Source organism: Psychrobacter sp. BF1 (genome assembly GCF_019279065.1).
GTDB classification, from domain to species: Bacteria; Pseudomonadota; Gammaproteobacteria; order Pseudomonadales; family Moraxellaceae; genus Psychrobacter; species Psychrobacter urativorans.
In genome coordinates this window covers 1-57671 of record NZ_JAGYWV010000015.1, presented here as the reverse complement: position 1 = coordinate 57671, position 57671 = coordinate 1, and the positions used below count along the sequence as shown (strand labels likewise).

41 protein-coding genes and 1 pseudogene (1 of these 42 running past the window's edge) are annotated in these 57671 nt (G+C 42.0%); 24 read left to right on the top strand and 18 right to left on the bottom strand.

Annotated features, from left to right (window positions below; translation table 11 throughout):
• On the bottom strand, positions 1–289 hold the 5' portion of the coding sequence (gene pepF, locus KZA12_RS13550) for an oligoendopeptidase F (protein ID WP_218690592.1). It extends 1580 nt beyond the left edge of the window; the window shows 289 of its 1869 coding nt (coding positions 1–289); its start codon is at positions 287–289; its stop codon lies beyond the left edge, outside the window.
• Positions 290–419: 130 nt separating this feature from the next.
• Positions 420–1703, bottom strand: a complete 1284-nt coding sequence (locus KZA12_RS13545; RefSeq protein WP_218690591.1) for an MBL fold metallo-hydrolase — start codon at positions 1701–1703, stop codon at positions 420–422.
• Between the two features lie 350 nt (positions 1704–2053).
• On the opposite strand from KZA12_RS13545, the gene KZA12_RS13540 reads away from it, so the two are divergent.
• Complete coding sequence (locus KZA12_RS13540; protein WP_218690590.1) at positions 2054–3547, top strand: amidase; 1494 nt, start codon at positions 2054–2056, stop codon at positions 3545–3547.
• Between the two features lie 128 nt (positions 3548–3675).
• On the opposite strand, the gene KZA12_RS13535 is transcribed toward KZA12_RS13540, so the two are convergent.
• Together KZA12_RS13535 and rlmH are read right to left on the bottom strand one after the other, a co-directional pair.
• The gene (locus KZA12_RS13535) at positions 3676–4584 is read right to left on the bottom strand and encodes a class III extradiol ring-cleavage dioxygenase (RefSeq protein WP_218690589.1); all 909 of its coding nucleotides are present in this window, start codon (positions 4582–4584) and stop codon (positions 3676–3678) included.
• 135 nt (positions 4585–4719) lie between these two features.
• Complete coding sequence (rlmH, locus tag KZA12_RS13530) at positions 4720–5208, bottom strand: 23S rRNA (pseudouridine(1915)-N(3))-methyltransferase RlmH (RefSeq protein ID WP_218690588.1); 489 nt, start codon at positions 5206–5208, stop codon at positions 4720–4722.
• A gap of 247 nt (positions 5209–5455) precedes the next feature.
• Between rlmH and KZA12_RS13525 the strand changes: the two genes are divergently transcribed.
• Entirely contained in the window at positions 5456–5902 is a 447-nt protein-coding gene (locus KZA12_RS13525) for a DUF2147 domain-containing protein (protein WP_201621904.1), read from the top strand.
• Between the two features lie 135 nt (positions 5903–6037).
• Here the strand turns inward: KZA12_RS13525 and KZA12_RS13520 are convergent, their stop codons facing one another.
• From KZA12_RS13520 to dapC, 6 genes are all read right to left on the bottom strand, one after another.
• Positions 6038–6568 carry a DUF421 domain-containing protein gene (locus KZA12_RS13520; protein WP_201621905.1) on the bottom strand — a complete coding sequence of 177 codons (531 nt, stop codon included), beginning with the start codon at positions 6566–6568 and terminating at the stop codon, positions 6038–6040.
• A 226-nt stretch (positions 6569–6794) separates the two neighbouring features.
• On the bottom strand, positions 6795–7289 hold the full coding sequence (locus KZA12_RS13515; RefSeq protein WP_218690587.1) for an ABZJ_00895 family protein: 495 nt from the start codon (positions 7287–7289) through the stop codon (positions 6795–6797).
• A 117-nt stretch (positions 7290–7406) separates the two neighbouring features.
• Complete coding sequence (locus tag KZA12_RS13510; protein WP_256932984.1) at positions 7407–9536, bottom strand: D-alanyl-D-alanine carboxypeptidase/D-alanyl-D-alanine-endopeptidase; 2130 nt, start codon at positions 9534–9536, stop codon at positions 7407–7409.
• A gap of 166 nt (positions 9537–9702) precedes the next feature.
• Complete coding sequence (locus tag KZA12_RS13505) at positions 9703–10308, bottom strand: 3'-5' exonuclease (protein WP_218690586.1); 606 nt, start codon at positions 10306–10308, stop codon at positions 9703–9705.
• A gap of 83 nt (positions 10309–10391) precedes the next feature.
• Positions 10392–12461, bottom strand: a complete 2070-nt coding sequence (locus KZA12_RS13500) for a DUF294 nucleotidyltransferase-like domain-containing protein (RefSeq protein WP_218690585.1) — start codon at positions 12459–12461, stop codon at positions 10392–10394.
• 261 nt (positions 12462–12722) lie between these two features.
• A complete protein-coding gene (dapC, locus tag KZA12_RS13495; RefSeq protein WP_218690584.1) occupies positions 12723–13979 on the bottom strand; it encodes a succinyldiaminopimelate transaminase in 1257 nt (418 codons plus the stop codon).
• A gap of 219 nt (positions 13980–14198) precedes the next feature.
• Between dapC and KZA12_RS13490 the strand changes: the two genes are divergently transcribed.
• Positions 14199–14825 carry a hypothetical protein gene (locus tag KZA12_RS13490; protein ID WP_201621910.1) on the top strand — a complete coding sequence of 209 codons (627 nt, stop codon included), beginning with the start codon at positions 14199–14201 and terminating at the stop codon, positions 14823–14825.
• Between the two features lie 148 nt (positions 14826–14973).
• Here the strand turns inward: KZA12_RS13490 and glnD are convergent, their stop codons facing one another.
• Both glnD and map read right to left on the bottom strand, forming a co-directional pair.
• On the bottom strand, positions 14974–17724 hold the full coding sequence (glnD, locus tag KZA12_RS13485; RefSeq protein ID WP_218690583.1) for a [protein-PII] uridylyltransferase: 2751 nt from the start codon (positions 17722–17724) through the stop codon (positions 14974–14976).
• 279 nt (positions 17725–18003) lie between these two features.
• The gene (gene map, locus KZA12_RS13480; RefSeq protein WP_373416632.1) at positions 18004–18795 is read right to left on the bottom strand and encodes a type I methionyl aminopeptidase; all 792 of its coding nucleotides are present in this window, start codon (positions 18793–18795) and stop codon (positions 18004–18006) included.
• A gap of 484 nt (positions 18796–19279) precedes the next feature.
• On the opposite strand from map, the gene KZA12_RS13475 reads away from it, so the two are divergent.
• The 9 genes and pseudogenes from KZA12_RS13475 to KZA12_RS13435 form a co-directional block, all read left to right on the top strand.
• Entirely contained in the window at positions 19280–20335 is a 1056-nt protein-coding gene (locus tag KZA12_RS13475) for a triacylglycerol lipase (RefSeq protein WP_218690582.1), read from the top strand.
• Between the two features lie 466 nt (positions 20336–20801).
• Positions 20802–21287 (top strand): META domain-containing protein, encoded by a 486-nt coding sequence (locus KZA12_RS13470; RefSeq protein ID WP_218690581.1) that lies wholly within the window; start codon positions 20802–20804, stop codon positions 21285–21287.
• A gap of 485 nt (positions 21288–21772) precedes the next feature.
• Positions 21773–22774, top strand: coding sequence for a Xaa-Pro aminopeptidase (locus tag KZA12_RS13465; protein ID WP_218690580.1), 1002 nt, complete (start codon positions 21773–21775; stop codon positions 22772–22774).
• A gap of 298 nt (positions 22775–23072) precedes the next feature.
• Positions 23073–23735 (top strand): OB-fold-containig protein, encoded by a 663-nt coding sequence (locus KZA12_RS13460; RefSeq protein WP_218690579.1) that lies wholly within the window; start codon positions 23073–23075, stop codon positions 23733–23735.
• 182 nt (positions 23736–23917) lie between these two features.
• On the top strand, positions 23918–25942 hold the full coding sequence (locus tag KZA12_RS13455; RefSeq protein ID WP_218690578.1) for a hypothetical protein: 2025 nt from the start codon (positions 23918–23920) through the stop codon (positions 25940–25942).
• 322 nt (positions 25943–26264) lie between these two features.
• The gene (locus tag KZA12_RS13450) at positions 26265–32603 is read left to right on the top strand and encodes a DNA repair ATPase (RefSeq protein ID WP_218690577.1); all 6339 of its coding nucleotides are present in this window, start codon (positions 26265–26267) and stop codon (positions 32601–32603) included.
• A gap of 367 nt (positions 32604–32970) precedes the next feature.
• Positions 32971–33135, top strand: a complete 165-nt coding sequence (locus KZA12_RS13445; protein WP_201621919.1) for a DUF2256 domain-containing protein — start codon at positions 32971–32973, stop codon at positions 33133–33135.
• Positions 33136–33282: 147 nt separating this feature from the next.
• Positions 33283–33426, top strand: a complete 144-nt coding sequence (locus KZA12_RS13440) for a DUF2256 domain-containing protein (protein ID WP_216581200.1) — start codon at positions 33283–33285, stop codon at positions 33424–33426.
• 244 nt (positions 33427–33670) lie between these two features.
• Positions 33671–33763: pseudogene (locus KZA12_RS13435) on the top strand (DUF2256 domain-containing protein); the annotation flags it as partial.
• Between the two features lie 52 nt (positions 33764–33815).
• Here the strand turns inward: KZA12_RS13435 and KZA12_RS13430 are convergent.
• From KZA12_RS13430 to metH, 3 genes are all read right to left on the bottom strand, one after another.
• Entirely contained in the window at positions 33816–34169 is a 354-nt protein-coding gene (locus KZA12_RS13430) for a hypothetical protein (protein ID WP_218690575.1), read from the bottom strand.
• A gap of 556 nt (positions 34170–34725) precedes the next feature.
• On the bottom strand, positions 34726–35655 hold the full coding sequence (locus KZA12_RS13425) for a bile acid:sodium symporter family protein (RefSeq protein WP_218690574.1): 930 nt from the start codon (positions 35653–35655) through the stop codon (positions 34726–34728).
• Positions 35656–35940: 285 nt separating this feature from the next.
• Positions 35941–39720, bottom strand: coding sequence for a methionine synthase (metH, locus tag KZA12_RS13420; RefSeq protein ID WP_373416631.1), 3780 nt, complete (start codon positions 39718–39720; stop codon positions 35941–35943).
• A gap of 687 nt (positions 39721–40407) precedes the next feature.
• Between metH and KZA12_RS13415 the strand changes: the two genes are divergently transcribed.
• Both KZA12_RS13415 and KZA12_RS13410 read left to right on the top strand, forming a co-directional pair.
• Positions 40408–40962 (top strand): fasciclin domain-containing protein, encoded by a 555-nt coding sequence (locus KZA12_RS13415; protein WP_218690573.1) that lies wholly within the window; start codon positions 40408–40410, stop codon positions 40960–40962.
• Between the two features lie 261 nt (positions 40963–41223).
• A complete protein-coding gene (locus KZA12_RS13410) occupies positions 41224–41829 on the top strand; it encodes a fasciclin domain-containing protein (RefSeq protein ID WP_218690572.1) in 606 nt (201 codons plus the stop codon).
• A gap of 327 nt (positions 41830–42156) precedes the next feature.
• Here the strand turns inward: KZA12_RS13410 and KZA12_RS13405 are convergent, their stop codons facing one another.
• Complete coding sequence (locus KZA12_RS13405; protein WP_201621925.1) at positions 42157–43728, bottom strand: sodium:alanine symporter family protein; 1572 nt, start codon at positions 43726–43728, stop codon at positions 42157–42159.
• Positions 43729–44475: 747 nt separating this feature from the next.
• Between KZA12_RS13405 and KZA12_RS13400 the strand changes: the two genes are divergently transcribed.
• The 4 genes from KZA12_RS13400 to KZA12_RS13385 all read left to right on the top strand — a co-directional run bounded on the left by KZA12_RS13400 (position 44476) and on the right by KZA12_RS13385 (position 48196).
• Complete coding sequence (locus tag KZA12_RS13400; RefSeq protein WP_201622975.1) at positions 44476–45087, top strand: LemA family protein; 612 nt, start codon at positions 44476–44478, stop codon at positions 45085–45087.
• A 201-nt stretch (positions 45088–45288) separates the two neighbouring features.
• Positions 45289–46503, top strand: coding sequence for a YgcG family protein (locus KZA12_RS13395; RefSeq protein ID WP_201622976.1), 1215 nt, complete (start codon positions 45289–45291; stop codon positions 46501–46503).
• A 51-nt stretch (positions 46504–46554) separates the two neighbouring features.
• Positions 46555–47085: a TPM domain-containing protein gene (locus KZA12_RS13390; protein WP_201622977.1), complete on the top strand. Its 531-nt coding sequence runs from the start codon at positions 46555–46557 to the stop codon at positions 47083–47085.
• A 115-nt stretch (positions 47086–47200) separates the two neighbouring features.
• The gene (locus KZA12_RS13385; RefSeq protein ID WP_218690571.1) at positions 47201–48196 is read left to right on the top strand and encodes an adenosine deaminase; all 996 of its coding nucleotides are present in this window, start codon (positions 47201–47203) and stop codon (positions 48194–48196) included.
• 32 nt (positions 48197–48228) lie between these two features.
• On the opposite strand, the gene KZA12_RS13380 is transcribed toward KZA12_RS13385, so the two are convergent.
• A complete protein-coding gene (locus KZA12_RS13380; RefSeq protein ID WP_218690570.1) occupies positions 48229–49050 on the bottom strand; it encodes an NAD-dependent deacylase in 822 nt (273 codons plus the stop codon).
• Positions 49051–49083: 33 nt separating this feature from the next.
• Here KZA12_RS13380 and KZA12_RS13375 point away from each other — a divergent pair, with 33 nt between their 5' ends.
• From KZA12_RS13375 to KZA12_RS13355, 5 genes are all read left to right on the top strand, one after another.
• Positions 49084–49458: a hypothetical protein gene (locus KZA12_RS13375; protein WP_201622980.1), complete on the top strand. Its 375-nt coding sequence runs from the start codon at positions 49084–49086 to the stop codon at positions 49456–49458.
• A gap of 1127 nt (positions 49459–50585) precedes the next feature.
• Complete coding sequence (locus KZA12_RS13370; RefSeq protein WP_218690569.1) at positions 50586–51617, top strand: SEL1-like repeat protein; 1032 nt, start codon at positions 50586–50588, stop codon at positions 51615–51617.
• A 570-nt stretch (positions 51618–52187) separates the two neighbouring features.
• Positions 52188–53042 (top strand): thermonuclease family protein, encoded by an 855-nt coding sequence (locus KZA12_RS13365; RefSeq protein ID WP_218690568.1) that lies wholly within the window; start codon positions 52188–52190, stop codon positions 53040–53042.
• Positions 53027–53422, top strand: coding sequence for a hypothetical protein (locus KZA12_RS13360; RefSeq protein ID WP_218690567.1), 396 nt, complete (start codon positions 53027–53029; stop codon positions 53420–53422). Before KZA12_RS13365 ends, KZA12_RS13360 begins: the two co-directional genes overlap by 16 nt.
• Before the next feature lie 105 nt (positions 53423–53527).
• The gene (locus KZA12_RS13355) at positions 53528–54505 is read left to right on the top strand and encodes a hypothetical protein (RefSeq protein WP_218690566.1); all 978 of its coding nucleotides are present in this window, start codon (positions 53528–53530) and stop codon (positions 54503–54505) included.
• A 922-nt stretch (positions 54506–55427) separates the two neighbouring features.
• Here the strand turns inward: KZA12_RS13355 and KZA12_RS13350 are convergent.
• Positions 55428–55601 (bottom strand): hypothetical protein, encoded by a 174-nt coding sequence (locus KZA12_RS13350; protein WP_218690565.1) that lies wholly within the window; start codon positions 55599–55601, stop codon positions 55428–55430.
• Between the two features lie 266 nt (positions 55602–55867).
• Here KZA12_RS13350 and KZA12_RS13345 point away from each other — a divergent pair, with 266 nt between their 5' ends.
• Positions 55868–56863: a P63C domain-containing protein gene (locus KZA12_RS13345; RefSeq protein ID WP_218690564.1), complete on the top strand. Its 996-nt coding sequence runs from the start codon at positions 55868–55870 to the stop codon at positions 56861–56863.
• Positions 56864–57671: the final 808 nt, after the last annotated feature.

Here is a 57671-nt window from a genome sequence, read left to right as displayed (position 1 = left end):
TCATGTCAACCGCGCTTTGTGCCCCAGCATAAGTACCTGCTTTAGATAGAACGATAAGATAGCGCTCATACAGCTCTAGCAAACGAATGATACTGGCGGCATTGCTTAAGCTTAGCATTTGAGTACTGCTCAGCTGCTCAGCAAGTTGGCTTGCTTGCTCTAGCTCAGCATAAAAGTCATCAGGCGTGGCATAAAGGGCTGTCATGTCCCACGTTAGATGGGTGGGCACGTCTTTACGTAGTGGTAGGGCTTGCGGTTTGGCTGTGGTATGGGCTGTGGTTTGGTTCATGATTGTCCTTAGTATTATCGTTTGGATCATTTGTAGTTTTAATAAGTTTATGGCTTTGATTAACTTACCGCTTTGATGACTTTATAGTTTGGCTAATAGGTTGGTTAATAGTTTGTTGCTAAGTACAGTTTTAGTCTTCTGCTTCCCACCAAGCCTCAGTAGGTAAGTTAACCAAAGTAAACCCTTCTCCGACTCTTGGTGATGCTAGTTTGACTTGCCAGTCCTCTAATACCTTTTCATTGCCTTTAGCAACGGCTTGCTTAATCCGGCGCACCGGATCACGCCAATGATGCGTCGATAAGTCAAACTTGCCCCAATGAATAGGCAGCACCACTTTGGCTCGTAGATCAAATCCTGCTTGCGCTGATTCCTCGGGCAACATATGCACGTCACGCCAGCGCTCGTTATAAGCACCATCTTCCATAAAGGCGATATCAAACGGACCATAAAGTTCGCCGATATTAGCAAACTCATTAGAGTAGCCGCCATCGCCACTAAAGTAGACATTCAAGGGCGCTGATTGTACTACCCAGCTGCCCCACAGCGTGGTGCGATGGCCTTTGATGCGGCGACCACTAAAGTGACGGGTAGGAGTAAAGACTAGTCGCAGCTCATCGGTAACAAGTGGCCGTTTGTTTTGTACCGAATTTTCTATTAACGCTGGATTGCTGGGCTTTAACTGGGTGAGGTCATTATCGCTAACGGTTATTTCTTCGTACCAATCAAACTCGGTGACACTATCTGCAAGCACGCCCCAACGCACTAAGTGCGCTTTTACGCCTAACGGCGCATAAAAGTGCCCTGCTTTGTTTTGCTTGACCAGCTGCTTGATGACTTTGTGATCTAAATGGTCGTAGTGGTCATGCGAGATGAGCACTATATCAATGAAAGGTAAGTCGTCGACGCTTGGCATATGCGTCATGGCAAAGGGCTTGCCGCTAATGGGCACTGGAGAAGCTCGATGAAAGACGGGGTCGGTAATGATGATCTTACCTGCCAGGCGAAAGATCACAGTAGAGTGACCGAGCCAGACAAACTCACCGTCTTTTAGGGTAGTGCTTAGCTTTTTAGCGTCATTAATGAGCGTCAAGCTGCGACTGGTAATGGGCTGGCTTGGATTTTTGCCTTTTGGCGGGAATAAAAACTGCAAAAGCAAATGCCTTTCATCATCATTAACGCCATCGGTGATGTCAGCTATATCAAGGGTGCTGGCATGAGTGGGTATTAGATTAACAAAGGTCTCACCGTTAAAATGCTTTGATGCTTTAATTCTTGCTAAGGTGGTCGCATCAGGCCTGCCGCCAAAAGTAGGCGCAAACTTTAGAAATAATACTGTACCGACAGCAATCACCACCACTAGAGTGATGAGAAAAATAAGCACCCATTTGACTAGCATCAACAGTAAATAAATCATCAATCAAGTTCCAATAGAATAAGTAAACTTGCGCGTATTAATCAGTAAATAAGGACGAAAGTCGTTATTTAAAACAGCAGCAATAGTTTTAGACAAGCTGCTCTATATTAAACCAGTGTAAGATAAAATTTGTATAACTTTAGGATGGCTTTGAGGTTAATAGGATGACGTTCCTATTGAAGCATGCTACTAGTAAACACTTCATGAATGGCAACGGTTTTATAAAGCTAACTAATTATTACTGCTTAAATTTTTATCTTTAACACAGAAAACTACTCAGTAAGACTGCTACTGTTCATAAGGGTAAAAAGCTATACTTTGCGGTGACGTACCACTAAGGAAGGTAAATTATGTTTAAAGAATATACCCAATACGATGCATTAGGATTGGCAGGGTTAGTGAATTCTGGACAAGTCAGTGCCAAAGAGTTACTCGATGCTGCGGTCGAGCAAGCCAATAAGTTGAATCCAAAACTAAATGCCATTATCCACCGCTTTGATCAGCGTGCTTATGATGCAGCGCAAGCAGGATTGCCAGCAGGGGCTTTTACTGGGGTGCCTTATCTGCTCAAAGACTTATCATTTAGCTTAGCAGGTGAGCCGATAACTATGGGCAGCCGTAGTGTCAATATAATATCAGAGAGTGATAGCGAAATAGTCAAACGCATGAAAGCCAGTGGAGTCAATACGTTTGGTAAGACTAATACTCCTGAGTTTGGCCTGATCATCACTACTGAACCTAAATCATCAGGCGCAGCGCACAATCCGTTTAAAAAAGGCTATAGCACGGGTGGCTCATCGGGGGGTAGTGCAGCGGCAGTGAGCAGTGGCATCGTACCGATGGCAGGGGCCGGTGATGGCGGTGGCTCAATACGCTTTCCAGCAGCTTGGTGCGGTGTATTCGGTATGAAGCCCAGCCGTGGGCGTAACCCGATGGGCCCAGCTTTTGGTGAGGGCTGGGATGGTGCAGTCGCCGATCACGTTATTACTCGTAGCGTGCGTGATAGTGCCGCTATGCTCGATGCTACTAGTGGCGCAGAAGTTGGCGCGCCTTATGTGATTGCGCCGCCTACAGGCAGCTTTTTGCAAGCGGCTATGCGTGCGCCTAGACCGTTGACAATCGCATTGCACACTCAGCCTTTGATAGCCAATACGGTCGTGGATAAAGAGGTATTGGCCGTGTTAGAGCAGACTGTCAAGCAGTTAGAGGCGATGGGTCATCGGGTAGTCGCGGCTGAACCTGCGATCAATATAGACAAGTTTTGGCATGATTTTATAGTAGTAGTCTGCGCTCATACTGCTTTTACTATCGATAATATTGAGCGCAAATTTGGCGCAGAACACGTCCGAAATCTTGAACCGCAAACTTATAACATGGCGCTATTAGGACGCTCGCTATCAGCGGTAGATTTGGTACATGCTAAACATGGCTGGCACGACAGTCAGTATCAGACTGGTAAGCTACTCGAGCAATACGATATGATCTTGTCCCCGACAGTGCCTAGTGCAGCCGTCAAGCACGGTATTCTACCGCCGAGCCGTATGGAGGAGATGTTAATGCGTAGCTCATCTGTGCTCAATAAAGGCTTTGATATGGGTAAGTTTGCTTTTAGTTCTGGGGCGATCGAGAAGCTTAGCCAACCAGTATTGGGTAAGATGGCCTTTACTTTATTAGGTAATATCACAGGACTACCAGCGATGTCGTTACCTTTGGGTATGAGCAAAAAGGGTTTGCCTATAGGCATACAGCTGATTGGACGCATGAATGATGAGAGTACGTTATTTAGCTTAGCTGGAGAAATGGAGCGTGCAGGCTTGTTTAGCAAACCTGCTTTTGAGAAGTAGCTTTTACCATGTAGCTTTTATGGCTTAAAGGTTATTACTCAGCTAAGCTTACTAAATAGTAGCTATCGATTAATAATGACTAAAATTTAGAAATAATTACAGCGGCAGCTCAATTATTAGGCAAAGCATTAATCAAAGCGATAGATATCCATTCCTAGGCTATGATGCGCCATGCTCTGATGTACTACGCTGACTCGCTGGGCAGCACCTAAAGCGAAAAACAGCGGTAATAAGTGCTCATCACTAGGATGGATGTTTTGATAATCGGGGTATTGCTGCCAGTCCAAAGCAGTAGGGATATCTATTTTGAGCTGTTGCAGCAGCCACAGCTTGAAGTCTTTAGCGGTTTGATCAATGCTATCCGCTTGCCAGCGCATCGCTTGCAAGTTATGAGTGATATTGCCTGAGCCGATAATCATTATCTGCTCATTACGCAATTGTGCCAACTGCGCGCCTAACTGGTAACAAGCCACGCTATCATAATTTTGCGGCAAAGATATCTGTACGATAGGGACATCAGCTTCAGGGTATAGATGGCGTAGTGGCGCCCAGACCCCATGATCACAAACCCTTATCGGATTGACTCGGCAAGTAATGCCACGTTCGCTTAACTGCTGCGCTAGAGACTCAGCCAGTAGGGTATGACCAGCCGCTGGGTACTGTATCTCATACAGCTCAGAGTCAAAACCTGAGAAATCATGCCAAGTTTTAGGTAGTGGGTTACTGCTGATTTCAAGCTTAGAGGATTGCCAATGGGCCGACATAATGACAATGGCGCGCGGCTTAGGTAAATTATGTCCTATGCGTGCTAGTGCACTAGTAGTGGCTGATTGTTCGATAGCTAAGGTAGGAGCACCATGCGAGATGAACAGCGCTGGCAGGCACGCCGCAGCAGTAAAGCTGGCAGCAGCATCGATCCAAGCCACTGAACCAGTAATCGGCAAGTTAGGCGTAAGCGCACTGTCAGTCTTACCTTGCGGTACTGGCAACGAGGGCGAAGAAAAGGCTTTAGTAGTACTTGATTTTGGGTAGCTCATGGTACATCTATTAGGGCACTTAAGGGTTTTTCAATCTATTTACTGTCCGATATTTCTAATGCTTCACCCTGATGTCTACTACGGCCTTGCTTACCACTACAATAAGTATTAATAGGCACGCTATTACTGAGTTGACTAGTTACCACGGTGATAGGGATGGTTATTATTGATACTCATTGCACGGTATAGCTGCTCCATAAGCACTACCCGTACCAGCGGATGCGGGAGAGTCAAAGCCGACAATGACCACTTCATATTAGCTTGTGCCAATACTTCAGGCGAGACACCGTCAGCGCCACCGATCACTAGCGCTACGTCATCACCTTGTTGCATAGCGTCGGCCAGTTTTTCTGCTAAGCCTTCAGTCGATAGCATCTTACCTTTCACATCCAGTACCCATAGCTGTTCACGACCACCATTATTACGGGCAGCTAGAATAGTCTGACCTTCTTGCTCACGATACTGAGCTAAATTAGCGTCAGAAGGATTTTTGGCGCGCTTAGCGGCAGCAAGTTCAACGATATCGGTAGTTAGCATTGGCTGAATACGTTTGTGATACTCATCGAAACCGCTCTGGACCCAACTAGGCATTTTATTACCTACGGTTAAAATTCTTATTTTCATAATAGCGACCATTTTTATAGATAAATGAAGTAATAAAACTTTTAAAATCAGTATTTTACTGGATATTTGTTTTACAAATAAACAATTGTTTTTTATTCTAGTACCCTTAATAATAGCTTTATTATGGTTACAGCAAATTTTTTCTTTGCTTACTGTTTTGCATTGCTGCTGTTAATTATTTTCTAATGGTTGTCTGTTATTTTTATATTTAATTACTATACTCATTGCTATAAGAAAGGAATCGATTATGAAGCGCATTATACCAAGCCTACTAACCGTTATCACTGCTAGTTTACTATCCACTGCTGTTTTTGCTGCTTCTTTGAATGGTAGCCAATGGCAAACTATAGATGACAAGACTGGCGCAAAAAAGGCTATCGTTCAGCTCAGTGAAAATGCTGGTCAGGTCACAGGAAAAATCATAAAAGTAGCTGATAAAAAAGAGGCTAAAGCTAACTGCGAAAAATGTACAGGCAGCCTTAAAAATAAACCTATTGAGGGCTTACAGATATTGACAGGTATGAAAGCTGATGGTGAGAACCAGTGGAGTAACGGCAAACTGGTAGATCCTGAAACCGGCAAAATATACTCAGGTAAAATGACTTTAAGTGACAATGGGCAAAGCTTAAAACTTAGAGGCTATGTAGGCTCGCCAGTGTTTGGTCGATCGCAGACTTGGCAACGTATTAAATAGCTAGACAATGTTGTTAGCACTCGTTATAAAAGTATTAGTAGTGCGGTGTTTATAATAAAAGGGCAAGTTACTATTTATTAGTAGCTTGCCCTATTTGTGGTCGGTCAGATCGATTATAGCTATAGTTTTATCGGCTTAATTCTGAATGATAGGGAGTAGAGTTTCAGGAACCACATCAGCTGGTACTTTCTCGTCCCTTTTTATTATCGTAAGCTTGGCATCAGATTCGAACACAATGGCTTCAACCTCAGATAAGCTATGAATACCTTCGCTGCGCATGGCACATTCAAGTTCCTGACGATTCAAACGTTCAGCTTGCATAGCTTCTGGTAAAAACTGCCCTTGATAAAAGACAATACGTGGCTCTGATAAAATAACACTACTAAACTGCGGCGAAATAGAGGCATATTTAGTCACTAAATACTGCAGTAGATAAAGGAGGACAATAGAGGAGGCGCCCTCAATTAGCGGTATGTCTTTGAGCAAAATAGTACTAGCGCCTAATGAGCCTATCATCACCGTGACTATCCAATCGAAGTTATTAAGCTGGGAAGTTGAGCGCTTTCCTGAGACTTTAGTAACTAAGACGATAAGCAGATAAATTATCACTGTGGTTAAAGCAATGCGACCAAGCTTCTCGATACTATCAAAAAATATCATATCCATGATGCTTACTCCTATAGGATGCTAGCTAACAAATGGCAATAAATGCACTTTGTATTAAAAGTGATTGCCGATAAAATCTTATTATTTAAAACCGTTAGTCAGTTAAGGTAGCTATCTAACTAAAACACTTACTATTTAAAATAGCTTAACGGATTTTTCTATCAATAGTACAAAAGCTTTGTAGTTACTGTGAGTATGAGCTAACCATCCTGCTTTAGCCTACTGGTTATTTACGTCTAGGGTCGAGCAGGCGATTAAATACTCCTAAACTGAAACGGTTAATCAGCAAAGTAAATATAATCATCATCGCTAAGGCAAACAGTAATGGCAACGGCTGTTGTCTGGTCATCTCTATCATTACTGCCCGATTAGCAGTATCGAATAAAAACAACCATAACCCCAAAAAATACACCGCAGTCAACAGCCACAAGACAGCAGTACTGCCCATAGTTAATCGATTGGTTTCTTTTTTAGTAAGCGCTCGCTGCTGATGATTGATAAATTTATATACTGCAATATAAGCACCTACTACTATAGACAGTCCCGTCACTAGCTGCGCATTCAAGGCAACGTTGCTTTGTATCAGCATGAAGATAATGCTAGCTATGATGAACCCTAAGGTAAAAAAACCGATATATAAGGTCAACTTGGCGGTACTTTTAGTGGTAGTCAAGGTTGCTTGTTGATTAGCTTTGCTGCTGTTTGGGGTGATGCGCGCCATAAGTTTACCTGTATGTGGGTCTAGCTATAAGTAGAGTAATGGTCCGCCTATTGTCCTATGCTAAGGGATAACATAGGCGGTTATTAAAATAATAAAGTAGCTGAGGTCATCGCCAGCTTACTGCTGCGCGGTCCAATCAAGCATGGCATCTAGCACTGGTCTGGCGTTGTCAGCATTTATAGCTTGCTCAGTATTAATCAAGCCTACCACGGTATAATCCTGTCCAGACTGCCCTTTGACATAGCCCGCCATTGAGGTGACGTTATTTAGAGTGCCGGTTTTTATCCACGCGCGTCCAATAGCAGCCGAGTCCGGCAAGCGTTCGCTATGATGAGAAATAGTCCCACTAACGCCAGCAACGCCTAAAGAATCAACATAAGCATTGAAGCTTGGGTGGCTATAAGCATAGGTCAGCAGCTCGCTCAAATTAGCCGCTGTAACCGTACAATCGCGGCATAAGCCTGAGCCATTAGTCAGATAAGGGGGTGGCGTCTGTAAATGGCTTAGCCACCACTGATTGATGGTGGCTAATGCTTGTGGATAATCGCTAGTTTTAGGTTTATCGAACTGATACAAGCTAGTGTTACTATCCACGCCTTTATTAACGGTTGCTTGCTCAGATGTAGTGCTAGATACAGCGGCTTTAACCGTATTGACGCTCTGATCATAAGACCCTATAGATAATGCCACTTGTTCAGTCATCACGTTATTGGAGAAGTGATTAATATCGTAAATCTGCTGGGTTAGATTTAGCGAAGGATAGCTGACAATAGGTAATGGTGATAATGGCAACGAGGCATGCTGGCGATAGGGTTGCTTGTTATTAATGGCTAATGGGGGCTTAGAAGCGCTAGCAGTATTTATAGCGTTATAAGGTATTTCTTGGTTAAGGACTTTTCCGCTTAAAGTATTGCCCAGCGCTTGCCATTTGGCTGCAACCACCCGAGTAGCAAAGTCCTTAGCGTCTGGATAAGCCACATAAAATATATGCTCGCCGCAGCTCTCTGGTAATTGGGTATTAAAAGTGAGCTTATCACTATGCCACTGCGGCGCTAGGCTATAGTCAGCATTCGAGCAACGTGATGCTCGAGTGCTAATTAGGGGTGGCAGTTGATAGTTTGCTAGTTGTGGAAGGTAAGTTAATTGAGCTTGGCCATTATTTGGCAAATGGCTATTGATACTTATACTATTAAAATTAACCAAAAAGCCATCGGGACTAGCGTTATAAGGTTGCAAGGGTGCGTTATCAAAAGCAGCAGGGTTTTTGCTGACCTTAGCAAAAATACTGCTATCGATAATGATATCGCCCTGAATATGATCAATACCTGATTTTTTTACTCGATACAGCAGTTGCTCTAAGCGTTCATGAGTCATCTTCGGATCGCCACTACCCTGAATGATTAAATCGCCATATAGGCGGTTACCGATGAGTATGCCGCTATGATAAACCCTAGTAAACCAAACAAAATCAGCACCCAAAGTATCTAAGGCAATAAAGGTAGGTATCAGTTTCATAGTGCTGGCAGGTGTGCGAGCGCTAGTAGGGTTATGGCTCAACAGCGGCGCTCTTACAGGATTGGCAGCAGTAGCTATGTTAGCAGCAGTAGCTAGGTTAGAATAGTTACTAGTAGTTTTACTGGCCTCGCTGTTATTATTAATAGAGGGTTTAGAGGGGTTGATGCTGGGTAATGCAGGAGCCGTAGACTCTAAACTTTGATAAATATAAGGGTCATTAGTATAACTATTTAACGCCCGCTGTTGCTGTTCGATAGCTTGTTTATCTAGCGTAATCGAGGCTGGGGCTGACTTATCTTGGCTGCTATTTTTGGTGGCATTGCTTTTAGTGCTGTTGCTAGGAGTGCTGCTATTAGAATGACTGGTTTTAACAGGGCTATCTACAGTGTTTAAGCGGCTTGAGCTGTTTGGATTATTAGTAGCAGTTAGCAATTGGCTATTAGCAACTTTATCAATACTTTCAATACCGTCAGCACTTTTTGCGTTATCAATCACTACTACTATTGGCGGTAGACGACTGGCATTTTTGTCCCCTACAGGGCTAATGATGATACTAATATTATTAGGCGCTAATGCCGCTTTATCCAGTGCTAGCTGTATAGATGCTGGTAGTGCCGCTTGCACACTCACACAGAGGCTCAGGGCGGCCGTTAAAATAACTAAGCGTCTACAGTAAACAGCAGAATCACTATAAAAGGTATGAATGGGAAGGGAAGTAGGAAAAATAGACATGGTAATTCTGTGGTCGATTAACTAAAGCCAGCTATAGTAACATGAGTTGCAAACTAGGCGTAACTACAGCAGCATTGTCGAGACTATGTCAACGGCGTTATTGGCAAATTCAGCAATATTATAAAATTATTTAAATAGTATTAGGTGCTTTAATTAGCGATGAAGCTCAACGAAGGTGCATAAAAGCCATAGCTGTCATCACCGCATCATTATAAGCATCATGATTGCCAAGCTGTGGAATATCATAATGAGCCAGTATTTTGGCTAATTGCTGTGACTGCTTGGGAATATTAGGGTTATGATCGCCCATCCGTTGGCCATATAAGCGCCGCACATCGATCACTTTATTAGGTAAGTTAGTACCCATATAGTGCTTAACTAAGGGGTTTAAGAAGGCCATGTCTATTTGTGGACAGAAACCCACAATAGGTCGGTTGTTAATAAAAGGCAATAACAGCGCTAACATCTCCTCATAGCTCATACCTTGCGCCACATCGGCACTACGCAGACCGTGAATGACAATAGTATCGCGCTCAGGCATCACTGGTGGACTACAGACTAAGTGCAAGCCGTTACCAGTATCTATATGATCGCCATTAATATGAATAGCAGCTACCGACAATAGATGATGTTTTTTTGGATTAAGTCCGGTCATTTCACAGTCAAGCGCTACCCACTGCTGTGCTATGGGCGCCTCGAACATTGACAGCAACTCTGGGCGCTGAAGCTGCTTTTGCTGCCATGATAAAGATAATTGTTTAAACCAGCTCATAAGATTTCTCATCCCGTTTTTCGCTCTTTTAGCCATTAGTTGACTACGATTAGTTAACGGCTAATAGCTAGCCAAGACGGTAGCTAGCCAAGATCTAATTGATAGTGCTGGCGCAACTGGGTCTTGAAGCTTTTGACTACCGCGAGGCACTCTTTTAACACATCCCGTTCTAGAGCAGACAAAGTGGTTGGATCAATTTGGTGAGCATACTTGTCTTTATTCATGAGGGCTACTGACAAGCGTTGGGCCATAAAAAACTCTAGTGCTTCATTCAAGGTATCGGCACGTTCTTGGGTCAAAGTACGTGCATTGACTAATAGTTTGAGTCGGTTTTTAGTGCTAGGAACTTCTAAAATATCGTGCTCGAGTGCCAAAGCGCGAATGCCATGCACTAATGGAAAAATACCAGCTTTTTTTAGGTCGATATTATTAGCCTTTGGCTTACCTAATAGCGGAACAAGCTTTTGCCACCACTGATTGACTTCACCAAACTGTAAGGCTGCACGCGCAAACTGACGAATAAGCATAGGGTCTGAGTGTTGATGAGCGAATTTTAGATGTTTGCGTATTTGGGTTAGCAGTGACTCGTCACCGCAGACATATTCGCCGTCAAGAATGGCAGACAGATAAATACTGTGTATAGGGTCAGTATTTTTAAACCATAAGCTAATCTGCGCTTTAAAAGGCTTGAGCTGTTGACGCCACATAGGGTTGGTCATCATGATGTTGCCATTACATAATGGGTAACCAAAATCAGCCAATTGATTATTAAAGGTTTCGGCAAACTCTGCTAGTCTTTCATGACTATAACCATCACGAATAATAAGGGCATTGTCCTGATCAGTACGCATGATTTGCTCACCGCGACCCTCCGAGCCCATCACTATCACACAACTATTCTTCATTACTTCTTCTGGCACGATAAGTTGCCACAGCTTAGTAAAAACTTGCGCATTTAAAGTCTGTACCATGCGACTAACAATACCAATCTTCACCCCATTTTGCTGTTGAGCACGAATATAGCGACCGATTAGCTCTACTGCTGTATCTAAGCTAGCTAAGTCTTTGGCTTGTTCGATCTGAATACTAATAAGTTGTGAGTGATGACCAATATGAGCCAACATGTCGCTTTGACCTAATACGCCAATGGCTTTGCCCTCGTCATCAATAACTGGCAGTCGATGGATACGATAGCGAGTCATAGTCAGCAGCGCATCGCCAATCTCATGATCAGCGTCGATAGTGCGTAAATTAAAGCTAGCGTAGTGCTGGCAAGCAGTGTTGGCAGGATCACGCTGATCGCTGACCGCACGGCAAATATCAGTATCCGTTAAAATACCTAAAGTGCGATCGGAGCGAGAGTCAAAAGTAGTAGAAGCGCTGACGTCAGAGGCATTAGTGGAGGCAGTAGTAGAGGAACTGATATTGGAATGAGCATCGAAACTAGCCGCCGTTTCCGAATGTTCAGTAGGGCGCACTAATACATGTTTAAGACCAGCCTTAGTCATAATCTGGGCCGCTTGGTATAAGCTCTGCTCAGCATCGATAATATGGATAGGTAGCAATGTCACATCAGTCACCGGCTGCAACATGATTTGCTGCACTTCTTGCTGTGCTGTATAGCTAGTGGTTCCTAAACCTAGCGCTTGACCTTGGGCGCTACGCCGCTGCTGCAAGGCTTTTAGGCGCTCTGGTAGTTTATCCGATAGCAATTGGCGTATTAGATGGTTTTGGGCACTGATTCTATCGATAGCCGCACCGTCAACTTGTAGGAGCAAAGTATCTTCGCCAGCTCGGTATTGATAGTGTGGTGATGACTGAGAGTTATTAAAGTCAGAATCTGCAGCAGGGTTGCTAGCTGATGTGATTGAAGGCGTATCTGTTAGCAGTGCCTCAGGGCGACGACGACTGTCAAACCAATCATTGCTTTGTATATGATCAGTATGATTACCACCCAAATAATTAGCCACAAACTCAGCATTGAGGGTTTGTTCGACTTGGCCTTTTATCACCACAAAAAAACAGTTTAAATTAGTAGTGGGTAGCATTTCATCAGCGGCTAAATAGCGTACTTGAGTATGCTTTTTTAGGCTTTGACGCTCAGCGAGGCTCAATACATCAAAGGGGGGCTGAGCAAAATCAAGATGGGGCATAGCATCATCCTTGACAGTATAATAAGTAAAGTTACTTTACTATAGCACCATCTACTAATTAATCCTTAATAACTTTGTGGTTATGCTTTATAATAGCTCAAAGTCGCAGTTTGCAGCGAGTATTTGTAGTACTGTTTGATCATAACAGCCACTAACTGCTGACCAGTTGCAGGGGCTAGTTATAGGTAAAGATTAGTTAAGTACTTTAGCAACTATAGCAGCAGTGGCTAGCTAAAAGCCCGCTGCTTAGTAGTAGAGGACTTAACAGCTAAGTAGCTTGCGAATACGACTGATAGCCTCACGACTCTCGGCAACACTAGCAACTAGCGCCATACGCACGTAACCTTTACCAGGATTATGACCATTAACTTCACGAGATAAGTAACTGCCAGCTAAGGCATAAATATTAACTTGTTCATATAAAGCTTTGACAAAAATCTCATCATCGCCATTGAAACGGTCAGGGACTTTTATCCAAAAATAAAACCCAGCATCCGGCATACGCAGCTCTAATAGCTCACCGAGTTCCGCCATCCATAAGGCGAATTTTTCTTTATATAATGCTCGGTTTTGCACTACATGCTTTTCATCTTGCCAAGCAAGGATAGAAGCCAGCTGATGGGGTATCGGCATAGAACAGCCTTGATAAGTGCGGTATTGCAAGTAGCTTTGCAAGATCTTAGCATCACCAGCGATAAACCCCGAACGTAGACCTGGTAGGTTTGAGCGCTTGGATAAAGAATGAAAGACTACGCAGTTTTTGAAGTCATTACGACCAAGAGTAGCGCAAGCTTGTAACAGACCAATAGGGGGCTCATCAAAATATAGCTCGCTATAACATTCGTCGCTGGCAAGGATGAAGTTATATTGATCTGATAGGCGAATGAGTAACTCCCAATCCTCCATAGTCATGACAGTACCCGTTGGATTGTTCGGATTACACACAAACAATAACTGCGTTTGCTCCCAAACCTTTTTCGGCACAGCACGGTAGTTTTCTTTAAAGTTATTCTCTAAGGTGCAAGCAACAAAGTAAGGGGTTGCTTGGGCTAATATCGCAGCACCTTCATAAATTTGATAAAAAGGATTAGGCATAACTACTGTAGCATTACTGGGCGCTTGCTCACTACTATCTAAACCATCAGCACGGTCAACATTGTCAGCTAAACCACTGTCATCATGATTCACCACCGCTTGTACAAAGCTGAAGATAGCCTCACGCGTACCCATTACTGGTAGTACTTCAGTATTAGCATTGACATGATGCAGAAAAAACCGTCTCTCAAGCCAGTGAGCGATAGTCTGGCGTAGCTCAAACAGCCCATTAGTGGTCGGATAACGACATAGACTGTCCAAGTTTTCTCTTAGCTCGTCCAACACAAAAGCGGGTGGCGTATGTTTTGGCTCACCGATACCAAGCTTGATCTCGTAGTAGGCGGGGTCTGGCGTACTATTAGCCAGTAGATTAGTCATCTTGCTAAAAGGATAAGGATGCAGCTTTGCTAGATTGTGATTCATAAGTGGGCTGACTATAATAAGTAACGGTTAGTAAATATAAGAAGCTATCTGTAACTGTAATTGATAAACCTGAAAAATGGACAATAATGTCATTTTATTAATAGAGCTATACCGTCGCAGTGTAGCACTTCTTCTATTTATTGTCTTTTGGTAACGCTTATCTATAACTATAAAATAATAACCCTACAAGGGTTGCTACCCTAAGGATAGCTCATTGATATGCTGAATATTTCTAGTAGTAGTATGCAGGGCTCTAAAGTTTATGAGCAGTTAATACGCTGCGAACAGCAGTGGTGGAAAACGCGCCAGCGTCTAGTAATACTTAAGGAGCGCCAGCTGTTCTGGTATGGTGATAATAGCCTGCAAATGTGGCTGCTTTGGCAATTACTTAGTTATATAGTAATAGCCATTGTGCTTATGATGTTGAGTAAACTATTACAACTGCATTTGACCTTATGGCAAGGGGTTATAGTGTTTGGTTTACAAACGCTGTTTTTTTTAGTGATGTTGGTTTCTAAAACTAAGCTGTCTAAACACATGCAGCATAATATCGACCAACAAAGTTTAATACGTGAGCAAGCACTCACTGAAATGAATATCTTAGCTAGTGATAGCATTTTGCCAGATATTCATGCCAATGCGCCAATCTCCCTACAACATATTTATGAACGCTATGACGCACAGCTACGTAGAGCCAGTTTACAGCGTTTATTACAAACAGAGGTCGAAGCGGGGCGGATGATGTTAGGGGCTCAGAATCTGCTAGTGGAGATTTTACCACCAGAGTTTGCTGACAATGAGTTAATACCTTATGCCCGCAAGATGGTCTATACAAGCACATTGTAAAATAGACTAAAGTAAAGTTAGCTAGCAGCAGTGGTTACTTGTGAATGTCCTAAAGCGCCTAATAGACGGTTAGGGCGCCGATAGAAAAACTTTAGTGTCTATATCGGTAGCCCTTAACTGCTTACTGTTTTTACTATAGCGGCTATTTTTAACCATAGCTACTATCAGCCAATACCGCCAAACAGTCTATCAAAGCTTGCTTTAGCGCCTCAAGCTTAGCCTGCGTTAAGCGCTCATCATTACGATCACTGATATAGAACATATCTTCTGCACGCTCACCTAGAGTAGTAATGCGAGCCGCATGTACTTCGATACTTTGTTGCAAAAACACTTGGCCTACGCGCGCCAGTAATCCTGGCTGATCTAAGGTTTGTAGGCTCATGATGTGTTGATCAGAAGCTTCGTTAAACTCAAAGTTAATCACCGTAGGCACATCAAAATGTCTGAGCTGGCGTGGTATGCGCTTATGAGTGAGCTTTGGTACTGTGGGGTTCTTAAAAGCATTGATTAGTTTTTGTTTAAGCTCATGCTGACTATCTTCATCAGCTAATAGCGTCCCACTGCGGTCTAGTAATACATAAGAGTCTAGAGCGAAGTCACGAGTAGCGGTGATGATACGCGCATCTAGAACGTCCAAGTTCATCTGATCAAACACCGCCATAGTTACGGCGAACAGATTGACCTGATCTTGAGTATAAATAAAGACTTGCACAGCATCCAACGCCAGCTCTCGATGCTCACGCAATACCACTAGCGGTGTACTATCAGCATTTGAGGCACGACCTATAGGCGGGTGGTTTAAGATAGCCTCAGTATGCCATAAGATATCCTCGGCAATCTCGCGCAAAAAGTACTCATCGCCCAAGTCATCCCATAAGCTGAGCACCTCTTCACGATTCATACGCTGATTATCGACATTATCGAGCATAATGAGCGCCTGTTTTCGAGTGGCACTGATCATATCTTGACGATTAGTTGGGGCATCAATATCGGCGCGCAAAATACGCCGAGTTTGTGAATACAACTGTTTCATCAGCGTCGCCCGCCAGCTATTCCAAAGCTGAGGATTAGTAGCATTCATATCGGCGACTGTTAGTACATATAAGTGATTAAGATGAGTAACGTTACCGATGAGATCGGCAAACACCGTGACTACTTCTGGATCAGAGATATCTTTCTTCTGCGCAGTCATCGACATGAGCAAGTGATAACGAGTCAACCACCCTACTAAATTTGCATCCGCCATACTCATACCATGAGCCAAACAAAACTCAATGGACTCGCTTTCACCAAGTTGACTGTGATTACCACCGCGACCTTTGGCAATATCATGGAACATGGCAGCTAGCACTAAGATCTCTTTACGCTCGATACGCTGATACAAGGCGCTAACCAACGGGAATTCATCCTGAAATCGAGGATCAGTGAAACGATGTAAAATTCGAATCAAAAATAGCGTATGCGCATCGACGGTATAGCGGTGGAACAAGTCATATTGCATCAGGCCAGTAACTTGAGCAAAAGCGGGAATATAATTACCCAAAACCCCATAGCGGTTCATGGCACGCAGACGATGAAACAGATAGTTTTGTTCTTTTAGATTTTCTAAAAATAGCGCTTGGTGCTCAGGGTTGTCGCGATAGTTCTGATCGATACCACGCGCAGCGATTTTTAGCGCCCGCAAAGTATGCGTACGTACATTCTTGATGCCATACTGACCCATCAATAAGAACATCTCTAAGATAGCCTCAGGGTGTTGGGCAAATACTCGGTGATGGGCTACTGCTATCTGATTGCCGATTTGATTAAAATGAGCATTTAGAGGATGTTTGTTAGGACGCTCATCATCTGGTAGATCGGGCTCTATAATAGTTTCGTAATAATGATTAGTCAGCATCTCCGACAAAGTCGATATCTGCATAGCACAGCGATAATAGTCACGCATAAAGCGCTCAACTGCTGCATTTGGCTCGTCATCTGGCTGAGTGTCATAACCCATAAGCTGGGCAATCTCACGCTGATAATCAAACAACAGCTTATTCTCATTACGACCAGTCATCTCATGCAAGTAATGACGTATTTGCCATAAATAAGCTTCTGCAAAACTGAGCTCATCGAATTCTTTTTCAGTCAAAAAGTCTTGCTGTACTAAGTCATAGAGTTTACTAACCCGAAAGTAGCGCTTAGTTACCCAGCCAACAATATGAATATCACGTAGACCGCCCGGCGCAGTCTTGATATTAGGCTCAAGGTTATATTCCGTAGCATTGTGCTGCAAATAACGCAGCTTTGCTTCGTGTATTTTTACCTCAAAGAACTCACGCTGCGACCACAGCTGATTGACAATGTCGCCGGGAGTATTATGCAAAGTCTCATTGCCAATCAGTAGCCGCGCCTCTAATAAAGTACTAGCAACCGTATGGTCTTTTGCCGCCTCCAAGCAGTCCTCAACAGTACGTACAGACAATGAAGGCTCAAGACCTACATCCCATAACAATGCTACTAAACTGTCAATCTTGGCGCTAGTTTGACTATTAATAGTAGTAGGAGCCAGCAACAAGATATCAATATCAGAATGTAGCGATAGCTCGCCACGTCCATAGCCACCAGTAGCAAACAGCGCTAAGTCAGTATCATCGAGCTGATACCAGTTAAATAAAGCGCTAAGCAAGCTATCGATCGCACAGGCACGTGCTGCTACTAGCTGCCGGATACTGACCCCACGCTCAAGCGCCCGACTAATATCATCCTTTATTTTTGCCAGCCACTCAGGGATACCCAGCAGTGGATTATTGGCCGGATTGGTCACCGTCAATGAAGGGGCAGCAGGTGCCATAGGCGATGGCGAAAAACGGGGCAATGGGGTGATATAAATAGAGGCGAGATCGCAAGTAAACATGAGTATTATCCGGTTAAGCTAAGTAGTTAAGTTTAGTGATTATTTAAAATCCAAATCTATCTTAAGTCGATAATAGTTATAGGGAGTGACTATAAAGGTAGCCTTCTTAAACGGCCTATTAGCCTGTAATGAAAGCTTATCGCTATTGAATCATCATAAAACCAAATGATCACTCAACGCAAGGTGTTACTAAGCACTGCATAAAAAAAGCCCTAAAACTTGTCTAAAATCTCTAAAAATTCTGTAAAAAAAAGACCGCCTAAGCGATCTTTTTTATTATTACTGAGTCAAGAAGCTTAAATCTTCTTCAGGGCGAGCGGTAAATACCTCACAGCCATTATCAGTGACGACCATCGTATGCTCCCATTGTGCTGAGAGCTTACGGTCTTTGGTAATAGCGGTCCATTCATCCGGTAGGATTTTGGTCTGCCATTTACCTTCATTAATCATCGGCTCAATAGTAAAAGTCATACCAGTCTTAAGCTCAAAACCAGTGCCTTTTTTACCATAGTGCATCACTTGCGGCTCGTGATGGAACTCATTACTGATACCGTGACCACAGAACTCACGTACGATACTGAAACGCTCAGGCTCTACTACTTCTTGAATAGCCGCTCCTACATCGCCTAAACGTGCGCCATTTTTGACCACGCTCATGCCTGCATAAAGTGCCTCTTGAGCCACTCTACAAATGCGTTCAGCCATGATCGAGCCGTTGCCTACTATCCACATTTTAGAGGTGTCGCCATAGTAGCCATCTTTGATAACTGTCACATCAATATTAATGATATCGCCATCTTTGAGAATTTTATTCTCACTTGGAATACCGTGACAGACCACATGGTTGACTGAGGTACAGATTGATTTTGGAAAACCATTATAGTTCAGCGGGGCAGGGATAGCGTCTTGCACATTAACAATATAGTCATGAGCGATTTGATTCAACGCTTCAGTACTAATGCCTACTTTGACGTGCTGGTCTAACATAACCAGTAAATCGCTAGCAAGTTTACCGGCAACACGCATTTTTGCTATGGCTTCAGGGGATTGGATAAGGGATTTTTTAGTCATCATTATTGATCTTATAGTTGTAAAATTATAGTAGGCAAATTATATCATAAATGAGCCAGCAACAGTTTTGCTATCATTAATGACTGTGATAAGTGTTTATCAACATCAAAACTAATATTAAGATTATTATCAATGTCAGGATTAATACCAATAGCAACTATTAATATAAGCACTAATATAAGCACTAAAACTAAAACCACTAACCTGGCTATTAATTAACTAGGCTTTATTGGCTTAACCTTAAGTCATTAAAAGTTAATCTATGACTAGTGGGTCATAGAAACGATAGATTCAGCTGAAAAATAAGTTGAATGTTACCTTATAAAAAAGTAGTGTAAATTGGACTGCTAAAGGAGTTGGTAATTGTTTTATATACTTTTGGGTGGTTCGATATCGCCAAAAGTGGATAAAGCTGTTATCAAATCTTGTCTCTATACCTCAGGGCAACCATTAAGAGAACTCTTACAATGACAAGGATGTTGTTATGACCCTAAATATTCGCCTGCGCGCTGGTACAACCTCAAGCAAAATTTTACCAGCTTTTAGTGCTATCACAGCTGGTGTGCTGTTAATGACGCTACAGACTACGGCTGCCCAAGCTGCTGGACAGTATTATAACTGTGCCAATGCTAACGGCTGTCAGGTAGTAGAAAGTAGATATTTTACGACTAGTTATACCAAAACTCAGTACCCTGTAGTATTGGCCCATGGGGCGAATGGCTTTACCAAATTATTTGGAGCCGTAGACTACTTTTATGGTATCCCGCAAGATTTAATGAAAGGCGGTTCAACAGTATTTGCCACTAAAACTTCCGCTATTCATAATAGCGAGATTCGTGGAGAGCAGCTACTCCAACAAATCAAAACCATCCTTGCGGTGTCAGGTGATGCTAAAGTCAATTTATTCGGGCACAGTCAAGGGGGTATCGATATCCGCTATGTCGCTGGCGTTGCTCCGCAATATGTGGCATCAGTCACCGCAGTTGCTAGCCCAGAGCAAGGATCGAAAACAGCAGACAAAGTGCTGGAAGAGTTTTCGCAGGACAGCCTAATTACTAAAGCTACCTTGAGTTTGGCTGAGCTGATTGGGGGCTTTGCCGATGTAGGTTCTGGGATTCCTCTAGCACAAATACAACAGCAAGATGGCTGGAAAGCTCTGATAGCCTTGTCTACTGATGGAGCAGCTAAGTTCAATGCAAAATTCCCAGCAGCGCTGCCAAGCCGATACTGTGGTCAACCAGCTGATACGCAAGTCAATGGCATTAACTATTATTCATTCAGCGGTGTGGGTCAGATAACTAGCGTACTCGATCCTAGCGATTATTTACTAGCAGCGACTAGCATACCGTTTGCAGGCGAGCCGAGTGATGGCTTAGTCTCTGCTTGCTCAAGTCGACTAGGCTATGTGATTCGTGACGATTATAGAATGAACCATTTAGACTCAGCGAACCAAGTTTTTGGCCTTACTTCTTGGGGAGAGTCTGAACCAAAAGCTATCTATCGTACCCAAGTGAATCGATTAAAGAATGCCAATCTTTAAGCCGGCTGTTAAGCTAGTTACTAGGCTAGTTACTAGGCTAGTTACTAAGCTAGCTGCTAAATTAGTTACTAAGGTTAAAAATGACAGGGGTACTATCACACTGCGGCCTAAGGCTTAATGAGTAGCAGGTAATACTATAACTAGCAATAGACAGTAGCAAAACGCCTATACGAGAGAACAATGTTTGAGTGAAGTCTATACATAAGGAGGGATGACACTTATAAGCGCTGAGTCCATAATAGTGTCACTGTTTAACACAGTTATTAATAAAGTTGATTAATTAGCTGTGGCTGTTGATTAAAAATAAAAAGACTAACAAGCTTAAGTACAGTAGTAACATAGATACTGTATAGTGTGCCAAGTTGATTAATGTAGCAGTTTTTAGACAATTGCTAAACTTTATAAAAGCAAAATCTTTTAACACTATTATCAATTAAAACCTTTTTTGATACCTCTAGGAGTTCATATGAAAAATTTGACTAAAGTAATGATGGCTAGCGTATTGGCAGTAGGTACCCTTGCAGGTTGCCAAACCAGTCCAACGGTTACTGCACCAACCACTCAAGCTCTAAGTAACACTCAATTACAGTCTTATGACTGGCAGTTAGTTGATGCCAAGCTTACTAACGGCGTTAAGATTAAGCAGTTATTCGTTAACCCAGCTAAGCCATTAATTTTAAGCTTCAACAACTATAATGGCGAAAACCGCGTTAACTTTAAGAACACTTGTAACAATATGGGTGCTGAATACAGCGTAGTGAATAATAATGTACAGTTGAACAATGTACTGAGCACTATGATGGCCTGCCCTGAGCCACAAGCAAGCTTCGATACTGCTACTATGGCTACGGTTCAAGGTAGATATAGCTTGAGCAAAAGTGGTAACAATGCACCTACGTTGACTATCACTAACGCTAATCAAGTTGCACAATTCAAAGCCGTTGCTAAGTAATTATCTATAAGAACAGACTATAAAAACATAAGCGGTTAGCTTTAGAGCTAATAGCTTTGATTTATAGCCAAAATGACAGTCGATTAATACTAGACTGTTATATAGAAAAGGCCTCACTATCTAGTGAGGCCTTTTTTTGTGTAAAACTCATCATGGTTTACGCTACACTAAGGTGTTTATTAAATATTTAAAGCTTAGCCAAGTGAAAATAAAACCGCATCATTGCTAGTTAGATTCAACCGGTAACGGCCATTGATATAAAATTTGCTACACGGCATTTATCGGTGCTTGCCTAACAGCAACTGCAAAAAATACTATGGCAGCATGGCTATAGCAGTTTTAAAGCTTATGACCTTTATATTAGACAGCTTCTAAATTAGACAGCTTTTAAATTAGATAGTTTTTAAATTATCGACCGCTCAAAGTAAATAAATAAAAGCTATAAGCTTTTCCTTTTTCCCTAACGCTTGGCGAGATATTATTCTATGGTTAATCCTATTGGCTCTACGCATACTATCAGTAATAGTTATACGCTGAGGAACATAACCGCAGTGGTTAGTACCATAACTTTGTTTGCTTTGAGCGGTTGTCAGACGTTATCGACTTCTAATAGCTCTAATAAAAACACCCCTAGTAATAATCCTCTCGCTGCACACATGCCAGCCATAGATCAACAAGGGCGTATTGCTTATGTAGAAGAGCAAGGCTTAGGTAGTGCCAAAATATCGTCTTTATATAGTATCCGCCCTGATGGTAGTGACAGACAGCTGCTCGATCAGCTTAACGGTTATATTTATGCCCCTGCTTGGTCTGCTGATGGTCAACTTTTAGCTTATAGCAAACAAGCAGCACGCCAACATCCATTTATTTATATCTATGATCAGCGCAAGCAAACTCGTAAGGTAGTGGTCGATGCTAGTGGTAGCAATCTATCGCCAGCGTTTTCACCAGATGGAAAAACCCTACTTTATAGCTCATCGGTTGCTGGCAATGCCGATATCTATCAGCTGTCCTTAACTGACGGGACTACTAAGCAGCTTACTACCTTGTCTAGTACTGAGGTACAGCCAACTTATGCTGCTGATGGACAGAGCTTCCTATATGTTAGTGATAAAGTTCGCGCTGGGCGGCCTAGTATTTATCGCTATAGCTTGGCTACAGGTAGTGCCACGCAGATATCTTCTGGTGGCTACGCTGCCAGTCCGCAGTTGAGCTTAGATGGCCAGCTTATGAGTTACCTCAATGGTCGCCAAGCTGCGGTGATGACTTTAGCCAACAAGCAAGTGCTTAACCTTGCAGAGACTGGCCTTGATGAGCCGGCCCGTCTTTCTCCAAGTGCTCAATATGTGGTTTATGCTATGCAAAACCGCACCATAAATGGTCAAGCCGGTAGCAGTCTAGTGATTCGCTCTTTAGCCGGCGGTAGTAGTTATACCCTTAGCAGTAAGTCAGCTGGATTAATGCGTTCGCCAGTATGGAGTCGTTAACTAGCTGCTATTTTTATTATTATTTTTATAATGTTTATGATCCTTATTGCATCGACCTCAATCTATCAATCTATTAATAACGAATTAGATATATTGGCTAATTATTGATATATACTCAATAGCAAATAAAGAAACATAAGTTGATCTTATTGGATGCAGTTACTGTTAAGATTTTGAGGCCACTATAAAAATATAAAAGTTGGCTGCTATTACTTAGTATTATTGTTTACACAGCCAAATACATAACTGGTGACCCTAGTGATTATTATATTAGGTAGTCAAAAGGAGCGTGGGTACGATGCAAGAATCTTTTTTAATATTTATTACTAAAATTAGCTTATACCCTACAGTTATCTTTACTGGTCTAGTAATGTTTGTCACTTTATATTGGCTAGTTTCTTTGCTTGGCCTCACTGATATGGACAACGTAGAGATCGGGGACTCTGGTGCTGACTCTAACTTATCTGATCTAGCCTCCACAGGAGTTTTTACTGGGCTGGCGCTGAAGCTTGGTCTCTATGGCGTACCGTTAATAGTGATACTTAGCTTAGTGAGCTTGATTGGTTGGCTGCTTAGCTACTTATATAGCAGTTTGCTACACCAGTGGTACGACTCAGGTCTACTCTATTATGCATTTGGCACAGGAGCACTAGTATTAGTGCTAATAGTGTCTATGTGGCTGACTGGCCTTATCATCGCTCCTATTCGTAAAAAAGTCACCAATACCCCCAAACGTAATGCTTCTAGCAATTTGGGTAAGACGGCTATAGTGCGTACTCTTAGCGTTACTGATAAACACGGTGAGGCTGAACTAAGTGATGGCGGGGCAGGATTGATCCTTAGAATTCGACCTGATATGGATAGTAAGGCTCTGCCGCTGAAACAAGGCGATAAAGTAGTATTAGTAGAATACTTACAAGAGACTAATGCTTATCGGGTGGTGGTAGTCAAAGATCCATAACGACTTAGGTAATTTACTAAATCATTATTAATAACAAATTGAACTGATAAATTGAACTAATAAAGTGAACTAATAAATATTTGCTGACTACTTAGCTGTTGGTAAATGGCTAGCTAGCTACTTACAGACATAGCGTTGGTTATTCTAAATTTGGTTAAACGGTTTACATTAAAGGAGTGAATATGGACATACTCATTATCGTTGGCGTAGTAGTAGTGCTGGCGTTTATTTTTATTATGGCAATGCTTTTAATGCTGAAAGCCTTTTATTATAAGGTTGAGCAAGGCACAGCACTAATTATTAATGGCGTTAGTAAAATTGACGTACGTTTTGACGGCGGTATTATTTGGCCGATCATCAATAAAAAAGAATTGATGAGAATCTCACTAATTACCTTAGAAGTAGATAGACGAGGTAAAGAAGGGCTGATTTGTGCCGATAATATGCGTGCAGATATCACTGTAGCGTTTTATTTACGCGTCAATGAGACTGAAGAAGATGTCCTCAAAGTTGCTAAGTCTGTTGGGGTTGAACGTGCTTCGGACAAAGTCGCTGTTAATGAGCTGTTCAATGCTAAGTTCTCTGAAGCGCTAAAAACAGTCGGTAAACAGATTGATTTTGTCAAACTTTTTGAAAATCGTAGCGAGTTTCGTGACAGTATTGTCAAAGAGATCGGCAATGATTTAAATGGTTATGTTCTAGAAGACGTGGCGATTGATTACTTAGAACAAACGCCAAAATCATCGTTAGATTCAAGCAATATCTTGGATGCTGAGGGTATCAAAAAGATTACTCAGTTAACGGCTGCTCAAAACATTATTACTAATGAGCTTGAGCGTGATGAAGAGTTAGCGGTCAAGAAGAAAAACGTTGAAACCAGAGAAGCTATGCTGGAGTTAGAGCGTCAACAAGCCGATGCCGAAGCCAAACAACGTCGCGAAATAGCTTCTGTCATCGCTCGTGAGACCGCAGAAACTCGTAAGATCGAGGAAGAAGAACGCAAAAAGTCTGAAACTGCGGTCATTATGGTTGAGCAGGACTTAGCCATACAACGCGAGAATCAACAGCGTGAGATTGAAGTAGCTGGCCAAAATCGCTTGCGTGCGGTAGTTATTGAAGAAGAGAAAGTGACTCGTGCTCGCGACTTAGAAATTGTCTCCCGTGAGCGTGAAGTGGATCTACAGCGTATCGAAGCCGAAAGAGCCATTGAGCTTGAGAAAAAAGAGATCGCTAACGTTATTCGTGAGCGTATTGCGGTAGATAAAACCGTCGCCCAAGAAGAAGAGCGTATTAAAGAAGTTCGTGAAGTTAGTGAAGCAGAGCGTTCTAAGCAAACGCGCGTATTAGCCGCTGAAGCGGATGCCGAAGAAATCAAAGTACGTCAAGTCAAAAAAGCTGAAGCAGATGAGATGGCGGCTAAGCATAAAGCTGTTGAGATCACCACTTTAGCTACTGCTAATCTAGAGGCTTCCGCTAAAGAGTCGGAAGCTAAAGTTAGACTGGCCGAAGGTATCAAAGCTGAAGAGTCAGCCCATGGCTTTGCAGAAGCAGCTATCCAAGAAGCCAAAGCGTCATCTTTAGAAAAAGAAGGTCTAGCCAAAGCTAATATCGTTAGAGCTACCGGACAAGCGCAAGCGCAGGCCGACCGTGAAAAAGGCGTAGCAGATGCTGAAATTATTGCCGCTCGCGGTGAGTCTAATGCTAAATCAGAGCGTGACATCGGTTTAGTTAATGCTGAAGTTATTGCTGCTATTGGTCATTCTAATGCGCAAGCAGAACGCGAAGTCGGACTGGCTAAAGCAGAAGTGACTCGTGAACACTTTAAGGCTGAAGCGGATGGCTTGGTTGAAAAGTTCAATGCTATGGGTAGTATGAGCAAAGAGGCGCGAGAGCACGAAGAATTCCGTATGGGTCTTGAAACCGCTCTGCAAGAAGCGATGGCCTCTATCGAAGCGGGTAAAGAGATCGCTAAAGAAAATGCTGAAGTATTAGCAGTCGCCCTACAAAAAGCCAAAATCGATATTGTCGGTGGTGAAGCGCACTTCTTTGATAACTTTGCCAAGTCATTGTCTATCGGCAAAGCTATCGATGGTCTTGCTGGCAAGTCGGATACTTTGAGCGGTATTATCAATACTATGATGGCCAATCAAGCGATGTCTAGGGCCAACCAGCAGGAGCATGATAAGCCTGTTAACCATGATAACTAATCATGATGACCTACTATAATGACTAGCTATAATAAGTCAGCTGTAGGGTCTCGATAGACAGATAGCGATTTGGGTAGCCAACTCCAGCTAAACGGCACGCATAAGCGCCAGACAGCGAGTTGGCTATTCTAAGAGAACCAATAGTGCGGTTACAGGTTTTTTTAGAATAGCTAAGGGCTTTTCAAAGTAGCTAAGGGCTTTTTAAAGTCGCTAAGGGCTTTTTAAAGTCGCTAAGGGCTTTTCAAAGTAGCTAAGGGCTTTTTCAACACAATCGATTATCTTATTATTCTTATTGCCTAAAAATAGAAGTGGACGAATAGCAATGGCAGATATGCAAAATCCGACAGATCTCAGTAGCACCGGTAGAGTTGAACAGGCTGATCAAGCCGTTGCTACAGGCAATGCCTATGAGCTGATCAAAAAGCGGTTAACTGAGCAAGGCAATCGATTAGAGCAGCAGACTGCCAAGCTAAATAATGCGCGTCTAGCAGAGTTTGGCAGTACCCAGATGCAAGTGATTGCCCGCACGCGCGTTCGTACTGAATACAACTGTGTGGCACAAGACATGGTACAAGTCGGTGACTATCTGCTGTTTGGCTATAATGTATTTATGGGTCTAAAGCGGGCGAGTAATATTAAGGATGTACTATCGCTGTATCGCCTTATAGAGCCTGCCGACGGTAGCAATAGTAACAGTAGCGATGATAGTAATAGCGATAGTAGTGATAGTAGTGATAGTAGCAACAGCAGCGATAAAGAGTATGCACTAGAAGAAGTCGATTTGACTGATACGTTTTTAGATCAAACTGCCTTTGTACAAGATTTTAATGAGCTGTACCGCTATTACAAGCAAACGCGCTTGATACAAATTACCGTCAAGGACAGCAAGCTGCTATTAGCGTTTCAGATCGGTGAGCGTATCACTGATATTCGAGTGTTTCGTTTTGCCTTAGATTTTAGCGAAAACATCCCAAAAGCGGCACAAGTAGCTTATGTAGACAATCGCGGTGAGCGTGATATTGAGTTGCCACCCGCCCATGATTTTGATTGGATCGTGACTACACGCGAGCAGATGGTCAATGGCAAACATCCGCATATGAATATCTTAGATACCATATTTGTGGAAACCGTCAATGGCGACTTGACCATCAAGATTGAGGATAATACTCACTCAGGGCTAGGGATCTATAGTGAGCCTGTCAATGACAGCACTCAATCTCTAACCGATGCTGAGATTGCTTATGCCAAAGTCGGTAGTCTAATACTGCTGAAGATTCTGCCTTATCGAGAGGATAGCTATCGTTATTTTGTCTATAACACCCTGACTGAGACGGTATTGCGTTTGGATGCTATCGGCCAGTCTTGTGTGCAGCTACCAGAAGATCATGGCATTATATTTCCTGGTGGTTATTACTTACAGACCGGAGAGCATAAGCTATTTGATGGCCAAAATAATAATGCTATGGATTTAAGGTTTAAGCGCAAAATCATATCGCCCAATGGTGAGGATGTGTTGTTCTTATTTTATGATATAGCCTTAGGGGTCACCGGATTATTCCCTTATAATTTGATTAAAAAAAGACTGGCAAATCCTATTTACTGTAACGGGATGGCGCTAGCAGAGAGCGGTCAGCTAGTATTATTTAGTGCCCAAAGTGAGCCGTCACGTATTCACCCTATGCAGATATGGCATACCCCCTATGCCTCGCAAGAGTATATTAGCGAGCTGCCTGAAAGCAGCAGTTTTTATGGCAAAATTGGTAATAAGGAATTGGTTCGAGGCATCTCAGACCTCTACAGTATTACTCGCCTAATAGACAATCAAACGGTGTCGCAAAAGCTCTACGAGGAGCTTGTCGGTAATACCAGCAGGCTGTTCGATAGCTATTATTGGTTGTCTGAGCCTGATCTTGCTGAAGTGGCAGATAGTATTCGTGAAGTCACAGCGACGGCTGAATTGGTCATCGATGAGTTCGCTAAAGTACAAAGCATTCAAAAGCAAACCCAAACAGCTTTGAGCGATGCCGAGGCTAAGCAAAACCAGATTGCTCAGCAGATAAAAACAACCACTTTTGATTCGGCGAGTGACTACGTGGCGCAATTGTCTACAATCAGACAGCAAAAAGGCCAGTTAGTCAGTTTAGAGAATTTGCGTTATTTAGATGGCGATAAGCTACAAGCGTTACAGGCTCAATTAGAAACTATCGAAAGCGAGCTGGCTGAGCAGACGGTAGGCTATCTGAGCGCTGAGAAGGCGTTAGCAAGTTATGAAGACACTTTAGCGGAGGTCAGTGAACGCTTAGATTCGGCTGAAACTAATGCTGAATTAAAGCCAGTGTTAGACACTATCGATGCAACGGCACAAGGTCTGGATTTATTGACTGAGCTGTTAGGCACGCTAGATGTTGCTGATGCCACCGTGCGCACCCAAATCATTGATGATATCTCTGCTATTTACTCGCGTCTTAATCAGAGCAAGGCCAAGCTTAATCATAAACGCAAAAACTTAGGCTCTGCTGAGGCAGTAGCGCAGTTTGGTGCCCAGTTTAAGCTGTTTGGTCAGTCAATTGCCAATGCTCTATCCATCGCTAATACGCCTGAAAAGTCAGATGAGCAAATGGCTAAGTTGCTAGTGCAGTTAGAAGAGCTGGAGAGCCAGTTTTCTGATCCAGAAGCTAATATAGGTGATCAGTTTTTAGCAGACATTATTAGTAAACGTGAAGAGATTTACGAGGTTTTTGAAAACCATAAGCAGCAACTGCTCGATGCACGTAACCGCAAGGCTCAGAACTTAGGTGATGGCGCGCTTAGGATGCTTGAGAGTATCAAGAAGCGTACCCAAAGTGCTAGCATTACTGGCTTTAAAGATGAAAGTGCCCTAAATACTTATTTTGCTGCGGATGGCTTAGTACAAAAGGTACGTAGCATTGCCAAGTCTCTGCAACAGCTAGGCTTTAGTGTCAAAGCAGATGATCTCAATGCTCGCCTTAAAGCCATTCAAATTGAGAGTTATAAGAGCCTAAAAGATAAGTCAGACTTATTTGAAGAGGGTGGTCAGATTATCAAGCTGGGCAAGCACCGCTTCTCGGTCAATACTCAGCCTTTAGATTTGACCCTTCTGAGTCGCCAGCAGGCTAATGGCCAACGGCTGCTCAACCTACATCTGACGGGCACCGACTACTATCAAGTATTAAATAATGATGAGCTCAATTCGCTACGCCCATATTGGGATATGAGTATAGCTTCTGAATCAGACAAAGTGTATCGCGCTGAATACTTAGCCTATAGCATTATCGAAAGTGCCAAAGACAGCAAAGACGGTTTGAGCGAAACCCGACTTTATCAAGCTTATGATGAGACAGCTAGCACTATTGATAGCCATGGCAAGATAGCTGATGACAGTGCGCTAGCTAAGGTAGTCAGAGCTTATGCCACGCCTCGCTATCAGCTCGGCTACGAAAAAGGCATTCACGATCATGACGCCACCTTATTGTTGATGCAGATATTGCCAACCTTACGTGAGGCGGGCCTACTTATTTATACCCCGCAAATACGTGCTCTGGCACAACTGTTTTATTGGCAATTAAGCTTAGTACAAGCGTTAGGCTTAACCGCACTGACCCAATTTAGTTATGATAAATGGCTGGATACACAAACGCTGACTAGCGTTAGCAATTGGACGAATCGAGCGCTCACCGCTGAGCAACTGCATCGTACTTTAGGTAGTGATAGCGCAAAAGCTTTGCTAGTCAATGATATAAAGGCGGTCATGAGCAACTTCGTAGCTGCCCATGATGGCTCTGCTCAGATACAGGCTAGTAGTGCTAGTAGTATTGACAACGCTATTGATAACGGTGTTTATACCGATGCCAAGGCGGATAGCGATAACCATGCTAACCATGATAATAGCCCTGCTATTTTAAGCTCAGACAGCAGTATATTCTCCCAAAGTTATGTACAGCTTGCCTGCGAATATTTAGTCAATGTAATCGGGCAAGGCACTGAGCCTACTGTCAGCTTAGCGCAAGGGCTAGAATGGCAGACCAGTCAAAAAGCGCAGCAACTCTGTGATCAATTGACTCAAACGCTCAACAGTTCACCAGTTAGCAGCCAAAACAATACTCAAAACAGGGCTAGCTTTGAGCAACTACGAACCTCTGTCGCCAAGCTCTGCTTTCAGCCAAAAGCGGCTTATGAGCTACTAGCGACTTGGTTTAATGCTCTATTAGATAAAGCTTATGAGGATAAGCACCTTGCTAGTGCACAAGCCATCGATAGTAAAGTTGATGATCAGGGCAATCCGCTCAGTGCAGAACAGTTGGCTAAGAGTGAGGATGCAGCCGTACTAACTAAACAGCAGTTGCAGAGCGGACGTCATTTTGTACCAGAAGCGATTGCTGTGCTACTGACTCAATTAAATGATGCCCAACGAGAAGCTTTAGTACAACGCCTGATCAACTCTGGGATAGCGTTTGACAAGCAAGCTAGACTATCTACGCCAACATCATCAACATCACTATCAACATCAATATCAACATTGCCATCAACCGCATCGAGCGCGCTGACGAGTCTTAATAATCCTCTTAATCAAGCGCAAAGCTTCGAGCGCAGTACTAGTAAAGTATCACTTGAGATACAAGTGGATAACTTATTAGGTGAGCATCAACGCATCCATCAGCAAACGCTAAGCTTCGCTGTCGATGATTTTATGAGGCGCTTGCATGATCATCATACGCAAGTGATACCCGCTTATAAGCGTTACCTATCATTACGCTCAGAGCTGTTAAACCAGTCAAAACAAGCGCTAAGACTAGATGAATTCCTGCCACGTCCGTTATCCTCGTTTGTGCGCAACCGTCTGATCAATGAGAGCTATCTGCCTTTGATTGGGGACAACCTCGCCAAGCAGATGGGTACTGTAGGCGATGACAAGCGTACCGACTTGATGGGTATCTTGATGATGATATCGCCACCAGGCTACGGCAAAACTACTTTGATGGAATACGTGGCCAACCGTTTGGGCCTAATCTTTATGAAGATTAACTGTCCCTCACTAGGCCATGATGTCATGTCTTTGGACCCAGCCAAAGCGCCCAATGCTACCGCGCGTGAAGAGCTAAATAAAATCAACTTAGCCTTCGAGATGGGCAATAACGTCATGCTCTATCTAGATGATATCCAGCACACTAACGCAGAGTTTTTGCAGAAGTTTATCTCCTTAGGGGATGGGACACGCCGTATCGATGGGGTTTGGCAAGGCCAGACTAAAACTTATGATATGCGTGGCAAGAAGTTCTGCGTAGTCATGGCGGGTAACCCTTATACTGAGAGTGGCGAGGCCTTTAAAGTCCCTGATATGCTGGCTAACCGTGCTGATATCTATAATTTAGGCGATATCATGAGCGGTATGGAAGAAGTGTTCGCTCTTAGTTATATCGAGAACTCGTTAACCTCAAATACGGTATTGGCACCTTTAGCCAATCGTGATTTGGCTGACGTGCATCGACTTATAAAAATGGCTAAAGCCATAGATGCTGGCAGTGCTAGCAGCGCCAACTTAGTACAAGCGCAAAGTAGCGAGCTGATATATCCTTATAGCACCTCAGAGATTAACGAGATTATCGCTATTTTAAGGCACATGTTTACGGTACAAGCAGTGATTCTTGAGGTCAACCAAGCTTATATTGCCTCAGCATCGCAAGATGATAAATATCGCCTTGAACCTATCTTTAAGCTGCAAGGCAGTTACCGCAATATGAATAAGATGACTGAGAAGTTATCAGCGGTCATGAATGACAATGAGCTGAACCAGCTGATAGATGACCACTACTTAGGCGAGTCGCAGCTGTTGACCTCAGGGGCAGAAAGCAATTTGCTTAAGCTTGCCGAGATGCGTGGGATGTTAGATGCTGATGAGGCACAGCGCTGGCAGCAAATCAAAACTGACTTCTTGCGCAACAAAGCTATGGGCGGAGCGGATGGTGATACGGGTGCACGCATCGTTGCGCAATTGGTCGACGTCGCTGGTGGCTTTAAAGCCATCAACCAGCAGTTTGCCAGCTACTTAAACCAGCATGATCCTGAACAAGTAGCCCGCTTGCAAGAGGCGGGGCAGCAGATACAGCTAGCAGCGCAGTTAGAAGCGCAAAAGATACTCGCGGACAGCATGGCTGATAGTATGGCTAACAGTATGCTGAACAATGCCAATGTGGTGAGCAAAAGTATCGATAATGGCTTTGAGCAAAGCATGGATAAGCTGGTACAAATCTATCGGCACGATCATAAAGCCGATGGCGAGTATCAAAAGCTGAACCAAGATATACAAAAACAGTTGATGGTCAGTCTAATCAATGCTGTCGAGCAGCTGGCAGTGCATATGACAGGAGATATGGCAAAGAATATAGGCAACAGTCTATCGGAGAGTATGCTGGCGAGTGGCGTTGGCGGTGCAGCTACTACGATTACTGAGGCGTCAGAGACTACTATTACTGATGTCACTGAGCAGACGACGCTGATGGCTACGGCATTAAAACAAGCGTTGCAACCTTTAGCTAGGCGTCTGGATGAAAAGCTTATCTTAGATTCCAGTACCGAGCAAACCGGCAAGTTGATTGTCGATTGCCTAAATCGACTTAATACTATCTTTGATAACTATAAATAATAGCGTTGAATAATCATTAGGGTATTTGAACAAATTAAAAAGGATATTTAGCTGATGGTTAAATATCTTTTTTTACGTTAGGGTGCTTTAGAGCTATGTCCCGCTTTTCGCTCCTATCAGCGCCAAAGCGCATTGCAAGGCAACCATAGAACCATCGATTGGTTTTGCTATGCAGGAGGTTTTAGAGTAGGTTGAGTACAGTTTACGGCCCAATGATTTCAAATTTATAAGTTTAAAGTAGTGTTAAAATTGTCGCAGGGTTGCAAAAAATGCAGGCAACAGCTAATCCAGAGCTGGATATAAAAATCATATATCTAGTGGGTTAGGCTTTACTAATTCATTCTACCAAGCAATATAAGGAAAAATAATGGCGCACAAAAAGAAGAATGTACGCAAAAAAGAATGTCCTGTCTGCGAGCGCGAATTCAGCTGGAGCAAGAAGTTGGATAAAAACTGGGAGAGTATGGTGTATTGCTCCGACCAATGCCGGCGTGTAAAGAAGTATGAGAATGTCGAGCATCAGAAGCAATAATTTAAGTCTAAATTAGTTGTAGGCTGGGTTTTTAACCCAGCATCTTATAATATCGTAGGGTGCGTTCCACGCACCAGTTTAGAAAGCTATCCTACTAATATAATATTAGCCTTCTAAATAACTATGAAAACAATAAAAGGCACGGCTATGGCACATAAAAAGGTCAATCTACCGCAAAAAATCTGCCCAGTTTGCCAGCGTCCTTTTATATGGCGTAAGAAGTGGGAGAAGGACTGGGAGCAAGTGATTTATTGTTCTGAGAAGTGTCGACGAGTGAAAAAGAGCGATTAAAAAAAGCGTTACCCTTCTAATAATATAGGACACAGCATAGGTGTAACCATGACCGCAAAACAGACTTTAAGCCTGACAACCTAAAAGCTAGTAAGAAGCTATGTCCCGCTTTTCGATCAATGAGCTTTATTATAGAAAAAGGTTAAGGTAGGTTGGGCACAGCTTGCGACCCCCAACAGTTTTAAGTGCAACTTTTTGGGTCTCGTACCTCGACACCACCCTACAACGGTAGACAAGGACAATCATGGCTCATAAAAAGGTCAATCTACCACAAAAAATCTGCCCAGTTTGCCAGCGTCCCTTCACTTGGTGTAAGAAACAAGAAAAGGATTGGGAGTAAGTGATTTATTACTCTGAGAAGTGTTGGCGGGGTAAAGATAAGCATTGACTCAAAAATTGGGAGCTTTAACTAAATTTCGCTCATAAATATTTGTATCATCTTCATCTATCCAAAGGATGCCTTTATCTATGATTGATCCTTTTTGAATTAAAGCATCAACTATATGATCAGTGACTTCGATATATTCGCTAATATTATGCTTAAAAGGTTCTATAGTAGACTTATAGCCTTCGTGGTCTGGTACAAATAGAATATCGTCACCGCTGTTTTCTAATACGTACCATGTAATCATTAAACAAGCCACGTCGCTTGCATAGATCTCGTTAGGTTTGCTGAAAGGTAGGTGAGCAAATAGTAAGTACTGTTTTTTAGTTCGATTAAATAGAGTTTGAGATGCTGGCATATATCATTCCTAATTTGGATAGGTTGGGCGGAGCTTGCAACTCCCAACGATTTTGAACTTATAATTTCTGGATGTCTTACTTAAACACTGATCCATAAAATGACAAAATTCAATATAGCGCAAAAGATATACTCCATCTGCCAGCATCTATTTATAAGGCGCACAGAGTAAGGAAAAGACTGGGAGTAAGTGATTTATTGATTTGAGTGTTGACGTTGCCGAAGCATTTAACGGGATGATAGAACTGTTAAGAAAAATAGAAATAATAAAATAGAATAATGAAAGTCTAAAGCTTATATTCGCTGTAGCAAGGTTTTTTAGCCCTGATAGTAGCGGATATACTTGGCTCTACACAGGGTTGCGGACGTTTAGCAAGTGGCGTTATCGCTGGTCAGGAACGACACTTGCTTTTAGCGACCGCCCCTGTGTTAGTCAAGATACGAGCGGATAGCAGGATTAGCTTCAATACCTAACCCCACTTATTGTCAGTCCAACAAATTCAGATAGAACTATTCCAAGGATTCTAAGTATTAGTTTTCTTATAAGTTAGCCGTTTCTATAAACTATCCCGTTTTGCAAAAACATTCGCCACTATAGCGCCACTAAAGTTATGCCACACGCTAAATATCGCACTCGGTAGCGCGGCGACAGGGTTGAAGTAAGTGGCGGCGAGGGCAGCACCAAGGCCAGAGTTTTGCATACCCACTTCAATCATAATGGCGCGTCTCTGAGTTTCAGTAAAGCCTAACAATCTGGCGAGTAAATATCCTAAGCTATAACCGAGCATATTGTGTAAGGCTACTACTACAAAGACGATAGCGCCACTATCCAAGATCGTAGCTTTAGAAACGGCCACCACAGCTGCTATGATAATAGAGATACCTAATACTGAAATCATTGGTAGCACCGTAATAGCTGACTCGATCTTATCACCAAGAAATTTATGGACGATAATCCCTAATAAGATAGGCAAGATAACTATCTTAGTGATAGTAACCATCATGCTGAGCAGATCGATATCGATCAATTGACCTGCAAATACCTGTAATAGAATAGGGGTCAAGAATGGCGCTAGCAAGGTAGAGATAGAAGTAATAGCCACACTCAAAGCCACATCGCCTTTGGCCAAAAAGGTAATGACGTTGCTAGAAGTCCCGCCAGGGCAACAGCCAACCAAAATCACCCCAACAGCAATTAGCGGATCAAGGCTAAAGACTACGGTTAATAAATACGCTATTAATGGCATGATAGTGAATTGTGCTAAAAGACCTATGATCACTGGCTTTGGTCGCTTGATGATTTCTAAAAAATCTGAAGTTTTAAGAGTCATGCCCATACCAAACATGATGATGCCAAGTATTGGCAAGATAAGGAAGGCCAGCGAGGCAAAGAACTCGGGGAAAACAAACCCCAATAAGGCACTAAGCAGGGCCCAAATTGCAAAGGTTTTACCAATCCAGTTAGAGAGTGCGGCAATCTGATTCATAAGGCTATTCACAACAGGGATAATTTAAATCGTAATTTAACACGTCTGCTATCGGCGATTGATAAAACTATTTTGCTGTAGAGCTAGCGATAAGTTTGCTTAGTATTCATAAAAGCATAAAAGCATAAAAGCATAAAAGCATAAAAGTATAAAAGTATAAAAGTATAAAAGTATAAAAGTATAAAAGTATAAAAGTATAAAAGTATAAAAAACGGCGTACTAACTTTTGGCTAGTACACCGTAGACACTCAATAATCGCTGCTTAGATCGGTTCAGCTAATACCCCTACAAATTCGGACTCAACCACTTCTCAGCCGTCTTGATATCCCAGCCCTTACGCTCAGCATAGCTCTCTAGTTGGTCAGTACTTATTTTACCCACATTAAAGTACACGCTTTCAGGATGCGAATAATAGAATCCGCTAACCGACGACGCAGGCCACATCGCAAAGCTTTCAGTTAGCGTCGTACCGATAGCCTCAACCGTGCCTAGCCAGTCGAAAAGCTTACCTTTTTCGGTATGCTCAGGGCAGGCAGGGTAGCCAGGGGCAGGGCGAATGCCAACGTATTTTTCTTTAATCATCTCATCATTGGTTAGATTTTCGTCAGCCTGATAGCCCCAATAGTCTTTACGGATTAGCTCATGCAGGTGCTCAGCAAAAGCTTCTGCCAAGCGATCAGATAGTGCTTGTACCATGATAGCGTTATAGTCATCGCCATTGGTCTTGTATTGTTCAGCGATTGCTTCTGTACCTGCTATCGAAACCGTGAAGCCACCGAGATAATCAGTATAGGCGTCCGATGGTGAGATAAAGTCGGCCAAGCTATAGTTAGGCGTGCCGCTGGCTTTGTCGCTTTGCTGACGCAAATGTTCAAACTGGTATTCTACGCTGCCACCCTCAGTCGGTGCTTTGTCATAAACGCTGACCGTATCTGCACCAGTACGGCGTGCTGGAGCGATTTTAAACACCCCTTTGGCAGTGATTAACTTCTCATCAATCAGTTTTCTAAGCATATCTTTGGCATTAGTGAATAAATCGCACGCCGCTTCACCGACTACCTCGTCTTGTAAGATTTTAGGATATTTACCAGCCAGCCCCCAAGAGATAAAGAACGGTGTCCAGTCAATAAAAGGAATCAACTTATCAATAGGGTAGTCGTCAAATATGACTTTGCCTAACTGGTTAGGCGTAGGCGGCAAGTAGTTATCCCAGTCATACTGAAAGCCAATCTTAACTGATTCAGCATAGGATAGCTTGGCAGCTTTGGGTTGGCGTTTGGCCAGACGTTCACGTACCGTGACATATTCTGCACGTGTCTCATCGATTAGCTGCTGACAGTTCTCTTTTGATAGCAGCTTAGTGACCACACCGACTGCTCGCGAGGCATCAGAGACATAGATGACGCCATTGTTCTGGTATTGTGGTTCAACTTTGACCGCCGTATGGGCTTTAGAGGTCGTAGCGCCACCGATCATTAGCGGCAAGGTCATACCACGCTCTTGCATTTGCTTGGCGACATAGACCATCTCATCTAAGCTTGGGGTAATCAAACCAGACAGCCCTATGATATCCACTTTCTCGCTAATAGCAGTATCGAGGATTTTTTCACAAGATACCATTACGCCTAGATCAACGATGTCATAACCGTTGCAGCCGAGGACTACGCCGACGATATTTTTACCAATATCGTGCACATCGCCTTTGACCGTCGCCATTAGGATTTTGCCTTTGGTTTCGCCTTCGACTTTTTCCGCTTCGATGTACGGGTTCAACCAAGCGACAGATTGCTTCATCACACGTGCCGACTTGACCACTTGCGGTAAGAACATTTTACCAGCACCGAATAAATCACCAACGATGTTCATACCATCCATTAATGGCCCTTCGATAACCTCCAATGGACGTGGGTATTTCTCCCAAGCCTCTTTAGTATCGGCTTCGATAAAGGTGGTAATCCCCTTCACTAGAGCATGAGCAATACGATCTTCAACCGTGCCTTCACGCCAAGTCATATCGACGGTGCTGTCTTTTTTCTTACCACCATCTTGATAGTTTTCAGCAGCGCTCATTAGTCGTTCAGTAGCGTCCTGTCCGCTCTCGCCTTGATTGCGGTTGAGCATGACATCTTCAATCGCATCACGAGCCTCTTTGGGGATGTCGTCATACAGCTCAAGCATCGCTGGGTTAACGATACCCATGGTTAGACCATTTTGTATGGCGTGATATAAGAATACTGAGTTGATGGCTTCACGAATAGGGTTACCACGGAAGCTGAACGAGACGTTGGACACGCCGCCTGATACCATAGCATTAGGTAAGTTTTCAGTGATCCACTTAGTGGCATTAATAAAGTCTGCACCGTAATTATTATGCTCAGTAATACCAGTGGCGACCGCAAAAATATTAGGGTCAAAGATAATATCTTCACTAGGGAAGCCGACTTCATTGACCAAGACGTCATAGCTGCGCTGACAGATTTGAGTTTTACGCTCGTAAGTATCAGCCTGTCCATCCTCATCAAAGGCCATAACGATAACAGCCGCACCATAGCGCATGCACAAACGTGCGCGCTCAACGAACTCATCATGACCTTCTTTTAAGGAGATAGAGTTGACGATGGATTTACCCTGAATGCGTTTGAGACCCTCTTCAATGATGTCCCACTTAGAGGAGTCAATCATTAATGGCACTCGGCTGATATCAGGCTCGCCTGAGACTAAGTTAACAAAGTGAATCATCGCCTGTTTGGAGTCGAGCATGCCCTCGTCCATATTGATATCGACGATTTGTGCGCCCCCTTCAACTTGGTCACGTGCTACATCTAGTGCTTCGGTATAAGCTTCAGTTTTGATTAAGCGCAAGAATTTTTTGGAGCCAGTAACGTTAGTACGCTCGCCGACGTTGACGAATAAATTATCAGGAGTGATGTTAAACGGTTCAAGTCCGGACAAACGACAAGCCGGTGGGATTTCAGGAATTACCCGTGGTGGAAATTTTGCTACCATATTAGCGATTTGGCGAATATGTTCAGGGGTCGTACCACAGCAGCCACCGACGATATTCAAGATACCAGCTTTGGCGAAGCCCTCTAGCAGCGCTGTTGTCTGCTCAGCGGTTTCATCATACTCACCAAACTCATTAGGCAAACCTGCGTTTGGATGAGCAGAGACATACATATTAGCGATGTTTGATAGCGTTTGAATATGAGGTCTTAAGGCATCGGCCCCTAAAGCGCAGTTAAAGCCCACTGATAATGGTTTGGCATGGCGAACGGAGTTATAAAAGGCTTCAGCTGTCTGTCCTGACAAAGTACGACCTGAGGCATCAGTAATAGTGCCCGAGATCATAATCGGTAACTCAAAGCCGATATCTATAAATACTCCAGTCACCGCAAAGATGGCGGCTTTGGCATTCAAGGTATCAAAGATAGTTTCGATAAGGATGATATCGACCCCAGCTTCAATCAGCGCAAGCGTTGATTCTCGATAGTTAAGCACTAACTCATCAAAAGTAATATTACGAAAGGCCGGATCATTGACATCAGGAGATAACGAGCACGTTCTTGAGGTTGGTCCTAAGACTCCAGCGACAAACCGTGGTTTCTCCGGAGTCTTAGCAGTGAATTCATCAGCAGCCTCACGTGCTAATCTAGCCGCCGCCTTATTTAGCTCTGGGACTAGATACTGCATATCGTAGTCGGCCATCGATAACCGTGTACCGTTAAAGCTATTAGTCTCGATAATATCTGCACCGGCTTCTAAATGGGCAAGATGAATCTCTTTAATCATCTGTGGTTGCGTAAGTACTAATAAATCATTATTGCCGCGCACATCTTGAGTAATATTGACAAAGCGCTCACCACGATAGTCAGCCTCTTCAAGCTTATAGTTCTGAATATGGGTACCCATAGCCCCATCAAGCATCAAAATCCGTTTGGCCATCTGTGCCGTGATACGAGTGCGCGCGCTAAGCTGCTGCTCCTTATAAGGAAACACGGCAGGGGGGGTCAAGATGAAGTCATTGGGACGAGAGTTATCAGTCGCCGGCGCAACACTATCAGCCATTAGAGTAGGATTTTTGGTCATGGCAGTAGCGGCTAGAGAGTCAGTCATTAAAGAGGTCTTTTCAGTCATAGTAAAGGGCTTATATCGTCAAGATCATAAAAGGGAAGATAATTAATAGGGGCGATCATTTAGCTTAAAATATAAAAACATATAGAATATTAACATGAAAATTATAATAGTCAGTGGTAACACAGCTTTGACTTTCGATTCTACAAAGTAGGAGCAAATACTACTAATATTTAACTCAATATTAGTGGTTGTTAGCATTAATAATCACTAGCATTGCGCATTATTTGCACTGTAAATAACGCAGTTAAGCAAAAAATACGCTTTAAAAACTGGCTTTATTAAAACAAAAAAACACAAGATTAACAGTGATTTATAAACAATAAGCTACTTTAAACCAATATGGCTTACGCTAGTGGCTACAAAGCAGACAAAGTTTACAAGCGTATTACAAAAAGTAGCGTAATCATAAGTTGATGTCGTAACTTTATATGTTAGTTTAATTTCATAAGAATAGTTATCTAATAAGCCTTACTTATGAATCTAAGTATTACTTGTCAATAGTTCACTTTTTATGTGTGATCGATAATGGATACTTTTTGTTGTAAAAGCTCTTCTTCTTATAAGAAAAGCTTTTGGTAAAATAAACGTAGGATACACTCCATCATTAAGGATATGAAAATGAAATTTACAAAAATCGCAACAATTAGTGCTTTAGCGGTTTCAATAGCTGGCCTTGCTGCTTGTAATAATATGATGCCACAAAAAGACACTGCAATGAAAGCACCTATGCATAGTCAAAATATGGCAAAAATGAACGTAGTGCAACTGGCTCAAAGTAATGCAGAATTTTCAATATTAGTTGAAGCAGTACAAGCAGCAGGACTAGCTAATGCTTTATCCAATCCTGATGCCCATTATACTGTCTTTGCACCGACCAATGATGCGTTTATGCAGGCATTGACTGAGACTAAAATGACTAAGGCGCAACTGTTTGCTAATAAGCCTTTATTGACTAAAGTCTTAAGTTATCATGTCATTAATGGTGATATGGCCATGTATGCTAAAGATGTTAAGCCTGGCAATGTGATGGCCATTAGTGGTGATACTTTAATGATCACCCCACAGCTGAAGCTAGTAGACGAGAATGGTCGTGTCGCTACTCTGCTCAAAACTGATTTAGCCGCTACAAATGGTGTAGTCCATGTTATTGACAAGGTATTATTACCTAAATAAATACTAGTAATAAATCGGTATCATTTGCATACCTTAAACATTAGTATTTATGCTAAGCTGATCAATGGATTGCCAATAAAAGACATAGTCTCTGTTGGCAATTTTAAATTTCTCCCTACTGTTAATGCTTAGTAATGAGCGCATTACTAGCCGTTGTTTTGTTTGTCGATAGTTGCTTGTCTTTGATAATAATCTTATTACTTGAACTGTCATTAATTTAAAAATCGTTTGACCCATACTTAATCCCATAAGGAAATATCCATGTTAAAAAAGACTTTATTATCGTTAGCAATTGCTACTACTGTTCTATCACTAGCTGCTTGTAACAAAGCAGAAAAGGCAGCTGATCCTGTAGAGCCAGAAGTAACAACTGAAGAAGTGGTTGTTGCTCCTGCAGAAACAACTGATCCAGTAGTTGCTGCTGATCCAGCGGCAGAAACTATGGCTACGCAAAGCATCGCTGAAATAGCAGCTGGCAACGAAAATCTAACTATCTTAACCGCTGCCCTAAAAGCTGCTGGTCTTGATACTATGATGATGGATGCTGGTGAATATACTGTATTTGCACCAACTGATGATGCATTTGCTCCTGTATTGACTAAACTTGGTGTAACCAAAGAAGAACTATTGGCTAACACTGATTTATTGAAAAAAATCCTTCCATACCACGTTCTACCTATGATTGTTAAAGCAGCTGACATCCCTTTTGGTACTGATGTTGCAACTGTTAACGGTGCTACTATCAATATCAGCGATGCTAATGTGATCACTGATGGTTCTGGCGGTACTGCTACCATCACTGGTACTGACATCATGGCAACGAATGGCGTAATTCATACTATCGATGCAGTATTAATGCCTGAGTAACAGGTAACTATTGTTTAAACAATATTTAGACAATTTGTAATAGTAATAAGAAGCTCAGCCATTAGCGCTGGGCTTTTTTGTGTCTAAGGCTTAAGGTATCTATAGCTAAGCTTAGGCAGACGGATATTGGCTAGACAGAAGGGTTAATACGGTTATGGTCACACCGGCTGTTAATAGCCTTCATTGATCCTAAGCACAACTAGGCTAGTAGTCTATTAGCCACTAATAAACGCGAAGCCATAAAAAAGCCTGAGACGATAGCCTCAGGCTTTTATTATTCAACTTATTAACTTAATGGTCGTTAGTAAAAAGCTTTGCTAGTAATACTTATACTTTAGGCTCTTTACGTAAAGCTTCTTGTCTAAGCAGCTCTTGCTCTCTTAGATGACGCTCTTCCCAATAAGGCGCATTCTTGATACCGAATTTTGCTGGATCAAAAGTATAGCGTTTCACCCCAGCTTTGAGCTGTTCTTCGTAATCCTTAAGCATAGTGAGCGTTGGACGAGCCACAAAGAAGATGATCAAGATACCAACGATATTGAGCCAAGCCATAAGACCAACACCGATATCACCTAATATCCAAACATAACCTGCAGAGTTAAGACCACCATAAGCAACCATAACCATAATCAAGATCTTAACTAAGAAAAGACCTGTTTTATGAGCGCCACGACCGATAAAGCGGGTCAAGTAAGTGACGTTCACTTCAGCGATATAGTAGTAAGCTAAGATAGTTGTAAAGGCGAAGAAGAAGACTGCGAGAGCGATAAAGGAGTTACCATAAACGCCATATACTGATTCCATAGCCATCTGCGTAAACGCAGGAGAGCTAATCTCTGTAGCTGTATCTACATTACTGACAATAAACTCTTTATCAGCTGCAGTTGTACATTTATTTGCTATTGTACATTGAATATTATACATACCAGTAGATAAGATCATAAAGGCAGTTGCAGAACAAACAAGTAATGTATCAACATAAACTGAGAACGCTTGTACTAAGCCTTGCTGTGATGGATGCTCAACTTCGGCAGCAGCAGCAGCATGAGGGCCTGTACCTTGTCCAGCTTCGTTAGAGTAAATACCACGTTTAACCCCTAAATAAATAGCAGCACCAAAGCCTGCTTGGGCAGTAAACGCATCACTAATAATCAAGCCAAATATTTCTGGAATCAAACTGAAATTGCTAAACATGATTATCAAGGCCAAAGCAATATAACCGATGGCCATAAAAGGAACAGCATATTCAGTAAAGGTTGCAATACGTTTGATACCACCGAAGATAATAATACCTAGCACTACTAGGATGATACCTAGGGCTAGTAGGCGCATAGAGCCCACTTCTAATGACCCGATGTTCATTACTGTGCCTTCGCCCATCAGCTGAGCAAACGCATTAACCACGCCATTAGCTTGCACACCTGGCAAAAAGATACCACAAGAAATGATAGCGGCAATTGCAAAAAGGATACCATACCATTTTTGGCCAAGTGCACGCTCGAAGTAGTACGCAGGACCACCACGGTATTCCCCAGTAATAGCATCTTTTTCTTTATAAATTTGCGCTAATGTCGATTCCACATAAGCGGTAGACGCGCCTAAGAAAGCAACGATCCACATCCAGAACACCGCACCAGGACCGCCAAAGCCGATAGCAGCGGCTACTCCTGCGATGTTACCTAATCCGACACGACCAGCGAGCGATACTGCTAATGCCTGAAATGAGGAGATACCTTCAGCACTAGATTTACCAGTGAATAGTAATTTAATCATTTCGCCGAACAGACGCACTTGTACGAAGCGCGTCATGATGGAATAGAACAGACCAGCACCTAAGCATAAAACTACTAGAGGAGTACTCCAAATATAATTATTGATAACCCCAAAAATTTTTTCCATATCGTTATTCCTCAAACTTTCTCAGATTGGCGACCAGTAATAGAGAGGCTGCCTATTAACCAAACTAACGCTCTTTATTAGTGCCATCGAGTATGGATATCAGTTGTCTGTATTTGTCCGCAAAGCTTGCTGTTGTCTATACTATTAATAAAGCTCACTAGTTAAAGGTAAGTGTTACTCGCAATAATAGCAGGGCAGTCAACAAGCTGCGGGGCAATTCCTTTTGCCGTACTGGTCATAATGACATTGTAATTTTAAAAATGTCATAATCCTTTAAAATATCATAGAATAATATTTTAAAAAATCATGCATTAATGATCACAAAACACTAGATTGAATTATCATGTTAAAGAGCTAATTATTGGCTGTTATTTTCACTGTAAAACTTCCAATAATGACAATCATTAAATATGTAACAAATCAACTGTTAAATGTATGCAAACCATACGGCTACGTAACTGCAATTTGCCATAGTTTTGTGTTAATTACTAGGTATTTTTTTAATTGCTCAGTGTTGATTAGCAAGGAAATATCAATTTGTAGACAAATATAGAGTATTATGAATAGGACAATATTTGCACTTAGTAAAGTACAACTATTTCACTGAGAAATGATATTCTGAATCAATTGGGTGGTTGTGTTTTGGTAAAAATGAATTGTAAAAATGCCGCTATCCCCCCATTATTAGCAATATAAATCTTGTTGATCATTATTATTAGTTATTATTAGCTATTAGGAGTAGTAAATATGACGCTTAAATCTATTATAAAACCCATTTTTTTATCAGCAGTATTAGTAACCTCAACGCTTAGCTTAACGGGTTGTGGTTATAATAACCTACAAGCTCAAGATGAGCAGGTGACAGCCTCCTGGTCAGAAGTGGTCAACCAATATCAGCGTCGTGATGATCTAGTGCCTAACTTGGTTAAAGTAGTGAAGCAGTATGCTGATCAAGAGCAAGAAGTCTTTACTCAAGTAGCGTCGGCACGTTCGCAAGCTGGTGGTATTACTATTACTCCAGAATTGTTGAATGATCCGCAGGCGATGGAACGCTATGCTGCAGCACAGCAACAGATGACTGGTGCTTTATCACGCTTAATGGCAGTATCTGAGCGTTATCCTGAACTAAAGTCAGATGCTTTATTCCAAGATTTACAAGCGCAATTAGAAGGTACAGAGAACCGTATCACTGTGGCACGTAATCGTTATATCCAAGAAGTGCAAGGCTATAATACTACTGTGCGTCAGTTCCCAACCAATATCACTGCTAAAGTATTCGGTATGAGTGCTAAGCCTAACTTTACAGTAGCTAATGAAGACGCTATTTCTAAAGCGCCAAGCGTTGATTTTGGCGAGTAGGTGTTAATCTGCATTACTGTTTTGAGTTAGTGCAGAGCACTATTTAGACTATAGCCTTATGCAGTAAACGAGCAGACAAGATGCTATTTTGTCTGCTCTATCTGTTAAGCGATTGATGGTAAGCACTAGTATGAGTTTATTGGTGTTAATAAATGCAGTGCTATATAACTTTAAGTAAAAATATTAGGTGGTAGAGAGCAGATGACTAATTCCAAAGCAATCGTAGCGGCCCTACTGTTGACGCTTAGCGCTACTAGTATCACTACGCTAAATGCTGCACCGAATGATGTTGCTGTTGCTGCCGCAGATAATCGCTCTAGCAGCAGTGGCATCAGTAGTGAGCAGAATCGTAGTGTTGAGGACTTAGTAGCTATCGCCAAAGCTGCTGAGAATAATGAGGCGCTCAATGATGCAGTACTAGGTAATGAGGCCATTAACGGCGCTTTATTAGGTAACGATGCTCTAAATCCTAACGGTGCTAGCGATACTAATAGCGCTAATAGCAGCACAGCGACTAAGCAAGCACCAGTGACCTCTAATGCAGCTAGTGTCGACGCTGATAAACTTATTCTTAATAATCCAGTCGTTGACCAAGCCAACATACTCAATCCGCAACAGAAACAACGCCTTGAGGCGCAACTGCAAGGTATCTATCGTCAAGGCCTAGCACAAGCGGCAGTAATCATCGTGCCTACCACTAATGGCATACCTATATTTGATTACTCGCTACAAGCGGCAGAAAAGTGGAAATTGGGCGAAGCTGATACTGATGATGGCCTATTAATAGTAGTTGCCGTTAATGATCGGGATATGTACATTCAGTCAGGTTATGGTTTGGAAGGTGTATTGCCTGATGGCGCACTGAACCGGATTATTCGTGAGGATATAACGCCTTACTTTAAGCCGGAAAATGGTAGTAGATATTTCGATGGTTTGAGTAATGGTATTAGCCTTATTGAAGAACGTCTAAAAGCAGACCCCGCAATTTTGGCGCAAGCAGATGCGCAAGCGGCAGCACGCAGTCAAGGTCAAAACGATATTGGTGATAGTCCCTCTCCAGTATTCTTATTTATTATGGCCCTAGTCTTTGGTAGCTTTATCACCAGTATCTTTGGTCGTATTTTGGGCTCCATTTTGACCGCTGGCGGGTTTTTTGTCGGTTCCTTAGCCTTAGGTGGTGGTTTGTTTATGACTATCATTATGGCAGTGTTTTTATGGCTATTCTTGATAGCTCGTGGCGGCGGTGGCGGTGGTGGTCGCGGCGGACGAGGTGGTGGTGGGATGATATTCCTGCCAGGAGGAGGCTTCGGCGGTGGCGGTTCTAGTGGAGGCTTTGGTGGTGGTGGCTTCGGCGGCGGCGGTTTCGGCGGCGGTGGCGGCGGCTTTGGTGGCGGTGGAGCCGGCGGCTCTTGGTAATAGTAATTTTTGATTAATATAGCAATTTGCTTTTATTTTAAGGAATACCCAATGGGATCACTACACACCGAGCTTACAAAGCCCAGTTTTGCACGTTGGTGGCGTCAAGTGTTGTTCGTTCCGCTACTACATAGTAAGTGGATTAATACTGAAACTATACAGATGCTGACGGCCAAAGTTACTCAAGCTGAGGTCGGTCATCGAGGTGAAGTGTTCTTAGTCATAGAAAACCACTTGCCGATTAGTAGTGCCTATTATAGTAGCGGCCATGATCGTGCTATTGAGTTGTTTAGTCGTTGCCGAGTTTGGGACACTGAAGAGAATACTGGGGTATTAATCTATGTCAATGTCTGCGAGCATTATTTGCATATTGTCGCTGATCGTGGCATTAATTCCCATGTGAGCCCGACGGTATGGCAAGCTATGACTGACAAAGCAGTAGCAGGTATCGCTAATCAAAAGACAGCAGAGAGTTTGACTGAGTTGTTGGATGAAGTGGGACAGTTACTGCGTCAGTATTACCATTTAGAAGATGATCCAGCAGGTAATGAGCTGTCTGATACGGTATTGTTTATAAAATAAAGCGTATCTTCTATAGCGCCTATTACTTATAGCTGCTCCTAACTGAGTTTTGCCTTACTGGGCCATAGCGCACTTATTACTAAGATTTTTAACGGATTATAAAAACTGGATTCCTATGATTGAGCTCATTAAAAGACTACCAAAAGCAGAATTGCACTTACATATAGAAGGATCGCTTGAGCCTGAATTGATGTTTAGACTCTCTAAAAAGAACCATATAGACATCCCCTATAATAGTATTGAAGATGTGCGCGAAGCCTATAATTTCACTAATTTACAGACTTTCCTAGATATCTACTATGCTGGGGCAAAAGTGCTAATTACTGAAGATGACTTTTATGATTTAACTTGGGAATACATCTTGAAGTGTGTTGAAAATAATATTATCCATACGGAAATATTTTTTGATCCACAGACTCATACTGACAGAGGCATAGCTTTCGAGACAGTCATCACTGGAATCAGCAATGCTTTAGCCGATGCTAAAGAAAAGTATGGCATTACCTCTTGTATTATCATGTGCTTTTTACGGCATCTATCACAGGAAGAGGCTTTGGCAACTCTAGAGCAATCTTTAGCCTTTAAACACCATATTGTCGGTGTAGGTCTTGATTCATCAGAATTAAATAACCCTCCATCAAAATTCATAGAAGTGTTTAGCAGAGCCAAGCAAGAGGGTTTTAAATTAGTCGCTCACGCTGGGGAAGAAGCGGATTTTTCTTATATTTATGAAGCGTTGGATCTGTTAGAAATTGAGAGAATAGATCATGGCGTGCAGTCTATAAAAAGCCCAGCACTATTGAAGCGTTTAAAAGAAGAGCAAATACCGCTTACGGTATGCCCGAACTCTAATATCGAACTCAAAGTATTCGACAGTTACCAACAGCATAATATAAAACAGCTGCTAGATTATGGCTTGAATGTCAGCGTGAATTCAGATGATCCAGCCTACTTTAAAGGTTATATCAATCAAAACTTTATCAACCTTTATGAGAATATTGATCTATCAGCAGCAGATATTATTACCTTAGTAAAAAACTCTTTTAGATCGGCTTTTATAGATGATGAGTTAAAGCAAGCCTATTTAGCTAGAGTTGATGAGGCGGTATAAGTTCTCATATCAACATAGTTTAAACTGACTTATTATTTTATGAGCTCTTGTACTAGCAATGGTAGTACTACCCCAGCCTTTTGCGCTAAAGTGATATCGACTAAGGTATTGGCGGTAGGGTTGGGGTTTATCTCGATAATTTTAGCACCGTTTTGCTTGGCCAATTGCGCAAGACCAGCGGCAGGGTAGACTAAGCTTGAAGTACCAATGCTAATAAAGACCTCACAGTTAGCGGCGGCTTGTTCTGCTATTCGCCATGACTCGGCTGGCAAAGACTCACCGAACCAAACAATATCAGGCCTAATATAACCACCACAATGACTACAAGTGAGTAGCTCGTTACTATACCTGATAGTAGCGTTAGGGCTTTTGGCTGTTTCAGTAGACTGCGATTGAGGGTTATAAGGGGCGGCGCATTGACTACAGCGATTGCGCCAAAGGTGCCCATGCAAATGAGTCACTGCAGTGCTGGATTGATAAGAGTGCTTGGCTGGTTGCTGACTAAGCGCTTGTTCATGCAAGTCATCTACATTTTGGGTAATCAAAGTCAGTTGCTGTGCTTGAGCTTGTTGCCATTGAGCAAGGGCTATGTGAGCAGGGTTTGGCACTTTATCTTGTACTAGCTGACGACGCCATTGATACCAAGACCAAACTAGCTGCGGATCTTTGGTGAATGCGCTAGGACTAGCCAAGTCTTCGGCACGATATTGCTCCCATAATCCAGTTTGCTTGTCACGGAAAGTTGGAATACCGCTTTCAGCTGAAATTCCAGCTCCTGTCAGTATACAGATACGAGAAGATTGAGCTAACAATTGAGTAGCTTGATGTAGTTGAACCGCTAGTTCTGCTAACATAGGATTACCTTAGCTAATAATGGATGCATAGTTATGATAGATGGAATTTGGTGGCTTGTCATATTATTAGCAGTTGTTGCGGCTTTATGGTTATTAGCAAAGTCACGTAGCAACGAGAAGCCTAATAATAAGAGTAAACCAAGCAATTTGGCCACGAGTGCGACTTTACCCAATAATGATGCGCTACAAAAAACTTTAAAATTAATCAAGCAGCACTTCCCTGATTATCGAGTAGCTCGTAAAGGCAGTCATTTATTGATCAGTAAGCAGGGGGTGAAGATCGCTATGATTACTATTGATAAAAAGATAGCTGTTGGTCAGCGTCGTTTAGGTGAGGTGCCAGTGATGAATTATCATCGAGTGCCTAACCGTACGCAAATCGCTATAAGTTTGCAGCATATGGACTGAATAGGGATGGATTAACTAGCTAGTTAGATTAAAAAGTTATCTATAATCATCCCTGACAAAAACTACTGCAAATAGCGTAAAGCTTACTATTATCTTAATGCTAGTGCCTAAACTATAGTTTTTATTAAAAACGTAGCCCTGCTACGGTCGATTTATTATTAGACTACAACGACTCTTATGGGTTTTTGACGTCAGTCATCGCAAACTAGACAGTCCGTATGTCGATTAACAGCGCTCTTGGCAGGGACTTTATCCTTACCTCGCCAAAATCCCTCCCATCCATACCGCCTTATTAACCTATTAACCTATTAACCTATTAACCTATTAATAGTACAGCGAGCAACGCATACCCCCTCAATTTCTATCTGTTACTAGATTTTTTGCACACCAGAATGGCACTTGCTATTCTGCCATATAAGTCTCCCACTATGGTGTAACGGATCAAAACACCAAAAGGGTGCTGACTCTAGATTTAGGATAAGCACTGTTTTTTTTCTGCTATAAAACTCACTCACTACTTAGGTGTATCTATCAGAATATAAGCCAGTATATTTTTTAGAATTTGTCCAGTCTTGATATTAATTCAAGCTAGTCAAAGACAGTATGACTAACAACTTAATCAAGTTTTCCATGATATTGCTTACCTACCACGGTGCAAAAGGTAGAAAGCTCCGATATTAGAGTCTTCGAGTCGTTAAGTTTTGTAATCTATTTTTAGTTGCCATAAACACGATTAAGCCCTATAAGCGCGATTAGCAATATTCGGTAAAATCGATAAGCTTTATAAATCAACAGTTTATTCTAAGCCCTTATAGCACGGCTGGTTGCATCAAAAAACATCTAGTATTTTTAATAAATATCCTGCCTAGCTGTAAGTGATTTAAAACGTTAATTAAGCGTTGTTGATCTATTATTAACCTGCGACAATAGAGAAACAAACCAACAAAAAGACCAACTAAAAAACGCATAAAGAACAAAAAAATTTATATCACTACAAACTTAAGGCTTTCTTGAATCATAACAAGGTGACAAAAAACACTCATTAGCAGCTTGAGTTACTAATCTCCCTACCAAGACTCTCCGGATAGTTCAATCATCATTACTTTTATTTTCCTCAAGGAAGAAAGATGAAGCTACAAGCACTAAAACAGATGCTTATTTATAAAGTCATGGTGCTGGGGTTATTGTTAAAAATACCTGTATCGGCGTCAGCAATAGATATTGCAGCCATTAAAAGCTCAGCAGAGCATGGGGACATATCCGCTCAGTTTAATCTGGGCTTAATGTACGATAGCGGTGAAGGGGTGCGTAGAAGCTCTACGATGGCAGCGAAGTGGTATAGAAAAGCGGCTAATCAAGGACACATCGATTCTCAGTCTAATCTTGGATTAATCTACGAATCGGGTAGAGGAACAGTAAGGAATTCTGTTACTGCAGCGAAGTGGTATAAAAAAGCCGCTGAGCAAGGCCATGCTGATTCTCAGTCTAGTCTTGGAGTAATGTATGATACTGGCAGAGGGGTTTTACAAGATTTCGTTACAGCAGCGAAGTGGTATAGGAAGGCTGCTGAGCAAGGCCATATCGACTCCCAATCTAATCTCGGGTATATGTACGATAATGGTAGAGGGGTTTTGCAAAATTCCGCTACGGCCGCGAAGTGGTATAGGAAAGCTGCTGAGCAAGGCCATGCTAACTCTCAGTCTAGTCTAGGTGTAATGTATGATGATGGCAGAGGGGTTTTGCAAAATTTCGTCACAGCAGCGAAATGGTATACAAAAGCTGCTGACCAAGGCCATATCAATTCTCAGTCTACTCTTGGGATAATGTATGATAATGGCAGAGGGGTTTTACAAAATTTTGTTACAGCAGCAAAGTGGTATCAAAAAGCTGCCGACAAAGGGCATGCTAATTCCCAATATAATTTAGGATTAAGTTACGAGAAAGGCTTAGGGGTGGTTCAGGATCCGGCTACAGCCGCAAAATGGTATCGAAAAGCTGCCGATCAAGGACATTCCAACTCGCAGTATAGTCTGGGGTTAAGTTACGAGAAAGGTTTAGGCGTTCGTCATAGCTACGTTGAGGCCAAAGAATGGTTTGGCAAATCGTGTGATAGTGGCAATCAGAATGGCTGTGATAAGTTTCAGACGTTAAATGGCTAAGTCGCTACAGTCATAGCAGGTAAGAATGAGGGGGTAGTACAAAGATTGGTGCGCTCGGCGGGAGTCAATCATATCGACGTAAACCTTGTTATATAAAGGTTATAGGTTTTCGATAAAATATTTTAACAACAATTTTAACAACATATGAGCGATGCTATTTTTTATATAGGTATTTACATGCATAAATGAGCAAAAGGCTCAGTAGCTGTAACCAATGAGCCTTTCTATTTGGGCCCCTAAGCGCAATTTAGGGGAACAACGTAGGCGAATTTTAACATGCATTTGAATGGATTCATACTGTGTGCTTACCCTTCACCATCATGGTGAAGGTATGATATTAGAAGGTGGCCATAAGTTCAATTGGCTTAATCATTGGAAAAGATTGAGCAACTGCTGGCAAGTATTTTCTTTTTCTTGGAATTCAAATCTAGCCAAGTTTTTGTTATACGCTTATCTAGCTTTATCTAGCGTTATCTAGTATGTGTAAAAACCTTAAATATCAACTGTAAACAGTTGCCGAAAAGTTGCCAATCGTTTACAGTTGAGTAAATATTACCCTGGTAATTGGTCATGAGACACTTAGCGATTATTGGTTTATTTCTGGCTGTTGTTGGATGTGGCGGTGGCTATGATGATATTGATGCCATGAGAGATGCTACTACAGGCTCTACTGGCGTCGTTGGTGGGACCAATGGCTCTAACAGTGGTAATACAACCAAATGCTATGAACCTAATGTGCTGAATGCTACTGGGACACGTGTTATCGATGGTGATACGGTGGAGGTTACTCAAGTATCAGGACAAAGCGAGCGTGTACGTTTACTAGGTATTGATGCGCCAGAATCGGCACAAGAGTACGGAACAGAAAGCACTACTGCCTTATCTCAGTGTGTAAGTAATGCGATTGTTACTATTGAGTGGGCTGAAAGAGATAGATACGATCGCCTGCTTGGTAAGGTCATTGCCAATAGTATTGACTGCAACCTCAACCAACTACAGAAGGGTGCAGCTTGGCATTACAAGGAATATCAAAGTAGTCAGACACCTTACGATCGCATTGAGTATGCCAACGCTGAGATTGTGGCGCGATTAAATGGTAGGGGCTTATGGGCAAATCGATACCCTATAAAGCCATCCGATTATCGAAGCGGTAAAAACAGCTCTGACCTCAATTTTAATAATGATCGCTTGCCATCAAAAGGTGCTAACAAGTGCTATAGCAAACCTAGTGCAGGCACGTCTAATGGTTCTGGCACTATTATTCCATTGCCACCTACTGGTGCCATCTGTAGCAACTTTATCAAGAAAACCTGTAGTCAGATAACAACATGCGTAGAAGCACAGCAGCAACTTGCCTGCGGTAATATGCAGATTGATGGCGATAAGGACGGAGTACCATGCGAATCGATATGTCCAGGTGGTTAATCAGCTTAGCAGCAGCTCTATCCATAGCTGCATGCACATCCGCACAAGATAATAGCCATAGCACTGACTTTGTGACGGTAAATGAAAGTGATTGGTATGGCGAACACTATACGGCCTACCCATTTACCGTATCAGGCGAGATAGTATGCATTATTCACCCAGAGTATGGACCTTCTGTATATTTTTATCCTGTTGAATTTACCGACGAGTCTTACATTGGTACGCCACTCAATAAGGCTGCGGCTAAATCTCTGAAGCAGGCAGATATGACTCCAAACGTGCTATATAGCATCAAGCAAGGTGCTGACTTGAGTGAGGCTAGAGAGGTTGGATTGAAGGTGTGTGATGGTTTTCAAGATAAAATTGAGAATAGTTATTAGATTGAAAATATAAAAACCTTTTACACTGTAAGTTACTACCATGCACTCATATGCATATGAATTTTACAAGTATTTAGAATTCCACCATTTATTATAAGGAATAAAATGAAAGAGAGTATAACAAAGCATAAAACCATTCGATATAAGAGTGTTGATTTACGTGGAACGAAGACGCTAAACGACTACCTTAAAGAAGTGACTTTAGATAAAACATCAGCTTTTTTTAGAGTGAAAAACCGTCAACAATCAGTATCATCTAACTCTGATGACTATATATTCATTAACCATATAAGTGAATATAAAAATATGGTGTATGGTGAGCTAGTTATTATTGAGATAGGAAAATCTCAACAGATGATAAATATTGATGACGATGCAAGTGAGTATCAAATGAAGGCTTTCTTCACCTCTGACCTTCCTAATGATCTGGAAGATAAAGCGTTAAAGAGAGAGTTCGTCGAATCAGTATTATACTTTGGGGTTATTGATAATCATGTAGCTGTTATTCAATCTAGGGCCTTAACCTCTAAAATACTAGAGTCCTATTTAGACTGGCTTTTAGGAGAGGCTTCTGAGGCAATGTCTGATGATTATGCCGTTATCTTAAAAGACACTGCTAACTTAAAAATACAAGAGAAACTTGCTTCTACACCGACGAAAAAGCTTATAATTGGTGCAGTAATTGAGGCTGAAGAAACTCAAGATAGCAGCGATATTGCTAAGACGACCTTTAGTATTTCTGATAAGTTTGTTCAGGTATTTAAAGCTCTTCTCCAGGAGGACTTCTCCGGACTCAAGCTTCATGATGGCTTGGAAGATGCAAACTTAAGAATGAAACTTGAAATGACCTATGATAGAAAGACCTCAGAATGTGGACAGTCGGTCATCGACAGCGTGGCTTCAGCTTTACGACATTCTGATGATTACAAGATAGAGCTGACCGATGGGACTACCATTACTGCAGACGAACTTAAACTGTCAGGTACAATACCTATGCAAATCATCAAAGGAAATGTTTATACAAGTGGTTTAAAATCACAGATACATTCTTGGTTGATAGAAAATGTTGACTTTAGCTCATAACAAACAGTCTAAGAACGACGGTTTCAATCCGCACAACTCATTCCGATTGACTGTCTTATTATTATCAATACTGACATTTATCAGTGTTGTTGCATCCTGCTTTTTCAATTTTCCGGTCTCTAGCCCTAAACTTTATCTATTAGCTCTTATGTTATTTCCTATGTCCCATTTGTTCAATACATATAACTCAATATTGCAGGTTAGGATCGCAAAGGGATTAACTACCAAAGAGATACATCGATTAACTTATATTATTAATAGACGCACAGATAGCTTGTTCAAGATAATGCTGCTATATCTAGGTATTATTTGTCTGATAGCAACTCTCAGTGTCACTAATGTAATAGATCCTCTATTGACACTTATGTTATCAATAACAATTATTGTGGTATCTCTCGTGGACACGGCTTTAGCGTGGACAGCTATTAAAGAGATAAGAGATGTAGAATGTAAGCTTCATATTAGAGTTAACAGAGATGAAGCACGGGCGAAAATTAAGAAGCAAGCTAATTCCGCTTCAGAAGAAGATTAAAGCATTATCCTTTTGCTAAATAATATCATTCCTATAATTACCTTTTAAAATATATAACCCACCGTGAGGTGGGTTTTTTATTGTTCAATACAATTGTCTTCTAACCCAACTGGGTAGATGGCCAGACCGGTAGTCACTTATCCAAGTCGATAACCATACAATAGCTGCAGCAACTAATGAACCCAATGCCAGTAATAAAAGTCCTTGTGCTATGTGTTTGGACATTAATATCAGTGGGCTAACTTCATTGGCTTTATACAACCAAAAACTAAGGAAAAGAAACCACATTGATAGCGATATTAAAATTATTGCATAAGCTCCACCGCGAATACCATACATTATGAACGAATATAATTTTTCTAGCATACTGTCAAAAACCTCCTTAGTTAATTAGCTACAAACCTTCTTAGACTGACTAATCTTACCGTTATTACAAACAAACTTACCGTCCTTGCAATGCGATACACCGCCCATACTTTTAGAGCAAGGATAGTTCTGAGCATTCGCCTGTACGACTGGCGCCATCATAAACATAGAGATAAGAAGTGCTGACCATATTTTCATAAGCTATTACCTCAATAATCAGATACATGAAGTTCGACCATAGCACTGCAAACCACCTCTATCAACAATAATTTAACTTATGTTTATCATTATTGAATCCTGATCATATCAAGCCTATGCAACCCGCCATTGAATGGTTTTTTTGTCTTAGATATCGAGCCCTTATTATTAATTTATGAAAGTAAATAACTGGTAATTATACTGTTGCAAGTTGATTACTTGCATTGTAATATATGAAATATTGGTTAATATAATAGGTGATTATAATGGGTAGAGAAAAAGGTGGTATAGCGGTAGCTAATAAAATGACAGCGGCTCAAAGAAGAGAAAGGGCAATGAAAGGTGTAGAGGCTCGAAAGTTGCGCAGCTCTCTGAACAAAGTGATATACAAAGGTGAGCTGAACATCGGAAATATGAGCATGCCTTGTTATATTTTAGATGATGGGCGACGAATTATTAGCGAGCATGGAATACAAAATAATTTTGGAACGACTGGTGGTAAAGGTCGAAGAATAAGGAGCGAATTAGAAAAAAACACAGGGGTACCTGTACCTCTTTTCTTAGCGTCAAAAGCCCTTGAGCCTTTTATTCAAGAGGTTTTTGAGGATGGGTACCTTGAAACCATTCAATACGTTGTAAACGACACGGTGAACACTGGGTTTGATGCTACTATCTTACCAAAAGTTTGTGAGGTATGGTTGAAAGCTAAAGATGCTGGTGCACTTCAACCTAGTCAATTGGCTAGAGCAAAAAAAGCTGAAATACTTATGCGAGGTTTGGCTCATATAGGTATCGTAGCTCTAGTTGATGAAGCTACAGGGTATCAAGATGCTCGATCAAAAGATGCACTAGCTAAAATTTTTGAAGAGTTTGTAGCAAAGGAGCTACAACCTTGGATTAAAACTTTCCCTGACGAATATTATAAGCAGTTATTTAGATTGTATGGCTACGATTATCCAAACCCAAAACAAAAGAATTTTAGACCTCAGTTTTTTGGCAAAGTCACTAACAAAGTTATTTATAAGAAGTTGGCCCCAGAGATACTTCCTGAATTGAAGAAGCAAGCTAACAAGTTGGGGAAAAAAAGCACTAAGTTGCATCAAACACTTACTAATGATGTTGGGCATCCTAAACTCAGAGAGCATCTAGCTTCTATCGTGACTTTAATGAAGCTTTCTAAAGACAAGAATGATTTTTTTGAAAAAGTCGATCTTATTCATCCTGATTTTAATGAAAACTATATCTTGGATTTCGATGAATAATATAGTACTACTACTCCACTGGGCATTGAGCGGGTTTCTATTTTCCACTAAATGGCTGGCAAGAATACCGCTCGACATCATGTCGAACCCTACTATTCAAAATTGGACAGTGCTATCAACTCGCCAGCCTTGCTCAGATTTGAGCAGGGCATTCCCCATTGATACCTGACGCCCTCAATTTGAGGACGTGCAAGGAATGCTACCTAAAGTTGATATCTGTTATCGGCTCGCCGGCCTCCCCAAAGTTGGGGAAGGGTGGCATTCCAAATGCGACCCCTGCTATACATCCAACCTCAATTTGAGGGTGGATAGTCACACTGCCCAAAACTGGGCAATAGCAATAACCCATCGTAATTATCCAATCCTCAGTGAGGAGTGTACCTAATCAAGATACGCCCAGAACTGGACCCGTCTATTTACCTATGCATTACGCTACTACCGTTGGTGGAAACGTATTCTGAATTTCACATTCTGGATTGTTAAGGGTATGCTGATTTTTAGCACACCCTATCAATAAAGGTGCTAAATAAGCTGACACCAATGGGGCGGACGTTTGCTTATAGATAGGTGTCGTAATATCTATGACACCTCTATGATTTTAATCATCAGCGATGCGCCCAAATTAGAGCAGACCTTGCCAGCCTTATTCATAGCATAACTGCCAGTGGCGAATATGGTAATTAACCCCAATTCGGGATAAGCGAGAAAGAAGTAAAAAAAGAAGTCCAAATCCGCTAAAGTAAGTTTACCAAGACAAACGATAGCGAAAAGAGGACTTCTTACATGGACAACCTAACCGAACTTTACT

What these genes read in the sequence shown, in the direction of transcription:
- KZA12_RS13425 (WP_218690574.1), bottom strand. Translation starts at nt 35,655, where the DNA reads ATGAATCAGATTGCCGCACTCTCTAACTGGATTGGTAAAACCTTTGCA.
- KZA12_RS13445 (WP_201621919.1), top strand. Translation starts at nt 32,971, where the DNA reads ATGGCGCACAAAAAGAAGAATGTACGCAAAAAAGAATGTCCTGTCTGC.
- metH (WP_373416631.1), bottom strand. Translation starts at nt 39,720, where the DNA reads ATGGCTGATAGTGTTGCGCCGGCGACTGATAACTCTCGTCCCAATGAC.
- KZA12_RS13345 (WP_218690564.1), top strand. Translation starts at nt 55,868, where the DNA reads ATGGGTAGAGAAAAAGGTGGTATAGCGGTAGCTAATAAAATGACAGCG.
- KZA12_RS13385 (WP_218690571.1), top strand. Translation starts at nt 47,201, where the DNA reads ATGATTGAGCTCATTAAAAGACTACCAAAAGCAGAATTGCACTTACAT.
- KZA12_RS13490 (WP_201621910.1), top strand. Translation starts at nt 14,199, where the DNA reads ATGCTGAATATTTCTAGTAGTAGTATGCAGGGCTCTAAAGTTTATGAG.
- rlmH (WP_218690588.1), bottom strand. Translation starts at nt 5,208, where the DNA reads ATGAAAATAAGAATTTTAACCGTAGGTAATAAAATGCCTAGTTGGGTC.
- KZA12_RS13465 (WP_218690580.1), top strand. Translation starts at nt 21,773, where the DNA reads ATGGTTAATCCTATTGGCTCTACGCATACTATCAGTAATAGTTATACG.
- KZA12_RS13525 (WP_201621904.1), top strand. Translation starts at nt 5,456, where the DNA reads ATGAAGCGCATTATACCAAGCCTACTAACCGTTATCACTGCTAGTTTA.
- KZA12_RS13405 (WP_201621925.1), bottom strand. Translation starts at nt 43,728, where the DNA reads ATGGAAAAAATTTTTGGGGTTATCAATAATTATATTTGGAGTACTCCT.
- KZA12_RS13365 (WP_218690568.1), top strand. Translation starts at nt 52,188, where the DNA reads ATGAGACACTTAGCGATTATTGGTTTATTTCTGGCTGTTGTTGGATGT.
- KZA12_RS13355 (WP_218690566.1), top strand. Translation starts at nt 53,528, where the DNA reads ATGAAAGAGAGTATAACAAAGCATAAAACCATTCGATATAAGAGTGTT.
- KZA12_RS13475 (WP_218690582.1), top strand. Translation starts at nt 19,280, where the DNA reads ATGACCCTAAATATTCGCCTGCGCGCTGGTACAACCTCAAGCAAAATT.
- KZA12_RS13460 (WP_218690579.1), top strand. Translation starts at nt 23,073, where the DNA reads ATGCAAGAATCTTTTTTAATATTTATTACTAAAATTAGCTTATACCCT.
- KZA12_RS13370 (WP_218690569.1), top strand. Translation starts at nt 50,586, where the DNA reads ATGAAGCTACAAGCACTAAAACAGATGCTTATTTATAAAGTCATGGTG.
- KZA12_RS13535 (WP_218690589.1), bottom strand. Translation starts at nt 4,584, where the DNA reads ATGAGCTACCCAAAATCAAGTACTACTAAAGCCTTTTCTTCGCCCTCG.
- KZA12_RS13540 (WP_218690590.1), top strand. Translation starts at nt 2,054, where the DNA reads ATGTTTAAAGAATATACCCAATACGATGCATTAGGATTGGCAGGGTTA.
- KZA12_RS13510 (WP_256932984.1), bottom strand. Translation starts at nt 9,536, where the DNA reads ATGTCTATTTTTCCTACTTCCCTTCCCATTCATACCTTTTATAGTGAT.
- KZA12_RS13440 (WP_216581200.1), top strand. Translation starts at nt 33,283, where the DNA reads ATGGCACATAAAAAGGTCAATCTACCGCAAAAAATCTGCCCAGTTTGC.
- KZA12_RS13375 (WP_201622980.1), top strand. Translation starts at nt 49,084, where the DNA reads ATGATAGATGGAATTTGGTGGCTTGTCATATTATTAGCAGTTGTTGCG.
- KZA12_RS13360 (WP_218690567.1), top strand. Translation starts at nt 53,027, where the DNA reads ATGTCCAGGTGGTTAATCAGCTTAGCAGCAGCTCTATCCATAGCTGCA.
- KZA12_RS13545 (WP_218690591.1), bottom strand. Translation starts at nt 1,703, where the DNA reads ATGATTTATTTACTGTTGATGCTAGTCAAATGGGTGCTTATTTTTCTC.
- map (WP_373416632.1), bottom strand. Translation starts at nt 18,795, where the DNA reads ATGACTAAAAAATCCCTTATCCAATCCCCTGAAGCCATAGCAAAAATG.
- KZA12_RS13395 (WP_201622976.1), top strand. Translation starts at nt 45,289, where the DNA reads ATGACTAATTCCAAAGCAATCGTAGCGGCCCTACTGTTGACGCTTAGC.
- KZA12_RS13400 (WP_201622975.1), top strand. Translation starts at nt 44,476, where the DNA reads ATGACGCTTAAATCTATTATAAAACCCATTTTTTTATCAGCAGTATTA.
- glnD (WP_218690583.1), bottom strand. Translation starts at nt 17,724, where the DNA reads ATGTTTACTTGCGATCTCGCCTCTATTTATATCACCCCATTGCCCCGT.
- KZA12_RS13470 (WP_218690581.1), top strand. Translation starts at nt 20,802, where the DNA reads ATGAAAAATTTGACTAAAGTAATGATGGCTAGCGTATTGGCAGTAGGT.
- KZA12_RS13410 (WP_218690572.1), top strand. Translation starts at nt 41,224, where the DNA reads ATGTTAAAAAAGACTTTATTATCGTTAGCAATTGCTACTACTGTTCTA.
- KZA12_RS13415 (WP_218690573.1), top strand. Translation starts at nt 40,408, where the DNA reads ATGAAATTTACAAAAATCGCAACAATTAGTGCTTTAGCGGTTTCAATA.
- KZA12_RS13380 (WP_218690570.1), bottom strand. Translation starts at nt 49,050, where the DNA reads ATGTTAGCAGAACTAGCGGTTCAACTACATCAAGCTACTCAATTGTTA.
- KZA12_RS13455 (WP_218690578.1), top strand. Translation starts at nt 23,918, where the DNA reads ATGGACATACTCATTATCGTTGGCGTAGTAGTAGTGCTGGCGTTTATT.
- KZA12_RS13505 (WP_218690586.1), bottom strand. Translation starts at nt 10,308, where the DNA reads ATGAGCTGGTTTAAACAATTATCTTTATCATGGCAGCAAAAGCAGCTT.
- KZA12_RS13390 (WP_201622977.1), top strand. Translation starts at nt 46,555, where the DNA reads ATGGGATCACTACACACCGAGCTTACAAAGCCCAGTTTTGCACGTTGG.
- KZA12_RS13430 (WP_218690575.1), bottom strand. Translation starts at nt 34,169, where the DNA reads ATGCCAGCATCTCAAACTCTATTTAATCGAACTAAAAAACAGTACTTA.
- KZA12_RS13350 (WP_218690565.1), bottom strand. Translation starts at nt 55,601, where the DNA reads ATGAAAATATGGTCAGCACTTCTTATCTCTATGTTTATGATGGCGCCA.
- KZA12_RS13515 (WP_218690587.1), bottom strand. Translation starts at nt 7,289, where the DNA reads ATGGCGCGCATCACCCCAAACAGCAGCAAAGCTAATCAACAAGCAACC.
- KZA12_RS13520 (WP_201621905.1), bottom strand. Translation starts at nt 6,568, where the DNA reads ATGGATATGATATTTTTTGATAGTATCGAGAAGCTTGGTCGCATTGCT.
- KZA12_RS13500 (WP_218690585.1), bottom strand. Translation starts at nt 12,461, where the DNA reads ATGCCCCATCTTGATTTTGCTCAGCCCCCCTTTGATGTATTGAGCCTC.
- dapC (WP_218690584.1), bottom strand. Translation starts at nt 13,979, where the DNA reads ATGAATCACAATCTAGCAAAGCTGCATCCTTATCCTTTTAGCAAGATG.
- KZA12_RS13450 (WP_218690577.1), top strand. Translation starts at nt 26,265, where the DNA reads ATGGCAGATATGCAAAATCCGACAGATCTCAGTAGCACCGGTAGAGTT.